The organism is Campylobacter concisus, from assembly GCF_003049085.1.
Taxonomy (GTDB): Bacteria; Campylobacterota; Campylobacteria; order Campylobacterales; family Campylobacteraceae; genus Campylobacter_A; species Campylobacter_A concisus_H.
Genome location: NZ_PIQX01000007.1, coordinates 55,102 through 103,988 on the forward strand (window position 1 = coordinate 55,102; position 48,887 = coordinate 103,988).

Sequence of the window (48,887 nt, forward strand, 5' to 3'; positions counted from 1 at the left end):
GTCAAATTTAGCGTTGTGCTAAATGCGGACTATCTAAAATTTAGCCAAAATACCTCTTTGCGAGACTTTTTGCTCCAAACTGGGAGTAAAATTTTAGTCGAGGCAAGGCCTGTTGATAAAATTTGGGGCATAGGTTTGGCTGCAAGTGATGAAAATGTGCAAAATCCTATGAAGTGGCGAGGGCAAAATTTACTTGGCTTTGCACTGATGAGGGTAGGGGACGAGATAGCAAAGGTCTATAAAAATGTCCATTTACGTGACGCCAGAGAGCTAAATTTAGATCATTTATAAAGTATGTTTAAGATAAAATACGGTGTAAATTTGGAGCAAAAATGACAAAACAAGAGTATGAAAAAGCGGTAGATACGCTAAATGCTTGGGCAAAGGCCTACTACGACGAGGATGAGCCACTTGCAAGTGACGAGGAGTATGACGCGCTATATCACGCGGTGCTTGATTATGAGCAGGCAAATCCAAGCGAAATTTCTATCTTTTCACCTACAAAACGCGTGGGCGGCACCGTAAAAGAGGGCTTTAGCAAGGCTAATCACATCAAACGCATGTGGAGTATGGAAGATATTTTTGATCTAGCCGAGCTTGATGCGTGGCTAAAGCGTGGGGATAAAGAAAATTTAACCTTTGTCGCTGAGCCAAAATTTGACGGAGCGAGCCTAAATTTGCTTTATGAAAACGGCGTTTTGGTTAGGGCGATAACTAGGGGTGATGGCGTTACAGGCGAAGACGTGACGCAAAATGCAAAGACGATAAATTCTGTTTTAAAGAGCATTGATTACAAAGGGCTAATTGAAATCAGGGGCGAGGTCGTTATAAGAAAAGAAGATTTTGAGCTTCTAAACGCAGAGCGCGCAAAAAATGGCGAGGCGCCGCTTTCAAATCCTAGAAATGCAGCTGCCGGAAGCCTAAGACAGCTTGATAGCGCAGTCACTGCTAAAAGAAAGCTACTTTTCATACCTTGGGGTGTGGGCGAGCAGAGCCTTGGGCTAAAAGATCACAGCGAGGTGATGAAATTTGTGCGTGATCTTGGCTTTGAGAGGGATGATTTTTTCAAAATTTTAACAAAAGACGAGCTTGAAGCTGCATACAACGAGCTTTTGGCGAATCGTGACTCAAAGAGCGTGATGATGGATGGCATGGTGATACGCGTAAACGATCTTGCACGCTGCGAAGAGCTGGGCTATACGGTCAAATTTCCAAAATTTATGGTGGCGTTTAAATTTCCAGCCATTGAAAAGGTGACTAGGCTAAAAGACGTTGCACTTCAAGTTGGCAGAAGCGGCGTAGTAACACCTGTTGGCGTACTTGATGAGGTAAATATTGATGGCGCAAATGTAAAATCCGCCACGCTTCATAACTTTGATGAAATAGAGCGCCTTGGTGTCATGAAAAACGACTATATCGGCATTATCCGCTCAGGTGATGTCATACCAAAGATCACAAAGGTTTATAAGGATAGGCGCGATGGCAGCGAAGAGGCGATAGATAGGCCTAAATTTTGTCCAGTTTGCGGCTCGCACTTGCTTGATGAGGGGGTCTTTGTAAAGTGCCAAAATTTAAGCTGCAGGGCAAGAGTGGTTGGCTCAATAATTCACTACGCATCGAAAAAATGCCTAAATATAGATGGCCTTGGCGATGCGATCGTAAATTTGTTATTTGATAAGGGACTGATCTCTTGCATAAAAGACATTTACGGCCTTAAATTTGATGATCTCATGGCGCTTGAGGGCTTTAAAGAGAAAAAGGTAAATAACCTTTTAAATGCCATTGAAGCCAGTAAAGGTGCGGAGCTTTCACGCTTCATCACGGGGCTTGGCTGCGAGCACATCGGCGAAGTGGCGGCTAAAAAGCTTGCAAGTAGCTTTGGACTAGGCTGGCTTGATGCTAGCTTTGATGAGCTTGTCTCGCTTGAGGGCTTTGGCGCGGAGATGGCAAATAGCCTAATTGCCTTTGCCGAGGTAAATAGAGCAGAAATTTTAGCCCTTAGCCAGATCGTGCAGCCAAGCGTGACGCAGGCGCAGAGCATCTCAAATGCGCTAAGTGGCAAAACGGTCGTAATAACTGGCACGCTAAGTCGCCCAAGAGATGAGATAAAGGCGGAGCTTGAGAGTTTTGGCGCAAAGGTTTCAAGCTCAGTTTCTAAAAAAACGGACTTCGTCTTAGCTGGCGAGGAGGCTGGTAGTAAGCTTGATAAAGCAAATGAGCTAGGCGTGCAAGTAATCGATGAGAGAGAATATGAGAGGCTAAAACTTGAGGTTTGATAACTACGTCGCAAGCGTTTTAAATATCAGTAGAAACAAGGCTAGCGAGCTAATAAAATCTGGCAAGGTGCTCTCAAACGGCGAAATTTGCACCAAGGTTTCAAGCGAGGTTAGTGAGGCTAAAATTTCGCTGCTTGATGAAATTTACGTTGGGCGAGGAGCTTTGAAGCTAAAGAGCTTTTTGGAGGCGATGAAATTTGATCTAACTGGCAAAAATGCGCTTGATATAGGTAGCTCGACTGGTGGCTTTATGCAAATTTTGCTTGAGCGTGGCGTAAAAAGCGTGACTGGTGTGGATGTTGGTACCGATCAACTTGACGCTAGCCTAAGAAGTGATGAGCGGGTAAAAATTTATGAAAAGACTGACATAAGAGAGTTTGCCAAATCGCACAAAAATGAATTTAACCTCATAACCTGCGACGTGAGCTTTATCTCTTTGGCTGAAATTTTGCCTGCTATTTGCGAGCTAGCAAGCGAGAATTCGCTCATTATCATGCTTTTTAAGCCACAATTTGAAGTGGGTGTTGGCGTAAAACGAAATAAAAAAGGCGTCGTCACTGATATGAAAGCTATAAAATTAGCGATGAATAGGTTTGAAGTGATGGCTAATGGCCTAGGATTTAAAATGATAGCTTGCAAAGAGTGCGAAGTAAAAGGGAAAGAGGGAAATGCCGAATTTTTCTACGCTTTTAACAAAAGATAATATCACTGCCGTTGCGATAGGGCATTTTGACGGCGTGCATAGAGGACACAAACAGCTTTTAAAGCAGCTTGGCGAGTTTGGCGGACTTGTCGTCATCGACAAAAACAAGGCAAACATAACGCCAAAGCTAAAGCGAGCCGAGTACTCAAACTATCCTTGCTTCTTGTATGATTTTGAGAGTATAAAAGGGCTTAGCGGCGAGGAATTTATCGCACTTTTAAAGAGGGATTTTAAAAATTTAAAAAAGATCGTTGTTGGATTTGATTTTAGATTTGGCAGAAACAGAGCGTGGGATAAGCACGATTTGAAAAGGATTTTTGATGGCGAGGTGGTCGTCGTTGATGAGGTTTGTTATGATGGCATGGGCGTGCATAGCTCCTCCATCAGAGAGCTGATACGCCAAGGCAACATCGATGAGGCAAATAGGCTAATAGGCAGGGAGTACTCGATCGAGGGCAACGTGATAAAAGGGCAGGGCATCGGCGCAAAAGAGCTGGTTGCCACGCTAAATTTAGATATAAAAAGCTATCTTTTGCCGCGCGAGGGCGTCTATGCGACAAGAACGAGGATGGGCTCATACACCTATGGCTCGGTCACTTTTATAGGCAACAGGCTTAGCACGGATGGAAATTTTAGCGTTGAGACGCACATCTTAGACGAGGTCGCGCCAAAGGTGACAAAGCACGTCGCCGTTTGCTTCATAAAACGCTTAAGAGATAATAAGAAATTTAATAATCTAAGCGAGCTAAAAGAGCAGATAAAACGCGATATAAACGAGGCTAGGCAGTGCGTGGGCGTGTGCGATCTCTTTTTTGGAGAGACGATGAGATACTTTGACGGATATGGAGCTGGTATATGAGAGATGAAATTTTTAAAGAGCCTATAAGCAAGCAGTTTGAGTTTGATGACTTTGTGGCGAGTGTTTTTGATGATATGATCTCGCGCTCGGTGCCGTTTTACGACGTGAGCTCAAATTTAAACGCAAAGTTGCTTGCTAAAATTTTGCCAAAATCAGCAAAAGTGTGCGACCTTGGCTGCTCTACGGCAAATAGCCTGCTTTTGCTAAACAACCTTAGAAACGACCTCGTGCTAAGCGGCGTGGATAACTCTGAGGCGATGCTAGCAAATGCTAAAAATAAGGCAAAAGCTTATGGGGCTGATATTGAATTTATTTTAGACGACATCTTAGAGTGCGAGCTAGAGGGCTTTGATGCTGTTTTGGCAAACTATACTTTGCAGTTTATCAGACCGCCAAAAAGGGCTGATCTGGTGCAAAAAATTTATAACGGACTAAATGAAAATGGCGTCTTTTTGTTTAGTGAAAAGATCATCTTTGAAGATAAAAAGCTTACTAAAAGCGTCATAGAAATTTACGAGGACTACAAGCAAGCGCAAGGCTACTCACGCTACGAGATCGCCCAAAAAAGAGAGGCGCTTGAAAATGTGCTGGTGCCATACACTGAAGAAGAAAATAGAAACTTAGCCCTAAATGCTGGCTTTAAGCGTGTCGAGAGCACATTTAAATGGGGAAATTTCATGAGCTTTTTGGCGTTTAAGTAAAATTAAAAATATCAGCTTTTGTATTTAAATATAAAATTTAATCACAAACAGTGAATTTAAAATTTAGATTTTGCTTTGCAATGTCAGCATTTTTGGATAATGAAATTTAATAGTAAAGAAATTTAGCGGGAGTTACCCGCTAAATTTACTCATTTATCGCTGCGTTTCCATGGTGGTGGAAGTCATCGTAGATGATCTTTGAAGTTTGGAATTTCTCGCGTTTTAGCTCGCGAACTCGTAAAAATTCCTCTTCATCGATCTTTTTGATCTGGATAGCTGCTTTAAATGTCGGAGTCTTACTGATGTAGTCCCAACCGCTGCTTGTTAGCTCGTTGCATGAGCTCTCCCAGTAGTGGAAAGTCATCTGGATGATGCCATCAGGCACGATGTCAGTTACTTCAGCTTTTACGACGATGTAGCCGTATCTACTCCAAGCTTTGATAAAGTCGCCTTGTTTTAGTCCGTATCTTTCTGCAAGCGCTGGGCTCATCTCAGCGATAGGTCCGATGCTATCTCCGCCCTCTTCGATGGCGCGTGAGCGTCTTGTCATGGTGCCAACTGTGTATTGATAAACCTTTCTTGTAGTTAAAAGCTGTATCGGATACTCAGCGTCAGTCTTCTCATCGACTGAACCAGCCATGATAGGATACTCTGGCGACATATTCATCTTCTTGGCAAACTCAAGTTTTGCACTCTCGATCTCATCAGCTTTATCCACAAATAAGCATGGCACAAAGCGACCTTTGCCATCAGGTGTAAAGAATTTCTTATCAAGATAGAGGCTTTGACCACCCATATCATCTTCAGTTGGGCATGGCCAGTGAAGTCCGTGATATTTTTTAAGTCTATAGTAGCTCATACCGCCGTAGCGTCTAGGGTCGCATTTCCTAACTTCTTCCCAAATCTCTTCTGGTGAGTTGAAGTTAAAGCCCTCTGTTGCGCCTAAACGACGTGCGATCTCGCAAACGATCCACCAGTCTTGTCTAGCATCACCTGGAGGTGTGATGACTGCTTCGTTATGTTGGACACGGCGCTCTGCGTTAGTGTAAAGACCCTCTTTTTCGCTACTTGCAACGCCAGGGAGAACGACGTCAGCTTTTAGTGAAGTCTCGGTTAAAAATAGATCTTGAACCACGTAGAAATCGACATTTGCGATGCCTTTTAAGAAGTGGTTTGTATTTGGCTCAGAGATGACTGGGTTTTCGCCGATAGTCCAGAAGAAATGCACTCTGCCATCAAGGATCGCATCAGGTACTTCAGTCTTGTGGATACCTATCTTTGAGTTTAAAAATCCAGGCTCAAGGTGCCACATTTTCTCAAACCAAGCTCTTTGCTCTGGGTCGGTTACTGAGCCAAGATTTGGGAATATGTTTGGTAAAACGCCCATGTCGCAGCAACCTTGAACGTTCTCTTGACCTCTAAGTGGCAAGTCGCCTGTGCCAAGCTCGCAGATATTGCCAGTTATCAAGAATAAATTTGATACATCGCAAACTCCGCCAACGCCGTGGTTGAAGTGAGTTACGCCCATGCCGTGAGTGATGACGGCTGGTTTTGTGGTGGCATACATTCTAGCAGCTGCTCTTATATCCTCTGGATTTAGCCTTGTGTATTTTGCTACAACCTCTGGCGCATAGTCTTTTACAGCTTCTTTAACGTACTCGATGCCTATTGTGTGATCTCTTACAAATTCCTCATTTACAAGGCCTTCTTCGATGATAGTGTAAAGAAGTGCGTTAATAACAGGGATGTTGTGCTCAGGCTCTAGCTGCAAGTGGATGTCTGCTCTACTTGCAAACTCGGTCTTGATAGGGTCGATAACGATCAGTTTTGCACCGCGGTTTAGCGCTCTTTGGATGTGCATAGCTGCGATTGGGTGACCATTTTCTGGGTTTGAGCCTATCATTAATATACAGTTACTATAAGTGCCAATCTCTGTAAAGCTATTTGTGGCAGCTCCGTTTCCGATTGTTTTAGCAAGTCCTGCTACTGTCGGAGCGTGTCAAATTCTAGCGCAGTGATCGACGTTGTTTGTGCCTATGACTGCACGCATTAGCTTTTGAGCGACGTAGTTGTCTTCAAGTGTACAGCGTGCTGAAAAGTTTCCTGCTAGTGAGTCAGGGCCGTATTTCTCTTTGGCTTCTTTCATCTTTTCTACGACAAGATCAAGCGCCTCGTCCCAGCTGGCCTCTTCAAATTCACCATCCTTTGAAAAGACTCCATTTTTCTTTCTAATAAGCGGCTTTGTAAGTCTGTCTGGACTTGCAACGTAATCCCAGCCATAAAAGCCCTTTAAACATAAATTTCCTTGATTGACTGGATTGTCTTCGACGCCAGTAGCGGCACGAACGACGTTGTTTTCCACGTGCAAGGTTACTTGACAGCCTGTCCCGCAATAAGGACAGATGACTTTGCCTTCTTTCATCACTTTCTCCTTTGCTATGCAATATTTGCATATTTCTATATGGGTAATATTACTAGCCAAATTCTTAATCTTTAATAAAAATTCTTTATCTATAAAAATAAATTTTTAACTTAAGTTAAAATTAATTTAGTTCTATTAAAGTCAATTATTTAGGGGTTTTAAAATTTATTTAAAATTGATAAATTTATTATAAAAGAAATAAAGATATAGAGATTTAGCTTTTTATATAAAATGAAGAAATTAATTTTATTTTACTTTGTTTAAAAAGGTTAGTCGTATTGTAAGTAGATAAATTAATACTAAAGATGGAAAAATAAAATTAAACTGTAAATTTTGAATAAAAAAATATATATAAAGAAATTTAGCAAGGAGAGCAGATCGCTCTCCGATGGATTATTTATCTCTTAAGCCAAGCTCAGAGATTAGTTTTGAATATGTAGTGTAGTCTTTATTTTTAAGATACTTTAAAAGTCTTTTTCTTTGACCAACTAGTTTTAAAAGACCTAAACGTGATGAAAAGTCTTTTTTGAAAATTTTAAGGTGTTCTGTAAGTTCAGTTATTCTAGCTGTTAAAAGAGCTATTTGAACTTCTGGAGAGCCTGTATCTCCCTCTTTTCTAGCGAATTTCGCAACTATTTGAGCTTTTTTAGCCGAATCCAAAGCCATAATGACCTCCTGATTGGTGAATTTTGGAAGAGCGATTATAGCATTTAAAACATAAAGTTAGATAAAACTACGCTTTTTAAAAATTAATGAAAAATGCAGTAAAAATTTAATAAAATTAGGGCTATTTAAAGACTTAAGGAAGATAAATGCTTTTTACAAAGGCAAGCGAATACGCTCTACTTTCACTTATTTTAATATCTCAAAAATCATCTCCAGTTGATGTTGATACGATCTCAAATGAACTTAAAATTTCAAAAAGCTTTTTAGCCAAAATTTTACAAAATCTTGCAAAAGATGGAATTTTAAAGTCGTTTAAAGGGGCAAATGGCGGTTTCGCGCTAAATAACGAACCTGAAAATTTAAGCATAAAAAAGATAATAGAGTGCGCTGAAAAACGTGAACTTAACGTCTTTGAGTGCTCATCTTCTGCAGATGGCTGCCCGTCAAATAAAGCCTCAAGCTGTCAAATTTGGTCGATGTTTAGCGGCCTTCAAAGCAAGATCGACGAGATGCTTGATGCGATAAAACTAAGTGATATCGTTAAGAAGTAAAGTTGGCAAAGCAAAAAAATAATATCTTAACTCTTGTTGCGCCGTTTCTTGCGCCAATTGTTAAGTTTAAAAGTCTTAGCATCGTTGGTATCATTGTTGCCATCCTTGCTATCATTATCGTACCGCTTCCGAGCGCGGTGCTTGACTTTTTCCTGGCACTTTCTATTTCTATTTCTGTGCTTATAATCTTAATTTCGATTTATGTGCCAAAACCAACCGATCTTAGTACATTTCCGACACTGATCCTTATTGTTACGCTTTTTCGCCTCTCGCTAAACATCGCAACCACACGTATGATCCTAAGTGAAGGGCATAACGGTCCAGAAGCGGTTAGTGAGATCATCTCAAGCTTTGGAAATTTTGTCGTTGGTGGCAACTTTGTCATCGGAACCATTGTCTTTTGTATCCTGGTGCTCATAAATTTTATGGTCGTAACCAAAGGTTCAACCCGTGTAAGTGAAGTGCAAGCACGTTTTACACTTGATGCGATGCCTGGTAAGCAAATGGCGATAGATGCGGATCTAAACGCAGGTTTAATAGATGAAAAAACGGCGCGCGAAAGACGCCAAGCCATCATTGGTGAGGCAAATTTTTACGGCGCGATGGATGGCTCGTCTAAATTTATAAAAGGTGACGCCGTCGCTGGCATCATCATCACTATCATTAATATCATCGGTGGCTTTGCTATCGGCTCGTTTCAACATGACCTTGATATGGCGACATCGGCTCAGTACTATACGATCCTAACTATCGGTGATGGCCTTGTGAGCCAGATCCCAGGACTTATCACTTCAACAGCGACTGCTATCATCATCACAAGGGCTAGCAAGGACGATGAGGACTTTGCAGAAGGCACGCTAAATCAGCTCTTAGGGGATTATAAAACCTTGTTGATAGTGGGCTTCATACTATTTATGTTTGCTCTTGTCCCAGGGCTTCCGACTCTTTCTCTTGGCTTTATCGCAGTGCTATTTTTGGGGCTTGGCTACATCATCAAGCAGACCAAAGATGGCGGGCTAAATTTAAGCCTTGCTTCAAAAGACAAAACAGCTTCTAAAAAAGCTGGAGCCGCTACGCAAAGTGGGGCAGGGGCAGCTGCTAGTGGTGCCACTACTAAGGTGCCAAAGAAGAGCGACGAAGAGATCGCAAGAGAAGAAGAGACTAAGATAAATGACATCTTAAAGCTTGAAATTTTAGAGCTTGACCTAGGATATGGCTTGTTAAAGCTAGCTGATGTGGATCTCATTGAGAGGATTCGTGCTATGAGGCGAAATATCGCTTCAAGTCTTGGCTTTTTGATGCCAAAGATAAGGATCCGCGACAACCTTCAACTACCGCCAAATGAGTACCGCTTTAAGCTAAAAGGTATCGTGATCGGTCAGGGTGAAATTTACGCGGATAAATTTCTAGCGATGGATAGTGGCCTAGTTAGCGAAGATATAGAGGGGATTCCGACAAAAGAGCCAGCTTTTGGGCTAGACGCACTCTGGATCGATGCTAGCGTCAAAGAGGACGCCATACTTAGCGGCTACACGATAGTTGATCCTGCAAGCGTCATCTCAACGCACATGAGTGAGCTTATCAAGCAAAACGCAGCCGAGCTTCTAACTCGCCAAGAGACGCAAAATTTATTAGACAAACTAAAGATCGACTACCCAGTTGTGGTCGAGGATACGCTAAGGATCGCACCTATAAATTTGATCCAAAAGGTTTTAAAAGCACTGCTTAAAGACAATATCCCGATCAAAGATCTGCTTAGCATACTTGAATCAATTAGCGACATCGCCGAGGTTAGCAAAAACCTAGATATGATCATCGAGCATGTTCGTGCAGCGCTCTCACGTGTCATCACCTCGCTTTATGTTGATGAAAAAGGTCAGCTAAATTTTTACATTTTAGATAGTGCTGCGCAGCAAAAGCTTATGGATGCGGTGCAGTATAAAGACGGCGCGTATCATCTTATGATAAATGTGGCTCAAACTTCAGCGATCGTTCAGGCACTAAGACATGAAAAAGAGAAACGTCCGATGAGTCAGCACGGCGAAATGGTGCTTTGTGTGGAGCCAAGTCTAAGAAAATTTATAGCAAATATCTGCGCAAATTTTGCCATCGACATCGTGGTGCTAAGCTTTGCTGAGATTTCGGCAAATACGCCATTTGAAACGGTTGGCGTCATAGAAATAGAAAATTTATAAAGGAAAACGATGAAAATTTATCACCTCTCACACACCGATCTTGACGGATACGGCGCGCAATACATAACAAATTTTTACTTCAAAGATGTGAAATTTCTAAACTCAAACTACGGCAGAGAGATAGATGATAAATTTACTCAAATTCTATCTGAGATAGATGCCTCAAACGATGATAAAAACGTCATCTTGATCACTGATTTAAATTTAAGCCTAGCTCAGTGTGAGAGCTTTGAGGAGATGATAGATGGTAAAAATATAAAGCTATTTTTGCTAGATCATCACCAAAGCGGCGCTGAGTGCGCGAGCACTTACTCATGGTATTTTTTGGATAGTTCAAGGTGCGCTACAAAGATTACTTACGACTTTTTTGCGGGCATTTTTGGCAAAAACAAAGAGCTTGAAATTTTTAGTGACGTCGTAAATGCCGTGGATATCTGGCTAAAAGATGATAAAAATTTCGAGATGGGCAAGGTCTGCTTGGGGCTTGTGGCAAACGCTAAAGAGATAAATAAGGTGATGTTTGAAGCTGAAAACAACCTCTATATGGATCATATCTTAAAAGAAGCGAGCAAATTTTTTAACGAGAAAAACGACTATATCGGCCTTGATATGCAGGTGCATGCCATTAAGAAGTCATTTTTCAAAGAGGATAAAGACGATACGCTAAGCAATCTAATCTCAAACTACGTCGTAAAAAAACTTAGTGAAAACAAAGAGAAATTTAGCATAAGCTATAAAGATCATAAAGGAATTTTAACCTACAATATCGGCAACGTTTCGGTTATCGGCAACGACTTTTTAGTGGCAAATCCTGAATTTGACTTCTTTATCGACGTGACAAATAAAAAAACGCTAAGCTTTCGTGCAAATGGCAAGCTAGACGTTAGTGCCATGGCAAAACACCTAGTTGGCGGCGGCGGACACGTCAATGCTAGCGGCGGGCTGTTTGCAAATTTCAAAGATGGCTTTAGCTATGAGCCGATCAAGGCGCAGATAGTTGATCTAATAACTAAAAAAACACAGGAGGATATATGAAAGAAGAAGAGGTAAGCGTAGAGGAGCTTAGCTATGAGCTTAGCATGGTACTTGAAGCGATGTTCTACTATGCTGGAGTAAAAAAAGACAAGCTTGAAGAGGCGGCAAATCTTTATGTCGAGTGCATCGATGATGCGTTAGAAAATTCTGACGCTAGCGGTAGCGACGAGGTCATAGAGATAGTTGAGTATATGAAAAAACATCATTCAAAATTATTTAAATAAGGAAAGAAAATGAAGAAAATTTTAGTTTTAGTGGCAGCGGTTTTTGCGTTAAATGCTATGGCAAATGAAAATTTAGACAAGGCAAATGAGCTTTATGCAAAGAAAAATTTTAATGAAGCTTATCTTTATTTTAATAAGGCTTGTGGAGAGGGCGAGAAGAAAGCTTGCACGATGAATGCGATCATGCTATTTAACGGAGACGGCGTAGCAAAAGATAGAGTTCAGGCTGAGAAAATTTTTACAAAAATGTGTGACGAAAATGAGGGCATGGCGTGCGAAAAACTAGGCGAAATGATCGCTTATGGCCTTGTAAAAGATAAAGACGCAAACGAAGCAAAGAACGAAGAAAAAGCAAAGGCTTTATTTAAAAAAGCTTGTGATAACGGCTACCAACCAGCTTGCGACTTTGTGACAAAATAAATTTAAGAGGCTTAAAATGGGCTACAAACATAAAGATTTGATAGGAACTAGAGAGCTTAGCAAAGAAGAAATTTTGTATTTTTTAGAGGCGGCGAAAGAGTTTAAGGAGCTAAATTTAAGCCAAGTGAAAAAAAATGACTATCTTCGCGGAAAGACCACGATCAACGCATTTTATGAAAACTCGACAAGAACTAGGACATCCTTTGAAATCGCAGCAAAGAGGCTTGGAGCTGATACGATAAATTTCAGCTCATCAAGCTCTAGCGTGACAAAGGGCGAGAGCCTAAATGACACGATGAATAACATGGCTGCTATGAGAACTGACATCATCGTGCTTCGTCATCCAAGCTCTGGGGCGGCGAAATTTGCAGCTGATAGGACAGAGGCTAGCGTCGTAAACGCAGGGGACGGTACAAATGAGCACCCAAGCCAAGCCTTGCTTGATCTTTTCACGCTAAGAGAGCATGGTAAAATTTTAGATAAAAACCTAAATGTGGCGATCATCGGCGACATCGCAAGAAGCCGCGTGGCAAGGTCTGATATCTGGGCGATGAAGAAATTTGGCATAAATTTAAAGCTCTTTGCCCCAAAGATGATGATGCCAAAAGACGCTGAGGTATTTGAGTCTAAAATTTGCAAAAATATGGAAGAAGCCTGCGAGGGTAGCGACGTCATCATTATGCTTCGCATCCAACTAGAGCGTGGCGGTGCGGACGTGGCATTTCCAAGCTCGAGAGAGTACTCGAAATTCTTTGGACTAAATAAAAATAGGATAAAGCTAGCAAAGCCTGACGCTATCGTGTTGCACCCAGGGCCAATAAATAGGGGCGTAGAGCTAAACTCAGACGTGGCTGATGGCACACACTCAGTCATACTAAATCAAGTTGAAAATGGCGTTGCTATAAGAATGGCGATACTAAATACGCTTGCAAAAAATAGGGGCTAACGATGAAAATAGCAATAATTAACGGCACTATCGTAAATAGCGACGAGAAATTTAAGGCAAATATCCTAATAGAAAACGGTAAAATAGCCAAAATCGGAAGTGAGAAATTTGAGGCCGATAAGGTCATCGACGCTACAAATAAGCTTGTAATGCCAGGACTTATCGACATGCACGTACACTTTCGCGATCCTGGTCAAGAGTACAAAGACGACATCATCTCAGGCTCGCAGGCGGCCGTAGCTGGGGGAGTGACTACCTGCCTTTGCATGGCTAACACAAACCCAGTAAATGACAACGCCTCGATCACAAGAGCGATGATAGAAAAGGCAAGAAACTGCGGGCTGATCGATCTTTTGCCAATTGCAGCCATTAGCAAAGGGCTTGGTGGCAACGAGATCGTCGAAATGGGCGATCTTATAGAGGCTGGAGCAGTTGCATTTAGTGATGATGGCCTACCGGTGGCTAGCTCAAGCGTGATGAGAGCAGCACTTGAGTATTCAAGCATGTTTGGTAGCTTTTGTATAAGCCACTCAGAGGACTGCTCGCTTTGCAGACAGGGCGTCATGCACGAGGGCAAGGTCTCAGCCATACTTGGACTTCGCGGTATGGCGAGAGAGAAAGAGGAGATCGCAGTTAGCCGTGACATGCTTCTTGCAAAGCTCACCAAAGCACACATCCACATCGCTCACGTAAGCTCGGAATACTCGCTAAAGATCATCGAAATGGGTAAAAAAGAGGGCATAAATATCACTTGTGAGGCCACACCACATCACTTTAGCTTTAGCGACGATGAAATTTTGAAAAATGCCTACGATACAAATTTCAAAATGTCGCCGCCACTTCGTGAGATAAGCGACGTAAAAGCGGTAAGAGAGGCGCTAAAAAGCGGCCTTATAGATGTTATCGCTACCGATCATGCCCCACACCACACAGACGAAAAGATAGTGGAATTTGACAAGGCGCCATTTGGTATCATCGGACTTCAAACTCTTGTGCCACTCACTCTTAAGCTCGTAAATGAGGGCGTTATAAGCTTAGAGCGCATGGTGGAGCTAACTTCTACAAATGCAGCTAAGATGCTAAATTTAAAAGATAAGGGCAGGCTTGCTGAGGGCATGCTAGCTGATATTGCGGTGATTGATCCTGAGATCGAGTACATTTATGATGAGAAGATAAACCGCTCAAAATCGGTAAATTCTCCGCTTTTTGGTAAAAAACTAAAAGGCGCAGCGACTACCACGATAAAAAGTGGCAAGATCGTTTATGAGTTTGGAAAATAATATAAATTTGCTCGTGCTTGCGAGCAAATCCTAAATCTTCAAAATCCAAAATTTGCTAGAAATTTCTAGCAAATTTTAGTTTTTTTATGAGTTATATTTTTTAACGATACCGCGAACGACTTTTTCGATAAAAAGTGCAGAAGCTACTTCGCAGTGCTCTCTTGTAGAGTGAGGTGAGTAGATGTTTGGTCCTATTGAACATGCACTAAGACCTGCTTTTTTCTCCAAAAGCACTCCACATTCAAGTCCAGCATGCACGGCTGTTATTCTTGCTTCTGGCTTATAAATTTTAAGCTCTTCTAAGATGTCGTTTGCAAATTTATCATTAACTGGCTTCCAAGCTGGATTTCTATCTTTTGAAATGACGCTAAAACCAACCGCTTTTGCAAGCTCTGAAATTTCAAATTCCATTCTATTTAGGCCGTCTTTACTCATTGACCTTGCGAAAAACTCAACTTCAAGCGTGCCATCATCCTTGATCTTTGCAAGTGAGAGATTGACGCTATCTTGAGGTATGCCTAGCTCGCAGTTGTAGGCTCTTACACCTTGTGAAAATGAGTTGATAAGAGCTAAAATTTTCTCTCCGTTTTCTAAAATTTCATCCCCAGTGCCAAGCTTTTTCACGCTTAAATTCTCACACTCGCTCTTTAGCTCTTTATCGCTTAAAACTAGTGCAGTTGCGCCGCTTGGGATAGAGTTACTTCGCTCGCCACCTTCAAATTTAACAAGCCTGCAGCCATTTTTAGTCACAAATGCCGCCAAAACCTTGATCGCATTTGGGATATTTTTATGTATCTCGTTGCCAGAGTGTCCGCCAGGAAGCCCACTTACTTTTACTTCATAAAGCGTGCTCTCTTTTGTTTTTTTGCTATTAAGCGCAATAGTAGCAAATAAATTTACACCGCCAGCACAGCCGATAGTGACCCTATCGTCTTCTTCGCTGTCTAAATTTAAAAGCTTATCGGCTTTGAGATCGCCACTAAAGCCAGTGGCTCCGATCATGCCGACTTCTTCGTTGTTTGTAAAGAGGCACTCTATATCATCAAATTCGCTTATCATCTGCATCATGATAGCCACGCCTATGCCGTTATCGGCACCTAAAGATGAGTTTTTAGCTCTCATATAGCCATCGTCGCCATAAACTATCTCGATCTTTGGCGCGTCGCCCATGCAGACCATATCGTAGTGGCTTTGCAAACAAATTTTTGGCTTGCCTTTGAATGCATGAACGTTGCCAAAACTATCGACCACGACCTCACAGCCCTTATCTTTTGCATAGCTAGCTAGAAAATCACGCATCTTATCAGTCTCATAACTGCAGTGTGGTATCGCAGCAAGTGTCTCAAATTTCTTTAAAATTTCACTATTTGACATATTGCCTCCGTAAATTTATTTTATTTCGCCCTTATAGCCAGTCGCATCGACTGCTTTTAAAAGCTCTTTTTCATCGAGCTTATCATCTGCTATAACGACAGCTTTTCGCTCTTTTAGCGATACATCTGCCTTTTTTACGCCTTCAACGCTAAGAGCAGCCTTTCTAACAATCGCCGTGCAAAGCGGACAGTGCATGCTAGGCACTGAAATTTCTATCTTTTTATCAGCATAGCAACTAAGTGCAAGAAGGGCTAAAACTAAAATTTTACGCATAAATTTCTCCTAAAAGCTCTGGATATGTAAGAAGTAAAAGTAAAATCACTCCAAAAAGTATATATATAAGTATCCATTTTTTCTTTTTATAGCTTAAGTTGCAGCTTTTTGGCTTGTAAAATAAAGCAATGCCAGAGATCACAAAGCAAATGACCGCCACGACGCTTAAAGGGACGCGGTACTCGTATAAATTTTGTGTCCAAGATAGAAATGAAAAAGATGTGCCAAAAAGCAAGAAAAGAAGTGCTGGCAAACAGCACAAGGTAGCGCCGATGGCACTACCTATGGATGTTAGTATCAGCCAAAAGGCTCTCATTTTAGCTCTGTTGAAACGTAGTCGTAGCTAAATTCTTTTGGCGAATAGTAGTTTTGTGTGTTGCCATCAACTTCAGCGTATGGATAACCAAAGTTGTTTAGCGGAGTTTGCTCTGGGGTTGGCTTTAAGATAAAGTCACGGCCGTAGTTAAAGCCTATCCAGCACATTTCCCAGTTGCCAAAGCAGTAATCTCTCACAGCTACGATCTTAGCGTCATCATTTGTTAGCTTCTCGCCAAGTCTCACCTTTGTGACATCTGCTGGGTCAACTGGTATCCAACCATAGCCTTTTAAGTAAAATTCGGCCCTGCAGTGCTGTCCGCCTGAAATTTTAGCTACGCCATCTTTTGCGCTACCCATTTGATCTGAAAATCTAGACTGACCAACTCTGATACCAAAAATTTCTCTTGCTGGGATGCCAACTGATCTGCAAAGCCCCACAAAAACTGAGTTTATGTCGGTGCATTTGCCAACTAGTTTGCCACTTTCTAGTATCGCTTTAACGTCGCCTGTACCACATCCAAGGATGCTATTATCACGCTGCATAGTGTTTGCAACCCACGTATATATCGCTTTTGCGCGCTCCAAATCGCCTTTGGTATTGCCGATAATCTCTAGCGCTTTTGCTCTTACGACGCCGCCAGTTGGGATGTGTGAAGTTGGTTTTAAAAACTCCAAAATCGCAGGATCGACCTTCTCGTTTGGATCGAAATTTACCTTGCTAAAGTCGGTATTGCGCTCTGTTGTTTGGATTTTAAACTGGATATTTAAAATAGGTCTTTGCTCGTTTTCTTCAAATTCGCCATACATTGTTGGTATTAGCGTGTCTGAGATATAAACATTTTTAGCTGTTGTGTTTATGACGTAGTCTTGGGTTAGTTGCTGATAAGTGGTGCTTAGTGGGAGCGGTAGCCAAATTCTTGAGCTTTTACCCTTTTCAAGCAGCTGGTGTTTGAAATTTACGTCGAAATTTCTAACCACTGGGTTTGCTGGCTCGTCGCTAGCTAGAGTGACACTTGGAAGCAGACTTGCTGCACCTAAAAAACTACTGAATTTAAAAAAATCTCTTCTTTGCATAAAATGCCTTTTTGCTTAATCTTAGCCAAACTTGGCTCTAAAACTGCCTGCTATTCTAGCATAAAAATTTTATTTATGATAAAATCTGCCACATGAAAAAGATTATATTTTTGGGCTTTATAGCGTTATTTTGCAACGGTTGTCTTTACATGAATGAGCGTGGAGTTTCGACTCAATATTATAATGACTGTAAAGAGTATTATGACGCGACTGGCACCTACCAAAAAGAGTGCCCACACAACATCGTCGACTGGAAATAGCGTGAATCTTAGTAAATTTAATGAGCAGCAAAAGCAAATTTTTAATAAGATAGAAAATTTAGCAAATTTTGATTGCGAATTTAGCTTGAGTGATAGCGTAAATGTCAAATTTAAAAATTTAGACCAAACCAAAAAAGATGAAATTTACAACCTCGCTCTTAGCCTAAAGCCTTGGCGAAAAGGGCCATTTTTACTTGATGATATATATATAGATAGCGAGTGGCAAAGTTTTATTAAATTTAATATCCTAGCGCCACATCTAAATTTAGCTGGCAAGTGCGTGGCTGATGTTGGTTGCAACAATGGATATTATATGTTTAAGATGCTTGAGTACGGTCCAAAAAGCATAACTGGCTTTGATCCTAGCGTGCATACATATTTGCAGTTTGCTTTTTTAAATAAATTTATCCGCTCAAATATCGCTTACGAGCTTCTTGGAGTAGAGAGCTTGCCAGAATACGCAGCGAAATTTGACACCATTTTTTGCCTTGGCGTGATATACCACAGAAGCGATCCTATCAAGATGCTAAAAGAGCTAAAAACTGCGCTAAATCCAGGCGGCGAGCTATTTTTAGATACCATGTATATTGATATGGATGGCGATTTTGCGCTAAATCCAAAGGATAGATACTCAAAAATTCCAAATATCTACTTTGTACCGACACTCTCGGCACTTCAAAACTGGTGCGAGAGGGCTAAATTTAGGGATTTTACCCTACTTGAAACAAAGGCCACTGATCTAAATGAGCAGCGAAAAACGCAGTGGATAGATGGTGAGAGTCTTGGAAATTTCTTAGACCCAAATGACAATACAAAGACCATCGAGGGCTACCCAGCGCCAAAAAGAGCATATGTTAGAGTTAAAATTTAAGGATAAAAATGGCAGAAGAAAATATCTATGATACAAAAGATGAATCGCAAATAATCTTACCAGAAGATGAAAATCCATTAAGAAATGAGATCAAAACCGCTCCACTTACAAAGCTAAATTTTAGTGGAACGGCATTTTTACTTGAAAAAAATCACGCAAAGACTAGATTTTTTACTACGGATGATATGGTATGCGATACTGAGGGGCTTATTCATAGTGGGTTTATTTTTATGGGCGCAAATCATGCCGCGCTTTTAGCCATTAATGAAGAATTTTGCGTTAGTATCGGGGCTAGGATAAATTTCTTTGGGCCACTAAAGCTTGGTGACGTGGTGGAATTTGACGCGCAAGCAAGATTTGAAGAGAGTAGAAAAAGAGAAGTGAAAGTGCTTGGATATGTTAAAGATATAAAAATTTTTGAAGGAGTATTTCAACTTGTCACACTTGAAGAGCATATCTTCTTGGCTCAACAAAAAAATATCCAAAAAGAAGCTGCTATAAGGCAGAAAAAAGAGCGAGAAGAAGCTAAGGCTAATAGCTAAAAGTAAGTAAAAATTTTTGATTTTTAATCCCAAATAAAACGAAATTTTAAAAAGACAATCTTTATCTCATTATCCTATTTTGGTAAATAATTGGTAACATTTTTTAAAATTTTAAGGAAAATTAAGCAATAAAATTAATTTTCTATGATAATATCCTTTCAAAACTTTTTATCAAAAGGAGATTTAGATGAAAATTACAAAAGTTAGCTTAGCTGCTTTGGTTGCTTTAGGTGCATTTTCAAGCGTTGCAAGTGCAACTCCACTTGAAGAAGCTATAAAAAACGTAGATCTTTCAGGATATGCTAGATATCGTTATACAAATGATCATTACAAAGTAAATCCGGACACAAAAGATAGGACAAATGATGTTGCTGGTTACGCATTTAGAATGCAAACATCATTTAAGGCTGCTATCGACGATAACTTCTTTGGTGTTTTAACTTTAAGATATGATCAAACAGATGATTCTGGCAACAAAAACCTAAAAGGTACAGATAAAACAAATACAACCGACACTTTTGGCGTTTATGAGATGTACTTAGGCTATAAAGTAGCTAATACTACTATTACAGCTGGCAAGCAACTTATCAAAACTTTCTATGATGATGGTGATATAGCAGGTACTGGTCTAAAAGTAGTAAGTACTGATGTACCTGGTCTTACTTTAACAGCTGCAGCTTATGATGCACTACAAAGCGACGGTACTGAAATAGATGGTCCATTACTTAATAGAATAGTAAATGGTACTGAAAATGATAAATTTAATGGTTCTGCTGGCAATCTTTACTATTTAGGTGCAGCTGGCAGTTATGATCCAGTATCTTTTAAAGCAGCTATTGCAAATCTTCAAGAGATAGCAACACTTTATGGTGCTGAAGCTGGTGTTAGCTTTAATGTAACCGATGATGTAAATCTAAACCTAAAAGGTCAATTTGTCCATAACGACTCAGATCACAAAGATGTAGCTGATGCAAATTTCTGGGCAGTTCAAGCTGGTACAAAACTATTTGGTGCTAAGCTTAACGCTGGTTATTTAGACTTTGATGCTAAAAATAAAGATAATAATAAGTGGTCATTTACTTCAATTGACGCAAGCGGACAGTTAATCAACCCAACTAAGCTACTAAATAGTGTAATGGGTGGCGGCGGAAAACAATATTACAACAATATCAAAGGCAATAACGACTACTGGTTTGTTAATGCTGGATATGACATAGATAAATTTGGCTTTGGTGCTGGATATACTCAAGGTAAAGGCTATAGCTATACACTTAATAAAGAGAGAGCAAAAAGAAGTGAGTGGTATACAGAAGCTAGTTACAAATACAGCAAAAAGCTTACATTCTTAACATGGTATGCAGCTGCTAAAGACAAAAAAGATGGTGCAAGCTTTAAACAAGATCGTATCAGATTTGAAGCAAAATATAGCTTCTAAAAACATTTATCCGAGCGAGCTTTCGCTCGGACCTTTTCAAAATTTAAAATAGACCCCATACAAAATTTCTCTATCTTTTTTGATTAGTTCTTAGTTTTATAAAAAATATAAATTTTTAAATAGTGATTAAGTGTATTCTAGAAGCTTGAAATTTGAAATTAATACCACCGAAATTTTTAGCTATTTTTTACTATATCTATCCAATAATCAATATTATTTTGCTCGGCCTCTAGTGTACTGCCTTCTCCGTGCCCTGGATAAAGTGTGAAGTTACCTTTTAAATTTTTACATTTTCCTAGACTTTCTAACATTTTATTTTTATCTGAAAAAGGAAAATCCCAGCGTCCTATGCTTCCTTTAAATAAAAAATCTCCACTAAACATCGTGTCATCTATCTCTATCATCGAGCAGCCTGGTGTATGTCCTGGAAAATGATGAAATCTGATGCAAAAATCATCAATGTTAAAATTTTCATCATTATCAACTAAAACATCTGGAGTAAAAGTACTTTTCATATAACCGAAAATATCACTCTCACACATGAAAGCATCAAATTTATTAATATAAACTGGAATTTCTAGCTCATCTTTTAATTTACCAGCATCAAAAATATGATCAAAATGCCCATGAGTGCAAAGGATGGCTTTTAAATTTTTAGCATTTTGTAAAGCCCATTCTTTTGCCCCATCTCCTGGATCTATCACTAAAGATGAGTTATCTTTTGTAACGATGTAACAATTAGTGCCAAAATCTCCAAAACTTTTGTGTATTACTCTCATTTTTTACCTTAAATTTATTATTTCTTAAAATTTTACATCATTTTACTTAAACTTAAAGAAAAATTTTAAATTTACTTAGTATAATTTTTGCAAAAGGAAGCAAATCTAGGCAAAGGAAGAATGAAGGAGTATCAAAAGATCGAAGAATCTTTAGTTTTTAGCTTAAAAGATAAAACTAAAGATAAAAATTTGTTGTTGGGTGTTAGTGGAGGTATTGATTCTGCTGTAGTAGCGACTTTGTGTGCAAGAGCAAAACCAAATGAAACTCATGCACTCATCATGCCAACAGCATCATCAAACAGACAAAATATGGACGATGCCTTAAATTTATGCGAAAAACTAAACATAAAATATAAGGTTTTATCCATAGAGGGTATTTTAAATGCCTTTTACGAAACGATAGATGTAAATTTAAGCAATTTAAGAAAAGGGAATTTAGCAGCTAGAGTTAGAATGAGCTTGCTTTATGATTATTCATCTAGTATAAACGCTCTAGTTATCGGAACAAGCAACAAAAGTGAGCTTATGCTTGGATACGGTACGATATTTGGGGATTTAGCATGTGCGATAAATCCTATCGGAGAGCTTTACAAAAGTGAAATTTTTGAATTTGCAAAACATCTTGGGGTTGATAAAAATTTTATTGACAAAGCACCTTCGGCTGATTTGTGGGATGGACAAAGTGACGAAGGCGACATAGGTTACAGTTATGCTGTCATTGATGAGATTTTAGAAAATTTAGAAAATAACAAGGAGCAAGTCATCAAAAAGTTCGGATTAAAAGCAGTATCGGATATAGAAAATAGAGTTGTTTCAAACAGGTTTAAACGACAAATGCCGTTGATAGTGAAAATTTAAAGGATTAAAGATGAGAGAGATTCCGTTTTATAGACCAACTATCACTGAGCGTGAAAGTGAGCTTATTGAGGAGGCTTTGCACTCTGAAAATACTACTAATATCGTTGCTAGATTTGAAGAGAAGTTAAAAGAGTATTTTGGTGCAAAATTTGTAGTTACCACAAATAATATTGCAGCTGCACATCACTTGGCACTAAGCGCGCTTGACACTAAACGCGGAGATAAGGTCATTTGCTCCATAAATGCCTTTCCTAGCATTGCACAAGCTGTTAGACATTTTGATGCTGAACCTATTTTTGTGGATGTTGATGAAGAAGATTTTAACATCTGCCCAGACGCCCTTGAGAAAGTGCTAAAAGAGCAAAATCATAAAAAATTAAAATGTGCTTTTATCTCTCATATCGCAGGTCAAAGTGCCAGGATGGACGAGATAACGGCGGTTTGTGAGAAATACGGTGTAAAAATTTTAGATGATGCAAATCGCGGTATGGGACTAACATACAATGGCAAAAAAGTTGGCTCAGACTCCTTTTTATCGTGCTTTCAAACACATTCGCGTGTACAAAATCCTATATCAACGGTTGGATTTTTTACGACAAATGATGAGGAAATTTATAAAAGAGCAAAACTACTTCGCAACTATGCCCTTGTAAATGGCATTGATAAATTCGGTAGCTTGAGTTATATTTATGATGTCGTAGATATTGGCTTAAAGTATGATATAAACTCGATAAATGCAGCATTTTCTATTGCGCAGCTAGAAAGAACAGACAAGCTCATACAAAGAAGGCAAGAGATCGCAAAAATTTATGATAAAGAGCTTGGTGAGTGCCACAATATAACAATCCCTGTCAAAAAACGCGAGCACATTTATACTCAGTATATTATTAAGATAAATAAAAATCGTGATGGCTTTGCTAGAGAGCTTTTGGAGCATGGCATTCACACATCATTGCACTACATACCGATACATTTACTAAGTTATTATAAAAACAAATACTCGCTTAAAGTAAATGATTTTCCAAATGCTTTAAAAAATTATCAGCAAGTGTTGTCATTGCCTATTTATCATAGTCTGAGTGATGAAGAGGTGCAATACATCTGCAGCAAAGTAAAAGAAATTTCTAAAACTCGTGTTTAAGAAATTAAATATTTTCTTGCATGCTTGGGTGAACGATTACTTCTTTCGCCCAAATTTCTTTCAAATTTTACTAGCATTTTTACTTTTGCCACTAAGTTTTATCTATTTTCTTATTGTTGTGCTTAAGAAATTTACTGCTAGAAAAATAGACTTTGGCATAAAGATAATAAGCGTGGGAAATTTGACACTTGGAGGAAGCGGGAAGACTCCACTTTGCGTGGCAATTGCTAAAAATTACGAGGGCGCTTTTATCGTTCTTAGAGGCTATAAAAGAAAAAGCAAAGGCATGCAAGTTGTCGCTCGAAATGGCGAAATTTTGCTTGACGTAGCAGCAAGCGGCGACGAGGCGATGATATACGCTACAAGCCTTAAAAACGCAAATGTAATAGTAAGCGAAGATAGAAAAGTAGCCATAAAGTACGCCAAAAAGCATGGCGCGAAGTATGTTTTGATGGATGATGGGTTTTCTAAATTTGACATAGCTAAATTTGACATATTAGTGCGTCCAAATCCAGAGCCAAAGCTAAAATTTTGCCTACCAAGCGGAGCTTATAGGTATCCGTTTAACTTTTATAAATTTGCTGATTTTATAGCAATTGAAGGGCAAACTCATTTTAGAAAGAGTGAAATTTTAAGTAAAAGCGAAAAAATGGTTCTAGTTACTGCCATAGCAAACCCAGAGCGCCTCAAGCCATTTTTTGATGAGTGCATAGCTCGCGTCTTTTTTCCTGATCATTATGATTTTTCAAAAGATGAGTTAGAAGAGATTTTAAAAAGATATGATGCAGCCTCGCTTTTGATGACGCAAAAGGACTATGTAAAGGCAAAGGACTTTGGGCTGAGAGTATCGCTTATAACGCTTGAAGTTACGCTAAGTGAAGAGTTTAAAAAGGTTTTAGAGCGACAAATTTAAGCCCACTTTGTTATAATGAGCCACTTTCTTAAAGGAAAATTTAGATCAAAATGAGAATTTTAATCACCTCAGTCGCAAAGAAAAAAGAAGCAAAGAAACTAAGCAAGAAGCTCGTAAAAAAGAGCCTTGCAGCTTGTGTAAGTGGCTTCAGCGCAAAAAGCATTTATCTTTGGCAAAAGGAGCTTTGCGATGAAAAAGAGCAAATTTTACTCATAAAAACGGACGTTAAATTTAAAAAAGTAGCTAAATTTATAAGAAAGCACCACAGCTACGAAATCCCAGAAATTCTATCCTTAAAGCCAAAAGAGGTCTTTAAAAAATATAAAAAATGGATAAAAAAATCAACCAAAAAAGGTAAAAAATGAGACTAACACCAACTAGAAGCGTGAAAGATGAAAAGATAAAAAATGTAAATTTAAGCACAGCTATGCTTAGCCCAAGCTCTGCTCACGGCGGACTTTACGCGCCAAAAAAGCTTCCAAAAATAACAAAATCAAAGTGGCAAGAGCTCTCACAATTAAGCTACGAGAAACTCGCACTTTATATCATATCACTATTTAAATTTGATGTGCCAGAGGCGTTTTTCAAAAAGGCGGTTAAGAGATACGCGAGTTTTGACGATCCAAAGCACCCAGTCATTTTTAAAAAAATAGATAAAAATTTATACGTAAACGAGCTATATCACGGCCCAACTAGGGCATTTAAGGATATGGCGCTTCAGCCTTTTGGCTCGCTGCTTAGCCAGCTAGCAAATGAAAGAGGCGAAAGATACCTTATCATGTGCGCAACTAGCGGTGACACTGGACCTGCGACACTTCAGACTTTTGCAAATGACGAAAATATCAAGGTCGTTTGCCTCTATCCAGATGGCGGCACGAGCGAGGTTCAAAAGCTTCAGATGCAGACCATGCAGGGTGAAAATTTAAAGGTTTTTGGCATAAAAGGCGACTTTGACGACGCCCAAAGAGCACTTAAAACGCTGCTTGCAAATGATAAATTTAAGGCTGAGCTTAAGAAAAAGCGCCTTAAACTAAGTGCGGCAAACTCGGTAAATTTTGGCAGAATTCTCTTTCAGATCATATACCACGCCTACGCTTATGCAAATTTACTAAAGCAAAAGGCGCTTAAGGTAAATGAGAGCTTTGACATCATCGTGCCAAGTGGAAATTTTGGCAACGCACTTGGGGCATATTACGCTAAAAAAATGGGCGCAAAGATCGGTAAGATCAAGATCTCCTCAAATGCAAACAACATCTTGACGCAGTTTTTCACCACTGGCGTTTACGACCTAAGAGATAAAAAGCTGGTTAAGACGATAAGCCCAGCCATGGACATTTTGATCAGCTCAAACGTCGAGCGCTTGCTATTTGATAAATTTGGTAGCGTTAGAACCAATGAACTCATGCAAAGCCTAGCTAAAAATAAATTTTATAAGCTTAGTAAGCAAGAGCTTGAAGCGCTAAAAGAGGACTTTGAGGCTAGCTGGTGCGACGATAAAGAGTGTGAGGCATACATCGCAAAGCTCGCAAGGGGCGGCTATGCGATCGATCCGCATACAGCTACTTGCTTTAAGATGGTGGATGCTAGCCGCATAAACGTCATCACATCGACCGCGCACTGGGTGAAATTTACGCCAAGCATGATCAAAGCGTGCCAGATCAAAGATACAAAAGATGAGAAAGATGCGCTGGCAAAGACCGCTAAAATCTTAAATGACAGCGTGCCAAGCTCAATTAATTCGCTATTTAGCGCGAAAATTTTACACAAAAACATCATAAAAGAGGACGAGATAGAAAAGTGCGTCCTAGAATGGATCGAGCGATGATAATCATCCCAGCTCGCCTTGCTTCAACAAGGTTTAGTAATAAAATTTTAAAAGAGATAAATGGCGTGCCAATGTTTGTGGCAACGGCTCTTAGAGTAAGTGGCGTGGATGATGTGGTGGTTGCTGTGGATGAGCAAAGTGTGCTGGATATTGCCAAAGCTCACGGTATAAAAGCGGTGCTAACTAGCAAAGATCATCAAAGCGGGACTGATAGGATAAACGAAGCAGCGCAAATTTTGGGGCTAAATGAGAGCGAGATCATCATAAATGTTCAGGCTGATGAGCCATTTATCGAGCCTGAAAATATCGCTAAATTTAGGGCATTTTGCGAGCAAAATAGGGAAAAAGCTTTTATGTTTTCTTGCTATAAAAAGATGGATGATGAGTTTGCGGATGATAAAAATTTAGTTAAGGTAGTGACTGATTTTGAGGGATATGCACTTTACTTTTCAAGATCAAGGATACCATTTAACAGAAGCGAGTGTAAAAGCTACAAAGCGCACCTTGGCATTTACGGATACAGTGTAAAAAGCTTAAAAGAGTTTTGCGCTCTTGCTACTTCAAGCCTTGAAAATACCGAAAAGCTCGAGCAGCTCCGTACCCTAGAAAATGGCAAAAAGATAGCGATGCTAGAGGTTGAAAGTCAAAGTATCGGCATCGATAGCGAAGAGGACTACCAAAGAGCTCTAGCTAAATTTGGTAAAAAATAAGTCGGTAAATTCTCTTTAAATAACGTCAATATTTAAGGAGAATTTATCTAAATTATTAACCTTTAAAAGTACCAAAAAGTGTTTTTGCTCAAACAATATAAAACTAATTTTTCTTGATTTTTATTTTTTTAATTCTGTCTTTAACAACGTAAAATTTTAAAATTGCACTCGAGTAAAAGTCTTTATAAAAACCTAAAAATTTAGGCTCTTTCTTAGTGCAGATAGCTGCAAACACTCTTTCAAGGTCTATTCTCTCTTTTTGTGTCAAATTTTCCATCTATTTTCCTAACAACTTTCTCATCTTATTGATAACAAATAATATTTCATCATCGTCAAGCTCACATAGTAGCTTACAAACTGCAGCAGCAGCTTGTGGCTTTGAGTTGCCAAGCCTCCAATCTTGATATGTCCTCATAGGCACGCCAAGTTCCTCTGCCATTTTTGCTTGTGAAATTTTCTTACCGATATTTTTTGCCTCAACTGCATTGTGAAGCAAATTAAATATATCACTTGTTTCAATCATTAAAGTATTATACGGATTATTTTATTAAATATACATAAAATAATATATAAATAATAGTAATACGTATAAATAAATTAAAAAATATTATATATTATACTATAAAACATTATATCAATACGTAATAACGTATAGAAATATTAAAAAGTAGAAGCAATATAAAAGACTTTTAAGTTTATTTACTTGTTTATTATAATTTTATTTTCGGAAAGGCTTATGCAATTAATATTAAAAAAGCTTAGTTATATAGACTAAAGATATATAAATAAATTATTTTAACTTAAATACTTGACATTGATAAACTAAAGTTGTATAATCCGCTTAGCAATTAAAAAGAAAGAGTGCTAAAAGTGAGTAAAACAAATAAACGCGATTTGATACTAAATTCTATCATTGAAGCCTATTTGCAGGACAATGCGCCTATTGGTTCAAACGAGCTTGGCTCTCGTATGAGCATGGCGATACCAGCATCGACGATACGTGTTTATTTTAAAAAGCTTTCAGATGAGGGCGAGATCACAAAGCTTCACATAAGTGGCGGCAGGATCCCAACTATCGCTGCGATGAGAAGATATTGGAGTGAAATTTTTACTGAGAGCGACATAAATTTAGAGATAAATGACCCAAGAAGCCTAAAGATGCTCTGTGATGAGTTTGAGCTTTATTGTATGATTTTTGGTACGATCGATAAGGAGTTGCTAGAAATTTTAAATTTAAATGATAGATATCTGGTTTTAAATTTTAGTGGCGATGAGATCGCCATTAAATTTGATGCTAGGATGTATAAATTTTTAAACAACCTTATCGGAGTTAGCTTAGACAAGCTTGAGCTTATCTGTTCTCAAGTTGGCTTAAGCGAACTAAAAAACAAGATAAGAGAGCTTAAAAGGACTAAAATTTACTTCCAAGAAAATGAAATTTTAGCCTTTGATATGTTTAAGGATAGACACTTTAAGATGGTTTTTGACCCAAGTTTTAGCTTGCAGATGGACGAAAAGCTTACATTTTCTCCTATGTTTGATGAAAATTACATGGGGCTTAAATTTAAAGCAAACTACCTTGGTAGCGAGGCGCAGATGATCTGTGCTGGCAGTGTTTATACTGATTATGTGAAATTTATAAATCTAATAAAGGAGGCCGCGTGAGCGAAGAGGTAAAAGAGCAAAATCTACCTGAGGTTGAGCCTGTGCAAGAGGCAGCTAGCGATAGTGTAAATTTAGATGCACTTGGCGATATCTCAAAAGTGGAGAAGCTCGAAAAAGAGCTTGGCGAGATCACTGATAAATATTACAGAGCAAATGCTGAGTTTGAAAATATCAAAAAGCGTTATGAAAAAGAGAAAGCAGACGTTGCAAGCTATGCAAATGAGAAATTTGCAAGGGACTTGCTACCAGTCATCGATGCGCTCGAGATCGCTGCAAATTTTGATCCAGAGGATGATGAATTTGCTAAAAAGATCAAAGAGGGCATTTTGATAACGATAAATCAGTTCAAGAAATGTTTTGAAAAGCATGGCGTGAGCGAGATCGCAACTGATGCCGAGTTTGATCCAAATGTGCATAATGCCGTTTTAAGGGTCGATAGTGAGGAGAAGCAAAGCGGTCAGATCGTGCAAGCTTTACAAAAAGGCTATATGATAAATGGTAGGGTTTTGCGCCCAGCTATGGTCAGTGTGGCAAACTAAATTTAAAAAATAAATCTAATAAAGGAAAAATATGTCAAAAGTTATAGGTATAGACTTAGGTACAACAAACTCTTGTGTGAGCGTTTTTGAGCGCGGCGAGAGCAAGGTTATCCCAAATAAAGAGGGCAAAAACACAACTCCATCTGTTGTTGCTTTTACAGACAAAGGTGAAATTCTAGTAGGTGACGTCGCAAAACGTCAAGCAGTTACAAACCCTGAAAAAACGATATATTCTATCAAACGCATCATGGGTTTGATGAGCAATGAAAAAAATGCTGAAGAGGCAAAGGCTCGCTTGCCATATCACGTCGTAGATAGAAACGGCGCTTGCGCGGTTGAGATCGCTGGTAAAGTCTATACTCCGCAAGAAATTTCAGCAAAAATTCTTATCAAGCTAAAAGAAGACGCTGAAGCATATCTTGGCGAAAAGGTAACAGACGCGGTCATCACTGTGCCTGCGTACTTTAACGATAGCCAAAGAAAGGCTACAAAAGAGGCTGGAACTATCGCAGGACTAAATGTGCTTCGTATCATCAACGAGCCAACAGCTGCGGCGCTTGCTTATGGTCTTGATAAAAAAGAGGCTGAGAAAATTTTAGTTTATGACCTAGGTGGCGGTACATTCGACGTTACAGTGCTTGAAACTGGCGATAACATCGTTGAAGTTTTGGCAACTGGCGGTAATGCATTCTTAGGTGGCGATGACTTTGATAACAAGATCATCGACTGGTTGGTAAGTGAGTTTAAAAACGAAACTGGTATCGATCTAAAAGGCGATATCATGGCACTTCAACGCTTGAAAGAAGCAGCTGAAAATGCTAAAAAAGAGCTAAGCTCAGCTCAAGAGACTGAGATAAATTTACCATTTATCACAGCTGATGCGACTGGTCCAAAACACCTTGTCAAAAAGCTAACTCGCGCTAAATTTGAAGGCATGATCGACTCACTTGTGGGCGAGACTATCACTAAGATAAATGAAGTCATCAAAGATGCAGGTCTAAGCAAGAGCGACATCAAAGAGGTCGTAATGGTCGGTGGTTCAACTCGTGTGCCACTTGTTCAAGAAGAGGTTAAAAAGGCATTTGGCAAAGAGCTAAATAAGAGCGTAAATCCAGATGAAGTCGTGGCTATCGGTGCTGCGATCCAAGGTGCGGTCATAAAAGGCGACGTTAAAGATGTACTACTTCTTGACGTTACTCCACTTAGTCTTGGTATCGAAACACTTGGCGGCGTAATGACCAAGATCATCGAAAAAGGCACAACCATACCAACTAAGAAAAGTCAAGTCTTCTCAACCGCTGAAGATAACCAAAGTGCCGTTACTATCATGGTTTTACAAGGCGAGCGTGAGTTTGCAAGGGATAATAAATCACTTGGAAATTTCAACCTCGAAGGCATCCCAGCAGCTCCAAGAGGTGTACCTCAAATCGAAGTTGAATTTGACATTGACGCAAACGGAATTTTAACCGTTTCAGCAAAAGATAAAGCGACTGGCAAAGCCCAAAACATCACTATCTCTGGATCAAGCGGCTTAAGCGAAGATGAGATAAGTAGCATGGTAAAAGACGCCGAGCTTCATAAAGAAGAGGACAAAAAGCGCAAAGACGCAGTTGAAGCTAGAAACCAAGCTGACGCACTAGTTCATCAAACTGAAAAGAGCATGAGCGAGCTTGGCGAGAAAGTTCCAGCTGAAGATAGAAGTAACATCGAAGCTGCGTTAAATGATCTAAAAGAGGTCTTAAAAGATGAAAACTCTTCAAAAGAGCAAATCGATGCTAAAGTAGAAGCTCTAAGCAAAGCTAGCCACAAACTTGCAGAAGCTATGTATAAAAAAGATGAAAACGCTGGAGCAAACGGCGGAAATAATAAAAAAGACGACGACGTTATAGACGCTGAAGTCGAGTAGAACTCCTAGAGCAGGGCGCTTGCCTTGCTCTTTTATAAAATTATCTTCATAAATTCTTAAAATTGATTCAAAATAAGCAGTTTAAATAGTTAAAATTTATATAATGCCAAACAAAAAGGCTAAAAATGTACTTATTTTTTTTGATTACTCATTTAATTTGTGCCATTGTATTTATAGGATACGTATTTTTCGATGTTTGCATATATCCATTTGCTAAAAAAACGGTTGATGCTAAAACCCTTGAAATAGTTAAAAAGGCCTACACAAAAGGCAGCGCAAAGGTTTTTGGCACGGCATTTTTATTGCTTTTAATAAGTGGCACTTATATGGCAAAAGACTATTTTGGAGGCGAGCTTGGCTGGTGGCAAAGCAACTTTCAAAAGCTACTGCTTATAAAAATTTTTGTCTTACTCATAATGTGCCTTGTAACTTTTATCTCTGTTTTTAATGTCGTTATTTTAAAAAAGCCTGATCCATTTGGTAAATTTTCACATTTAATAGCTCTAGTACTTTGCCTAATAATGGTCATTTTAGCAAAAGTAATGTGGTGGGCTTAAAAATTTAGCTAACAAATCTAAGCAAATCGCCAGCTAGAAGTTAAAAGTGTTCTAATCGATACTCTTTAACTTATCTTTATTTAGCCCTTCTTCTATGCGCTTTATCTCTTCACTTCCATCTCTTACGACGTTTTTGTCAAATTCCAAGTAGTCATTTATCTTTTTTGGATATTCAACGTGACTTAGGATAAATTTAAAGACATTTAGCCTAGCTTCTTTTTTGTTATCGCTTGAGACAATGACCCATGGTGAAATGCTATTGTGAGAGGCAAGAAGCATCGAATATTTAGCGATAGAGTATTGATCCCAAAGTTCTTGTGCTTTTTGATCAACGGGTGAAATTTTAAACTGCTTTAACGGATCATTTTGCCTCTCTTTGAAGCGTTTTTTCTGCTCATCTTTTGTGATTGAAAGATAAATTTTAAAAAAAATTATGCCAGAGTTTATGATCATCTCTTCAAATTTTGGCACTTCACGTAAAAATTCCTTATGCTCTTCTTGCGTGCAAAAGCCCATCACTGGCTCAACACCAGCTCTATTGTACCAGCTTCTATCAAAGATCACTATCTCTCCGGCACTTGGTAGATGAGTCACATATCTTTGAAAATACCACTGTGTTTTTTCGACATCACTTGGCTTAGCAAGCGCTACTATACGGCAACCTCTTGGATTTAGATGCTCAGTTAGGCGTTTTATTGTTCCGCCTTTACCAGCTGCGTCGCGCCCTTCCATTAGCATGAGTACTCTAAGGCCTTTTTCTTTTACGTAATTTTGAAATTTTAAAAGTTCAATTTGAAGTAGTCTAAGCTCTTCCTCATAGCCAAGTTTCTCGCTTTTTTGGTGTTTTTTGTCTTTTGACATCTTTGCTCCTTTAAAATTTCACATATTTTCACGATTTTACAATAAAATAGAATAAATTTAAGAATTTAGACTAAAATCATCTTTTTTAATTTAGCAAGGATTAGTATGTTTTTAAAATTTCTTTTTTCGATTATTTTATTTGTAGGCTCACTTTTTGCCGAGGTTTTAGATGTTAGCAAAGCCTTTGTTTTAACTCCAAGCATTGATAGTCAAAATGTTGAAGTGAAGTTTAACTTTGGTGAAAATATCTATCTTTATAAGGAGAGTTTTGAGATTAAGCTAGCTGGCAAAAAGATAAATGAGCTATTAAATTTGCCAAGTAGTGAAAATACGGGAGAATACGAAATTTATCCAAAAGATTTTTCGATTTTTATCCCATTAAATTTAGTAAAAGAAAATCTTTCAAATGGCAAAGCGATACTTGACATTAACTATCAAGGCTGTGCTAAAAACGGCATTTGCTACCGCCCGCAAAGCAGAATTTATGAGATAACTGACCAAGCTGGAAAATTTAGCATCGCCACTTTTAAAAAAGAGCAAAAAAGCGATACCGACAGCTTTGCTGAAGAATTTTCTAGCGAGCAAGATATCGCAAATGGGCTTGGAGATAAAAATTTCTTTATCTCACTTCTTACTTTTTTTGGTTATGGTCTCTTGCTTTCACTTACACCTTGCGTCTTTCCGATGATACCGATACTTTCAAGCATAATCGTCTCAAAAGGTGCTAATTTAAATGCAAAAAAAGGCTTTTTACTATCATTTATCTATGTTGTCGCGATGAGCCTAGCTTATGCACTAGCTGGAGTGGCAGCTAGCCTACTTGGCTTTGGTATCGCAGGAGCTTTGCAAAACATCTATGTACTTGGTACTTTTGCGGCCATTTTTGTCATTTTAAGCTTTAGCATGTTTGGATTTTATGATATAAAATTGCCAGCAAAATTTGAAAATTTGATAAGTAAAAAATCGCAAAATAGTTCAGGCTATGTTGGAATTTTTATTATGGGTTTTGCTTCAGCTCTCATCGTATCACCTTGCGTTGCAGCACCATTAGCTGGTGCGCTTCTTTATATTGCCCAAAGTGGAAATATCTTTTATGGTGGCATTATGCTTTTTGTCATGGGGCTTGGCATGGGCGTGCCACTGCTTATTATTGGGCTAAGCTCTGGAAAGCTCTTGCCAAAACCTGGTAGCTGGATGGATGAAGTGAAAAAATTCTTTGGTTTTTTAATGCTCATCATGGCGGTTTGGATCCTTGCGCGTGTGCTAGGAGAATTTTTTGAGCTATTAGGATATGGCATTATAGGCGTTTTTATGGCAGTTTATTTTGGGGCATTTGAAGTAGCAGAGCAAAGCTGGACTAAGTTTAAAAAAGCGTTTTTTATCCTAGTTTTTATATATTCAGTTATGCTAATAGTTGGTTCATTTTTGGGCTCAAAGGAGGCTTTTTCTCCGCTTTCTGGACTAAATTTGGCAAAAAGTGATAGTGCGTTAAAATTTAATTCCGTTAAAAATTTAGATGAACTAAATGAGGTAATAAAAAACTCAACCAAACCCGTTTTAGTAGATTTTTATGCTGATTGGTGTGTAAGCTGCAAAGAGATAGAAAAGATCACTTTTAAAGATAGTGATGTTATAGATGCTTTGACAAATTTTGCACTTATTCGTATTGATGTAACAAATGGTGGATCACAAAATGATGAGATGCTAAGAAATTTTGGGCTTATTGATCCGCCTGCACTCTTGCTATTTAATGGTGGCGATGAACTAAAATTTCTTAGAACTATCGGTTTTATAGATGCTAAAAATTTTCTAGCAAAGCTTGAGAAGATTAAATAATCTTGTCCTTGCTGTTACAAAGATCATTTAAGATACACTCATGGCAAAGCGGTTTTTTGGCTTTACAGGTGTAACGTCCAAAGAGCACCATGGCTTGATGAAGCTTACCAAGATCTGTTTTAAAGGCGTGGCTAAGATCAGCTTCAGTAGCTTCTGGTGTTTTTGCATGGCTAAGATCAAGTCTGTGCGCCACTCTAAAAACATGCGTATCAACAGCCATAACATTTGCATTTGTAGCTTCTAAAAGTACGACATGAGCGGTCTTTTGTCCAACTCCAGCAAGCGCTTTTAGCTTCTCTTCATCAAGCGGAATTTCTCCATTATAGAGCTCAACCACGCTGTTTGCCATTTTGATTAAATTTACCGCTTTGTTATTAAAAAAGCTGCACGAGTTTATCATGAGTTTTAGACTGGCTAAATTTGCGCTAGCTAGCTCAAAAACATCTTTATATGCCTCAAATAGGGCAGGTGTGATCAAATTTACCCTTTTGTCTGTGCACTGAGCTGAGAGCATGACGCAGACAAGAAGTTCATATAAATTTCTAAATTTAAGCTCGCTTTTGGCATCTTTAAATTCGTCCAAAAGTCTTCTTTTTATCTCTAAAATATCTTTTTTTGTTCTCATTTGGCTATTTTACCTAAAATTGCAAGTTAAACGAAAAGTTACCGCATTATTTGATATAATCTTGCCCATAAAATCAATTTTTTAAAGGATTTATATGAAAAAATTTTTGTTTCCAGCAGTTTTAAGTTTAGCTGCAGCTGTCACTCTAAACGCAGCAGTAGTTGCAACAGTTGATGGAGATGCTATAAACGATAGCGATATCTCAGCACTTTTATCAGCGGCTATGCCAGGTTTTGACGCTAGCAAGCTTCAACCAAATGAGAAAAAACGTATAATCGACGATCTAATCAATAGAAAACTTCTTTTAAAAGACGCAAAAGCGACAGGCATTGAAAAAGATGTTGATTACATCAAGGCTGTAAAAGCTGCACAAGAAGGCATCGCAGTTGAGCTTTATATGAGAAAACTATTTGACGGTATAAAGGTAAGCGATAGCGATTTAAGAGATTTTTACAACAAAAACAAAGCTAGCATGAACCAACCAGCTCAAGCAAGAGCAAGACATATCTTAGTTGAAGATGAAAAGACAGCAAATGACATCATCGCTCAACTTAAAAATTTAAAAGGCGAGGCTCTAACTAAGAAATTTGCAGAGCTAGCAAGCCAAAAATCAATCGACAAAGGCTCAGCAGCACACGGCGGCGAGCTTGGCTGGTTTGGTCAAAGCCAAATGGTAAAACCTTTTGCAGACGCAGCATTTTCAATGGCTAATGGCACAGTTTCAACTAAGCCAGTTAAAACTCAGTTTGGTTACCACGTTATCTTAAAAGAAGATGGCAAAGCTGCTGGCACTGTAAGCTTTGAACAAGCAAAACCAGAGATCGAGCAAGCTGTAAAAATGGAGAAATTTCAAGCTGCTGTTAGACAAAAAAGTGAAGCTCTACGCCAAAAAGCAAAGATAGAATACAAATAAAATTTGGAGGATAAAATGGGCGTTTTAGATATCGTAAAACCTAGTGTTTTAAGCGGAGATGATGTAACAAAACTTTATGCTTATGCCAAAGAGCAAGGTTTTGCAATACCTGCTGTAAATGTCGTAGGCAGCGACTCAGTAAATGCTGTTTTAGAAGCGGCAAAGGTTGCTAACTCGCCTGTTATCGTTCAGTTTAGTAATGGCGGTGCAGGTTTTTACGCTGGTAAAGCCTGCGAAAATGCAGCCGTTCTTGGTGCGATCGCTGGCGCAAAGCATGTTCATCTGCTTGCTAAGGCTTACGGCGTGCCAGTCATTTTACACACTGACCACGCTGCTAGAAAGCTTTTGCCTTGGATAGATGAGCTAGTAAAAGCAAGCCATGAGTATAAAAAAACTCACGGAGTGCCACTTTTTAGCTCTCACATGCTTGATCTTAGCGAAGAGAATATCAACGAAAATTTAAGCACATGCGAGAAGTATCTAAAAGAGCTTAGCGAGCTTGGCATCAGCCTAGAGATCGAGCTTGGCGTCACTGGTGGCGAAGAAGATGGCGTAGATAACACAAGCGTTGATAACGCACTTCTTTACACCCAGCCAGAGGACGTCGCGCTTGCTTATGAAAGACTAAGCAAGATAAGCGATAAATTTAGCATCGCGGCTAGTTTTGGCAACGTTCATGGTGTCTATAAACCAGGCAATGTCGTGCTAAGACCAGAAATTCTTAAAAACTCACAAGCCTATGTTGCTAAGAAATTTAACACAAAAAGCGACAAGCCAGTAAATTTTGTATTTCATGGTGGTAGTGGCAGCGAGCTAAAAGATATTAAAAATGCTGTTAGCTACGGCGTTATCAAGATGAACATTGACACCGATACTCAGTGGGCTTTCTGGGATGGCGTGCGCGAGTATGAGGCCAAAAATAGAGCATACTTGCAAGGTCAGATCGGCAACCCAGAGGGCGAAGATAAGCCAAATAAAAAATACTACGACCCAAGGAAATGGCTAAGAAGTGGCGAGGAGAGCATGGTTAAGCGTCTTCAGACTGCTTTTAGCGACTTAAACTGCCTAAATAGGAACTAATCCTATGCAAAATCAAAATGATTTTAGTGAGCTAAGCGTGCCAAAAGAGCGCCAAGCTCACTCTTTCTTTGTCTTTTTTAAAGTTATCTTTATCCCTTTAGCTATCTACATCTTGGCGATACTAGCGTATCTTGGTGTTATAAATTTTCAGATGAAGCTTCACACCATCGTGATGATGGGCGTTATACTCTTTGTAGCTTTTATATTTTCACGCCACAGCGCCTTGGTAGCTTACTCAAATTTCTTAGCAAATGCTAAAGAGTACAAGATAAGGCTAAAAGAATTTATCATCGCTCATCTCTTTGAAATTTCAGGCGTCAAAAAGGCAAACGCTAAATTTGAAGATTTTTTCGAGAGCTATACAAGAAATTTTAGAAATGACAACCTAGCAAACATCGGCCAAGCAGTCTTTCCTATGCTTGGAATTTTGGGCACATTTATCAGTATCGCTATCTCCATGCCAAGCTTTAGCTCAAGCACTGCAAACGGACTTGAAAAAGAGATCGCTATACTACTAAACGGCGTGGCTACGGCGTTTTATGTATCGATTTACGGCATATTTTTAGCGCTTTGGTGGATGTTTTTTGAAAAGATCGGCATTAGTAAATTTGAGAGATTTTACAGCGAGCAAAAAGAGCTAAGCCGTGAGTTTTTCTGGCAGGAAAATGAGCTAAATGCAAATTTCATGAAAGCAAGTGTGGGCTACTTTAAAGATAGTCACGACGCCTTTAAAATGGTGCTTGATGATAAATTTGTAAAAGAGCTAAGCGAGCAGACAAATGAGAAATTTAATAGCCTAAAAGAGCTTTGTGAGGTTGAAAAAAATATCATCAATCAAAGCAAGGCAGAACTTAGTGCAAGTTTAAAAATGCTAAATGAATCTGGACTAAAACAAGATGAATTTGTAAAAATCCACTCTGATATATTAAAGGCAGTTGGCGCGTTTTCTAATGCCTTTAAAGATATGGAGGTTAAAATTTTAACCGAGCATGCAAAGCTTGGCGAAATTTTTAGTAGAAATTTAAATGCCACAAAAGAGAGCCAGCTTAAATTTGAGCAGACTATCAAGAGTTTTGATGCCATTTTAAAAGAATTTTCTCTCTCTTTGATGAAAGAGCAAAACGAGGCATTAAAGGCATTTAGAACCTCACTCGTGGAGAGTGCGACAATATTTAAGGCAGCGTATGAGCAAGAGGGCAGGAGCTTGGAGCGTGAAAAAGAGCGCGAGAGCCTTATCGCTGAGCTTAAGAAGAACATAGACGAGATCGATAAAGAAGCAAATTCTGTAATAGAAAAAATCGAAAATCTAGTGCAATGAAAATAGACAAAAATAACCAAGATCAATCGAGCTTTTGGGTTTCGTACGCGGACTTGATGGCTGGTCTGCTCTTTGTTTTTATGCTGCTAATCGGCGCTGTCGTCGTAAAATACGTCCTAACTCAAAACACTCTTGAAAATAAAGAGCAAGCCATCATCACAGCACTAGCAAATTTAAAAGACGCTCAGGGCAAGAATTTCACCCTCGAAGAGCTAAATGACGCCCTAAAAAGCGAGCTTTCAAAGATAAGCGACGAAAACATAAATTTAAAAAAATCAAATGAAATTTTTGTCATCCAAATAGATGCCCTAAAAGAAAAACTGGCCCAGCTTATAGAGCAAAACAAGGACGCAAATGCGAGCATAAAAGAGCTAAATGCCAGCATTTTTGATCTAAATCAAAAGATGATCGTGCTAAATGATGAAATTTCATCAAAAGATAGAGCGCTTAGCGACGCAAACGAAAGCAGTGAGAAAAATTTAGCCAAGATCGCATTTTTGCTCGAGCAAGTAAGCCAAAGAGAGGCTAGATATGACGAGCTTTTAAGGGATCTAAACGTCACTCGTGACAGGGTAAAAAATTTAACCGGTATCAGAGTAAAAGTGATCTCAGCCCTAAAGGATAGGCTGGGATCTAGCATCGAGATCGATCCAAACTCAGGCGCGCTAAAGCTTAGCTCCTCAGTACTTTTTGATAAAGGTAGTGCAGTCTTAAAAGAAGAGGTCAAAGAGGAGTTAAAGGCCACGCTTAGTAAATATTTCGACGTACTTTTAAATGATAAGGATATCGCGTCAAATATTGATCAAATCATAATCGAAGGCTTTACAGATAGCGATGGAAACTATATTTATAACTTAGAGCTTTCGCAAAAAAGAGCATACGCGGTGATGGAGTTTATAAACTCATTTGATGGCGATACTCGCCTTAGAAAGCTGCTTGTTGCAAGCGGACGAAGCTATAATGAGCTAGTTTTTAAAGACGGAGCCGAGGACAAGGATGCTTCAAGACGCATAGAGATCAAATTTTCACTCTCAAATAAAGAGGCTATCAACGAGATAGAGAAATTTTTGGAGTTTAAGGGTGATTGATAAAATTTGCTTAAGAGGACGAGAATTTTGGCTTTTAAGGGACGATCTGTTAGGCGAGTTTAACGGCAACAAAGCAAGAAAGCTAGAATATTTTTTTAAGGCCGATCTTAGCGGCATCAAAGCCATCGTATCTCACGGCTCAAGCCAGTCAAATGCGATGTATAGCCTAAGTCTTTTTGCCAAGCTAAAGGGGCTTAAATTTTACTACGTCGTCTCTCATCTAAGCTCAAATTTAAAGCAAGATCCGGTTGGAAATTTCAAATTTGCACTTGAAAATGGTATGGAAATTTTTATAAAAGATGAGCGTGAGAAATTTGCTAAAGATCTAGCTAGAAGCCAAAATGCACTTTTTATAAACGAGGGCGTGGCACAAAGTGAGGCTGAGCTTGGCTTTATCACGCAGACAAATGAGATAAATGAGTGGAGCAAAAAAAGCGGCATAAGGCCTGATATATTTTTGCCATCTGGCACAGGCACTAGTGCATGCTATCTGGCAAAGCATACCGATCTTAGGGTTTTTACAACTCCTTGCGTGGGAGACAGCGACTATCTAAAAAAGCAAATTTATGAGCTAGACAAAAATAGCAAGGTGCAAATTTTAAATCCCCCAAAGAAGTATCATTTTGGGAATTTATACCCAGAGCTTTATGAAATTTGGCTAGAGGTTTGCAAAAGCGGCGTGGAATTTGACCTAGTGTATGACCCTGTTGGCTTTATCACTCTTTTTACAAATTTAGATAGGCTTGGAGCTGAAATTTTATATATCCACCAGGGCGGAATTTTAGGTAACATTACACAAAGACAAAGATACGAGAGAAAATTAAAATTAAAGGAGCATAAATGAAATTTTTTCATAGTAGTGACGCTGATTTTGAGAGTAAATTTTTACAGCTTGTTAAACGAAGTGATAATGACATGAGTGCTGTAATGCCGGTGGTTGCTGGAATAATAGATGAGATAAGAAAAGATGGCGATAGTGCACTTTTTGCACAGATAGCTAAATTTGATAAATTTAACGTTACAAGTAAAAGCGACATAATAATCGACGTTAAAGAGATGGAGGCCGCCTATAATTCGCTAGATAATGCTTTGAGAGTAGCTTTAAATTTAGCTCACGATAGGATAAAAAGCTATCATGAGCGAACAAAGCCAAATGACTGGACATATAAAGATGAGCATGATATCTTGCTAGGTGCAAAATACACAGCGGTTGACCGTGCTGGCCTTTATATCCCAGGTGGTAAGGCGGCATATCCTAGCTCGCTTCTTATGAATGCGATCCCAGCGATCGTAGCTGGCGTAAAAGAGATTGTAGTGTGCACTCCAGCGCCAAATGGCAAGGTAAATACCTTGCTTCTTGCGGCAATGCACCTTTGTGGTATAAAGACAGCCTTTAAAATAGGCGGCGCAAGTGCGATCGCAGCGATGGCATACGGAACTGAAACGGTGCCAAAAGTAGATGTCATCACAGGGCCTGGCAACATCTACGTAGCGACTGCTAAAAAGCTAGTTTATGGTGACGTAAATATCGATATGATCGCAGGTCCAAGCGAGATAGGCGTCATCGCTGATGATAGTGCCGATCCTCGACATATAGCTATCGATATGCTCTCTCAAGCCGAGCATGACGAGATAGCAAGTACCTTTTTGATAACGCCAGTAGAAGCTTTCGCAAGGGCAGTACAAAGACACATCGAAGATGAGCTAAAGACACTAAAACGTGAACCAATCGCAAGTGCAAGCATAAGAAATAAAGCTGCAATAATAGTGGCAAAAGATTTAAAAGAGTGTTTTACTCTCATGAATGAGCTTGCTGTTGAGCACCTAGAGATCGCTACAAACGATGCTTTGAGCTATATCGATGATGTGACTCATGCGGGCGCTATATTTTTTGGACACTTTACGCCTGAAGCGATGGGAGATTATATCGCTGGACCAAATCACACATTGCCAACTGGCGGAAGTGCGAGATTTTACTCGCCGCTTGGAGTTGAAAATTTCATGAAGCGAAGCTCGATCATTTCGGTGAGTAGAAAAGGTATCATGCATCTTGGCAAATCATGCATGCAGCTAGCTGAAGCTGAAGGACTAACTGCTCATAAAAAATCAGTCGCAGTGAGGCTAGAAGAGTAAAAAATGGATTTTATAGAGATTTTGCAACTTTTTATAGAATTTATAGTAGAATTCATAGCGAATTATTAAAAAGGAGTTGTTATGAAGTTAGGAACTTATACTGTAAACCAGGCTTCAGGAAACTATTATTTAGATCAAGCAAAAAATAGCGAAAAGAAAGCACTAAATGCTATCTCTGCAAACAGCGAGATCAAAGCTTCAGGTGCAAATTTGCAAATCGCAGAGAGTTTGCTTTCGCAAACAAATGTCTTGAACGAAGGTTTGGCAAATGCAAACGATATGATCGGCATGCTTCAAATCGCTGATTCAACGCTTTTAAATTTAAGTAAAAGCACAGATAGAATAGGCGAGCTTTCAAGTAAGCTTACAAATCCTACTCTCTCAGCAAATGAACAAAAAGGCATAAAGGGCGAAATCAACGCACTAAGAAATGCTATGAATGATAGCGTAAAAGAAGCTAAATTTAACGGCAAAAATGTATTTGATGCTGAGCTTGGATTTTTTACAGGTGAGAGTACAAAAAATATAAATTTGGGCACAAATGCTCTTTTAAATGTAAAAGATGACGGCTCAAATACAGGTGAAATTTTAAAAAATATAAATTCACTTCGCTCAGAGATCGGATCAACACAAAATGCTGTATTTAGAGGTATAAATGCTCTAGCCGCAAGAAGCGTGGCAAATGCTAATAGTGTAGAGAACCTTGATAGCAGCGATATCGCAAAGAGCTTGGAAGAAAATTTACAAGCAAATTTAAAGCTACATGCCACGAGCTTAGCTAAAGCTCACGATACTACGAGTTTAGCTGCAAAACTAGATAAACTTCTAGCTGAATAAATTTTTACCGGTCTTGCACCGGTAAAATACTTTTTATCTAATTTTATTCTTTAAAAAAATATTAGGTTCTTTGTATTTTTATTTTTAGGCCGATCTAATGGCTAAATGAGGGCTGAATCCAGCCTTTCAATAATAAAATCAATGTAGATTGTTAGTGAAATTTGTTACTAAAAAAATTTTAAATTTTATAAAGCTAAAAAGAAAGTCTTAAGGAAAATATCCAAAAGAAAAGGGCTTTTAGCCCTCAATGTAGTTTTTAAGTTTTCTACCAACTTTTGGGTGTTTTAGTTTTTTGATAGCTGAGCTTTCTATCTGGCGGACGCGTTCACGAGTGACGTTTAGCGCCTTGCCTATCTCTTCAAGTGTGCGGTCGCTCTCATCCTCAAGCAAGCCAAATCTCATTGAGATGACAGCTTTCTCGCGCTCATTTAGCTGCGAAAGCACGTCATCGATTTGCTCTCTGAGATCACTTTTTAAAATTTGCTCAATTGGAGAAAGTGAACTTTTATCCTCGACAAAATCTCCAAATTTTCCGTCCTCTTCGTTTGCGATAGGAGCTTCAAGACTGATCGGCTCTTTTGTGATCTTGATAACTTGCTTTACCTTATCAACGCTTAGCCCAACCTCTTTTGCAATAATGCTTACATCAGGCTCTTTTCCCTCTTCTTGGAGGTATTTGCGGTTTATTTTGTTGATACGATTTATCGTCTCTATCATGTGGATAGGTATCCTAATCGTCCTTGCTTGATCGGCGATCGCACGCGAAATAGCCTGGCGGATCCACCATGTGGCGTAGGTTGAAAATTTATAACCTTTTCTGTATTCAAATTTATCAACCGCTTTCATAAGGCCGATGTTGCCCTCTTGGATGAGATCTAAAAACGGCAAGCCCCTGTTTGTATAGCGTTTTGCGATACTTACAACTAGACGGAGATTTGACTTAGCCATTCTGGCTTTTGCCTCGTCAGAAATTTTCTTTCCACGTTTGATCTGCTCTAAAATTTCTTTTAGCCTTGTTGGCTCAAGATCAAAGCCTTGCTTGCTCGCCTCTTTTGTAGTAAATAGTTTTTTGATCTCGACATAAGTTGAGACCATCGTAGCTTCTGGTACACGAGCTGCGATCTCTTCTTTACTAAGCTTGATGATATCTTTTAGTATGCTTTTGTGATTTTTCTTAAGCTCGTCGCTAAACATCGGTAAGCGATACTCCAAGCGTTTTAGCTCTCTGTCAAATTCATCGTCGCTTTTTAGTGCTGTCTCCATTGATTTTACGATCTCACTGATTAGCTTACTTGTTGGGCCAAGATCCATTAGCTTCTCTTTTAAAATTTTCTTTTTAAATGCAAGCGTCATCTTTGAGGCCGTGTCATCGCTTTCTACTTTATCTTGTTTATTTGCAGTCTTTAGCCACTCTTTTTTTGCCTTTTCAAGAGCCTTGAAACTCTCTATAACTTTTTCAGCACGTTTATCGTTTTTGGCTGATTTTTTAGGAGTTTCATTCTCTTCGTTGTCCTCATCTTCCTCGTCTATATCGTCTTCGCTATCTTCATTCTCTTCGTTTTCACTCTCGTCTTCAAAGCTCTTAAAAAGCTCTTTTACACGGCGTTCTCTATTGATGAGCGGCTCTTTATAGTCAAGTATAAAATCGATCAAAAATGGCACCGAACAAAATGCATCGATAATGATATCTTCGCCAAGCTCGATCCTTTTGCTGATCTCCACCTCTTCATCTTTTGTAAGAAGCGCGATCTGACCCATCTCTCTTAGATACATCCTGACAGGACTATCAGATCTTGACCACTCTAAAAGGTCACTTTCGCCTGAAAGATCGAGATCTTCGTCAATATCTTGATCGCTCTTTTGAGCATTTTCTTGGCGTTTTTTAGCATCAGCTAAATTTCTAAGCTTTGCGGCCTCAGCAGATGTGATGAGCTGGACTTTATTTGTTTTTGCTAGTTGTTCTATCTTTTTTACTATCGTAGCAGTCGGAGCTTTGTCTAATAATTTTACTAATTTTTCGTATGTCAAAAAGCCTTTTGCATTTTCAGCGAAAAGCTCTTCTATCTGAGAAAAAGAGTCTTTTGCGGCGCTCATAAATTTCCTTTCGAATCGTCTAATTGTGATTTAAGTATTGTTTAAAAGAAAGTGGATTATACCCAAATTTTGTAAATGTGTATAAAAAACAAAGTTGGAACGATGATTGCTTAGTAGCTATAAAAATCAAATTTTGATTAGGAAATTTTATGCAAAATGGTTATTATCAAGCTACTGCTGGCATGGTAACGCAGTTTAACAGACTAAATGTGATCTCAAATAACCTTGCAAATGTAAATACGATCGGCTACAAGCGAAATGACGTAGTTATCGGTGACTTTGCGAGAATTTTTAAAGAGACACAAGATGAGCTTCCACTTAAAAATCACACAAAAGATGGAGCAAAATTTTTAAATAGAACGCTTGATCGCGTACCACAAGTAAGTGAAGAGTACACCGACTTTAGTGCCGGTGGCTTTAAATACAGCTCAAACACACTTGACTTTGCGATAAAAAGAGATGACGCTTTTTTCTTAGTCGATACTCCAAATGGCGTAAAACTTAGCAAAAATGGCTCTTTTAGCCTTGACGGCGACGGCTATATCGTCACAAAAGAGGGCTATAAGGTGCTGCCAAGTGGCTACGAGGCACAAAACCATGGTCAAAGAGGTATCCAAGTGCCACAAGGCGAGGTGCTAACTGTTGATAAAAATGGAAATTTATACTCAAATAACAATCAATTTTCTAAATTTTTTATCGCTCAGCCAAGAGAGATAAGAGATCTTAAAAAGGTCGGAGATAATCTCTTTGAGAGTAGAAATTTTGACGACATCACGGAACTTGACGAGGCTGACAGCGTGATGCAAGGATATGCCCAGATGTCAAACGTAAACCCAGTTTTAGAAATGGTCGGTCTAATAGAAACCCAACGCCTAGTTGATATGTATCAAAAGGTTATGACAAGCCACATGAACGATCTTAACCAAGATGCTGTTCAAAAACTAGCCCTAAAAGCTTAATAAAAGGATAAAACTATGATGAGATCACTTTACACAGCGGCCACTGGTATGATAGCTCAGCAGACGCAGATAGACGTAACCTCACACAACATCGCAAATGTAAATACTTATGGATACAAGAAAAATAGGGCTGAATTTGCTGATCTTATGTATCAAGTCATGGAGTATGCAGGTACGGCTACAAGTCAGACCACTACAAGTCCAACGGGTATCGAAGTGGGTCTTGGCGTGCGCCCAACAGCGATAAATAAAATTTTCTCTCAGGGATATTTTAAAGAGACTAGCAACAACCTAGATATGGTCATAGCTGGCAACGGCTTTTTTCAAATTCAACTTCCTGACGGCACTACGGCTTATACTAGAAATGGTGCTTTTAAACTTGACGCAAATGGTACTATTGTAAATAGCGATGGCTATCAGCTAATCCCTCAGATTACCGTACCTGCGAATGCGACGCAAATTTCTATCGGCACAGATGGCACCGTATCAGTACTCCAAGCAGGTGAGAGAGAGATGGCTCAGATAGGTCAGATTGAGCTAGCAAATTTCATAAACCCAGCTGGCCTTCACTCAATGGGTGATAACAACTACCTGGAAACAAGCGCTAGCGGTAATGTGGTGGTAGGCGTGGCAGGACTTGACGGACTTGGTACGATCAGACAAGGATTTGTCGAGATGAGTAACGTTCAGTTGGTTGAAGAGATGACCGATCTTATCACTGGTCAGCGCGCATACGAGGCAAACTCAAAGGCGATAACTACGAGTGATTCGATGCTTGAAATAGTAAATGGGCTTAAAAGGTAGGTAGTATGAACGCGACTCTAGCTATCGTTGGGCTTATACTACTTTCTTTTACGCTTGAGGTATTTTGCTTTTTAAATAAAACATCAAAAGGCAAGGACTCGATAAAATAGACTCATTAATTTGGGCTAAATTAAAATTTGGCACATCTCGTCTAAAATTTCTGCTTTTAGGAGCAAGAATGAAAGTTACTGAGAAATTTTTAAGCTACTGCAAGCTTCATCCAAATCAAGCTCGCAGGCTTTTTTATAGTAGTTTTTTGCTCTATTTTTATCTTTTGGCATACCAGCATCTCCGGTTTCGTAGATAAGCGCAAGAGCGTAGCAAGCAAATGCATTTTTTAGTTCGCAAGCCTTATTATAAAGCCTAAGCCCTTCTTCTTTTTCTTGTGCTAGGGTGTCTTTTTGTAGATATGTATTTCCTAAAAATAGACAGCTATGTGGATTGCCTAGCTCACAGGCCTTGTTTGCCATAGCTGCCATTTTATCGCGCTCATTTTTATTAAAGTAGATATAGATAAGATCGGTGCAGCTTTCTACGTTATTTAAAGAACATTCACTTTCAAGCTTAGTGGTATCAAAATTTTTACTCCAAGAAAAAAGAACACAAAATAAAATTAGAATTACCTTTTTCATTTTTTTAACTCCAAAAATTTTCTATCATTTTATAAAATTTAACTCTATTTTTACTCTTATTTTTAAATTTTTGCTAATATTTCGGCTTCTTATGAAGGTAAAAATTTGACATTTAACTACGTTTTTAAACTATCCATTCCTATCTTTATGGGCTTTTTTCCGCTTGGTGTCGCCTTTGGCATGCTGGCAAAGAGCATGGGAGTGAGTGCATTTATCGCCATGGCGCTTAGCATGCTTGGATACGGCGGAGCAGCGCAGTTTATGATGCTCTCGCTCTTTAGTGTTGGCACGAGCTACGTTGAGGTCTTTATCGTGAGCTATCTTGTAAATTTGCGTCACACTTTTTATGGGATTTCACTTTTAAAAGAGTATAGCGGGATCAAATTTAAGCTCTTAAACATCGCTTTGCTAACAGATGAGACCTTTGCGATATTTAAAAATTTGGGGCTAAAAGATGCAAGTGATCGAAGTTTTGTCTTTACCTGGCTAAATCTTTTATCTTGGTCATACTGGGCGGCTGGAACGCTACTTGGTGCGATACTTGGCGATTTTATAAAGACCGATACAAGGGGACTTGAGTTTAGTTTGACCTCGCTTTTTATAGTAGTCGTCATTGAGATGTTTAAAAATGATAAAAATTACCGCGTGCTCTTTGCGGCGGTCTTTTTTGGCGTGCTTGGAGTGAGTCTCTTTCCAGCTAAATTTGTGCTTGTTGGCTCAATGGCGCTTTGTTTTGTATTTTTGCTTTTGTTTAAGGATAAAATTTGATAAGTGTAAGCTCAAGTGAGATGGTGCTTTTTGTGGCGGTGCTTTTAAGCTCCTTGGCTACTTTTATAACGAGGGCGACGCCGTTTTATGCGTTAAGAAACTATAAGTCAAATCCTTATTTGGACGCTATCGAGAAGCATATGGGTATGATGATAATGGTCGTTTTGGTCTGCTACGGGCTAAAAGATACGAAATTTAGCGAGTTTCCATACGGCTTAAGCGAGATAGTGGCGGTTTTTACGGCTGTTTTGGTGCATTTGAAATTTAAAAATGCCCTTCTTAGCATAGTCGTTTCAACTGGAATTTATATGCTTTTGATAAGAATTTTTTAAATAAATATAAATTTTGAAAATTAATAATTTTTTTAAATAAAGGACGTTATAATGCTCTAGCAAATTTTAATGCAAAGGAGCTAAAATGCGTTTAATCTTTAAGGCGGTGTTACTCATGATTTTAGGTGCTACTTTAGCGGTTGCTAAGCCAACCATCTACATCCTAGCTACTGGTGGAACGATAGCAGGAAGCGGCTCAGGCTCGCTTGATTCTAGCTATACTTCTGGAACTGTTACGGTTGATAAACTTATCGCAGCCGTGCCAGATATCAACAAGATCGCTACCATAAAAGGCGAGCAAATTTCAAATATCGGCTCACAAGATATGAACAACGAAGTTTGGCTTAAGCTTGCAAATAGAATAAATGAGCTTCTAAACAGCGGCAAAGCCGATGGTATCGTCGTTACTCACGGCACAGACACTATGGAGGAGACAGCTTACTTTCTAAATTTAGTCGTTAAAAGCGACAAGCCAGTTGTGCTTGTAGGTGCGATGAGAAATAGCGGCTCACTAAGTGCTGATGGCCCACTAAATTTATTTAACGCTGTAAATGTAGCTATCAGCAAAGATAGCGTAGGCAAGGGCGTTGTAGTTGTTATGAATGATGAAATTCACGCGGCTCGTGAGGTGACAAAAACTAACACAACAGGCGTTGATACATTTAAATCACCAAACAGCGGCAAAATCGGTACAGTCTTTTATGGCAACGTAAAATACTATATGAATCCGATCAGAAAACACACAGCAAGCTCAGCTTTTGACCTAACTGGCGTAAAAGAGCTTCCAAGAGTCGATATCATCTACTCTCACGCAAATGACAACCCTGACTTTGTAAATGTGGCTGTTAAAAACGGCGCAAAAGGCATAGTTAGCGCTGGTCTTGGCAACGGCAACCCTTACTTTAGCGTGCTAGAGGCTCTTGGTGAGGCTTCAAAAGCTGGCGTAGTGGTAGTTCGTGACTCACGCGTGGGAAGCGGCGAGACAACTATGAACGGCGAAGTCGATGACGCAAAATACGGCTTTTTAACATGCGACAATCTAAACGCTCAAAAAGCTAGAGTGCTTTTGATGCTTGCTCTTACAAAAACAAGCGACAAAACTAAAATTCAAGAGTATTTCTTAACTCACTAAAAAAGAGGCGGCTTAGTCCGCCTTTTAAATTTTGTATGATACTTCCATAAAATCAGAGAGAATTTACTTGTCTTGTTTCGTTTTTCTCTCTTGATTTTATAAAATTTCCATAAGTCCCTGCTTTTAAATTAAGTGATCTTTTACACTGTAGCTTAGA

General features: G+C 39.0%; 52 protein-coding genes (1 of these 52 running past the window's edge). 39 read left to right on the forward strand and 13 right to left on the reverse strand.

Annotated elements, in window-relative coordinates; genetic code table 11:
* The 5 genes in view from CVT13_RS08670 to cmoA are tightly spaced (at most 41 nt apart) and all read left to right on the forward strand, a layout consistent with a single transcriptional unit that may run on beyond the window.
* Positions 1 to 291, forward strand: the 3' portion of a protein-coding gene (locus CVT13_RS08670; RefSeq protein WP_234412007.1) for an NADAR family protein. The gene continues 141 nt to the left of window position 1, outside the view; 291 of the gene's 432 nt are visible here — the last part of the coding sequence; the start codon falls outside the window, past its left edge; its stop codon occupies positions 289 to 291.
* 41 nt (positions 292 to 332) lie between these two features.
* The gene (ligA, locus tag CVT13_RS08675; RefSeq protein ID WP_107812288.1) at positions 333 to 2,276 is read left to right on the forward strand and encodes an NAD-dependent DNA ligase LigA; all 1,944 of its coding nucleotides are present in this window, start codon (positions 333 to 335) and stop codon (positions 2,274 to 2,276) included.
* The gene (locus CVT13_RS08680; RefSeq protein WP_107812289.1) at positions 2,266 to 2,979 is read left to right on the forward strand and encodes a TlyA family RNA methyltransferase; all 714 of its coding nucleotides are present in this window, start codon (positions 2,266 to 2,268) and stop codon (positions 2,977 to 2,979) included. The genes ligA and CVT13_RS08680 overlap by 11 nt, the downstream gene beginning before the upstream one ends.
* Positions 2,945 to 3,838: a bifunctional riboflavin kinase/FAD synthetase gene (locus CVT13_RS08685; RefSeq protein WP_002939474.1), complete on the forward strand. Its 894-nt coding sequence runs from the start codon at positions 2,945 to 2,947 to the stop codon at positions 3,836 to 3,838. The genes CVT13_RS08680 and CVT13_RS08685 overlap by 35 nt, the downstream gene beginning before the upstream one ends.
* Entirely contained in the window at positions 3,835 to 4,539 is a 705-nt protein-coding gene (cmoA, locus tag CVT13_RS08690) for a carboxy-S-adenosyl-L-methionine synthase CmoA (protein ID WP_021085945.1), read from the forward strand. The genes CVT13_RS08685 and cmoA overlap by 4 nt, the downstream gene beginning before the upstream one ends.
* A 145-nt stretch (positions 4,540 to 4,684) precedes the next feature.
* Here the strand turns inward: cmoA and fdhF are convergent, their stop codons facing one another.
* Together fdhF and rpsO are read right to left on the reverse strand one after the other, a co-directional pair.
* Positions 4,685 to 6,961, reverse strand: coding sequence for a formate dehydrogenase subunit alpha (gene fdhF / locus CVT13_RS08695; RefSeq protein ID WP_080655749.1), 2,277 nt, complete (start codon positions 6,959 to 6,961; stop codon positions 4,685 to 4,687).
* A 393-nt stretch (positions 6,962 to 7,354) separates the two neighbouring features.
* Positions 7,355 to 7,627, reverse strand: coding sequence for a 30S ribosomal protein S15 (gene rpsO / locus CVT13_RS08700; RefSeq protein ID WP_004317763.1), 273 nt, complete (start codon positions 7,625 to 7,627; stop codon positions 7,355 to 7,357).
* A gap of 146 nt (positions 7,628 to 7,773) precedes the next feature.
* Here rpsO and CVT13_RS08705 point away from each other — a divergent pair, with 146 nt between their 5' ends.
* The 7 genes from CVT13_RS08705 to CVT13_RS08735 are packed head-to-tail and all read left to right on the forward strand — an operon-like array spanning position 7,774 to position 14,278.
* A complete protein-coding gene (locus CVT13_RS08705; protein WP_054196916.1) occupies positions 7,774 to 8,178 on the forward strand; it encodes an RrF2 family transcriptional regulator in 405 nt (134 codons plus the stop codon).
* A gap of 2 nt (positions 8,179 to 8,180) precedes the next feature.
* Complete coding sequence (gene flhA / locus CVT13_RS08710; RefSeq protein ID WP_107812290.1) at positions 8,181 to 10,373, forward strand: flagellar biosynthesis protein FlhA; 2,193 nt, start codon at positions 8,181 to 8,183, stop codon at positions 10,371 to 10,373.
* 9 nt (positions 10,374 to 10,382) lie between these two features.
* Complete coding sequence (locus CVT13_RS08715; protein ID WP_107812291.1) at positions 10,383 to 11,408, forward strand: DHH family phosphoesterase; 1,026 nt, start codon at positions 10,383 to 10,385, stop codon at positions 11,406 to 11,408.
* Positions 11,405 to 11,632, forward strand: coding sequence for a hypothetical protein (locus tag CVT13_RS08720; protein WP_021089755.1), 228 nt, complete (start codon positions 11,405 to 11,407; stop codon positions 11,630 to 11,632). The genes CVT13_RS08715 and CVT13_RS08720 overlap by 4 nt, the downstream gene beginning before the upstream one ends.
* Positions 11,633 to 11,641: 9 nt before the next feature.
* Entirely contained in the window at positions 11,642 to 12,052 is a 411-nt protein-coding gene (locus CVT13_RS08725; RefSeq protein ID WP_085658258.1) for a tetratricopeptide repeat protein, read from the forward strand.
* Positions 12,053 to 12,068: 16 nt separating this feature from the next.
* Entirely contained in the window at positions 12,069 to 12,998 is a 930-nt protein-coding gene (locus tag CVT13_RS08730) for an aspartate carbamoyltransferase catalytic subunit (RefSeq protein WP_107784652.1), read from the forward strand.
* 2 nt (positions 12,999 to 13,000) lie between these two features.
* Complete coding sequence (locus CVT13_RS08735) at positions 13,001 to 14,278, forward strand: dihydroorotase (protein WP_107812292.1); 1,278 nt, start codon at positions 13,001 to 13,003, stop codon at positions 14,276 to 14,278.
* Between the two features lie 84 nt (positions 14,279 to 14,362).
* Here CVT13_RS08735 and CVT13_RS08740 read toward each other — a convergent pair whose 3' ends face one another.
* The 4 genes from CVT13_RS08740 to CVT13_RS08755 are packed head-to-tail and all read right to left on the reverse strand — an operon-like array spanning position 14,363 to position 17,317.
* Positions 14,363 to 15,652 (reverse strand): M28 family peptidase, encoded by a 1,290-nt coding sequence (locus CVT13_RS08740; protein WP_107812293.1) that lies wholly within the window; start codon positions 15,650 to 15,652, stop codon positions 14,363 to 14,365.
* A 15-nt stretch (positions 15,653 to 15,667) separates the two neighbouring features.
* A complete protein-coding gene (locus CVT13_RS08745) occupies positions 15,668 to 15,925 on the reverse strand; it encodes a heavy-metal-associated domain-containing protein (protein WP_087586413.1) in 258 nt (85 codons plus the stop codon).
* Positions 15,918 to 16,241, reverse strand: a complete 324-nt coding sequence (locus CVT13_RS08750; protein ID WP_021090140.1) for a hypothetical protein — start codon at positions 16,239 to 16,241, stop codon at positions 15,918 to 15,920. The genes CVT13_RS08745 and CVT13_RS08750 overlap by 8 nt, the downstream gene beginning before the upstream one ends.
* Positions 16,238 to 17,317 (reverse strand): transglutaminase-like domain-containing protein, encoded by a 1,080-nt coding sequence (locus CVT13_RS08755; protein WP_107812294.1) that lies wholly within the window; start codon positions 17,315 to 17,317, stop codon positions 16,238 to 16,240. Before CVT13_RS08755 ends, CVT13_RS08750 begins: the two co-directional genes overlap by 4 nt.
* A 92-nt stretch (positions 17,318 to 17,409) precedes the next feature.
* Between CVT13_RS08755 and CVT13_RS10315 the strand changes: the two genes are divergently transcribed.
* The 4 genes from CVT13_RS10315 (at position 17,410) to CVT13_RS08770 (ending at position 20,425) form a co-directional block, all read left to right on the forward strand.
* Positions 17,410 to 17,577, forward strand: coding sequence for a hypothetical protein (locus tag CVT13_RS10315; protein ID WP_002942642.1), 168 nt, complete (start codon positions 17,410 to 17,412; stop codon positions 17,575 to 17,577).
* A gap of 1 nt (position 17,578) precedes the next feature.
* On the forward strand, positions 17,579 to 18,448 hold the full coding sequence (cmoB, locus tag CVT13_RS08760) for a tRNA 5-methoxyuridine(34)/uridine 5-oxyacetic acid(34) synthase CmoB (RefSeq protein ID WP_234412008.1): 870 nt from the start codon (positions 17,579 to 17,581) through the stop codon (positions 18,446 to 18,448).
* Positions 18,449 to 18,456: 8 nt separating this feature from the next.
* On the forward strand, positions 18,457 to 18,990 hold the full coding sequence (locus CVT13_RS08765) for a thioesterase (RefSeq protein ID WP_107686939.1): 534 nt from the start codon (positions 18,457 to 18,459) through the stop codon (positions 18,988 to 18,990).
* A 187-nt stretch (positions 18,991 to 19,177) separates the two neighbouring features.
* Positions 19,178 to 20,425, forward strand: a complete 1,248-nt coding sequence (locus CVT13_RS08770) for a major outer membrane protein (RefSeq protein ID WP_107812296.1) — start codon at positions 19,178 to 19,180, stop codon at positions 20,423 to 20,425.
* 176 nt (positions 20,426 to 20,601) lie between these two features.
* Here the strand turns inward: CVT13_RS08770 and CVT13_RS08775 are convergent, their stop codons facing one another.
* Complete coding sequence (locus CVT13_RS08775) at positions 20,602 to 21,204, reverse strand: MBL fold metallo-hydrolase (RefSeq protein WP_107812297.1); 603 nt, start codon at positions 21,202 to 21,204, stop codon at positions 20,602 to 20,604.
* A 120-nt stretch (positions 21,205 to 21,324) separates the two neighbouring features.
* On the opposite strand from CVT13_RS08775, the gene CVT13_RS08780 reads away from it, so the two are divergent.
* Genes CVT13_RS08780 through kdsB form a run of 6 tightly spaced genes read left to right on the forward strand, consistent with a single transcriptional unit; the run spans position 21,325 to position 26,651 of the window.
* A complete protein-coding gene (locus CVT13_RS08780) occupies positions 21,325 to 22,062 on the forward strand; it encodes an NAD+ synthase (protein WP_107812298.1) in 738 nt (245 codons plus the stop codon).
* Positions 22,063 to 22,072: 10 nt separating this feature from the next.
* A complete protein-coding gene (locus CVT13_RS08785) occupies positions 22,073 to 23,203 on the forward strand; it encodes a DegT/DnrJ/EryC1/StrS family aminotransferase (protein WP_107812299.1) in 1,131 nt (376 codons plus the stop codon).
* On the forward strand, positions 23,196 to 24,116 hold the full coding sequence (locus CVT13_RS08790; RefSeq protein ID WP_107812300.1) for a tetraacyldisaccharide 4'-kinase: 921 nt from the start codon (positions 23,196 to 23,198) through the stop codon (positions 24,114 to 24,116). The genes CVT13_RS08785 and CVT13_RS08790 overlap by 8 nt, the downstream gene beginning before the upstream one ends.
* 50 nt (positions 24,117 to 24,166) lie before the next feature.
* Entirely contained in the window at positions 24,167 to 24,481 is a 315-nt protein-coding gene (gene cutA, locus CVT13_RS10690) for a divalent cation tolerance protein CutA (protein ID WP_107812301.1), read from the forward strand.
* Positions 24,478 to 25,941 carry a threonine synthase gene (gene thrC, locus CVT13_RS08800; RefSeq protein ID WP_107812302.1) on the forward strand — a complete coding sequence of 488 codons (1,464 nt, stop codon included), beginning with the start codon at positions 24,478 to 24,480 and terminating at the stop codon, positions 25,939 to 25,941. The genes cutA and thrC overlap by 4 nt, the downstream gene beginning before the upstream one ends.
* Positions 25,938 to 26,651 (forward strand): 3-deoxy-manno-octulosonate cytidylyltransferase, encoded by a 714-nt coding sequence (kdsB, locus tag CVT13_RS08805; protein ID WP_107812303.1) that lies wholly within the window; start codon positions 25,938 to 25,940, stop codon positions 26,649 to 26,651. The genes thrC and kdsB overlap by 4 nt, the downstream gene beginning before the upstream one ends.
* Positions 26,652 to 26,754: 103 nt before the next feature.
* Here kdsB and CVT13_RS10320 read toward each other — a convergent pair whose 3' ends face one another.
* Together CVT13_RS10320 and CVT13_RS08810 are read right to left on the reverse strand one after the other, a co-directional pair.
* Positions 26,755 to 26,928 (reverse strand): hypothetical protein, encoded by a 174-nt coding sequence (locus CVT13_RS10320; protein WP_199907291.1) that lies wholly within the window; start codon positions 26,926 to 26,928, stop codon positions 26,755 to 26,757.
* Positions 26,929 to 27,174 carry a DNA-binding protein gene (locus CVT13_RS08810; RefSeq protein WP_072594609.1) on the reverse strand — a complete coding sequence of 82 codons (246 nt, stop codon included), beginning with the start codon at positions 27,172 to 27,174 and terminating at the stop codon, positions 26,929 to 26,931. It abuts the gene before it with no gap.
* A gap of 347 nt (positions 27,175 to 27,521) precedes the next feature.
* Here CVT13_RS08810 and CVT13_RS08815 point away from each other — a divergent pair, with 347 nt between their 5' ends.
* The 4 genes from CVT13_RS08815 (at position 27,522) to CVT13_RS08830 (ending at position 31,318) form a co-directional block, all read left to right on the forward strand.
* Positions 27,522 to 28,316, forward strand: coding sequence for an HrcA family transcriptional regulator (locus tag CVT13_RS08815; RefSeq protein ID WP_107812319.1), 795 nt, complete (start codon positions 27,522 to 27,524; stop codon positions 28,314 to 28,316).
* A complete protein-coding gene (gene grpE / locus CVT13_RS08820) occupies positions 28,313 to 28,855 on the forward strand; it encodes a nucleotide exchange factor GrpE (protein WP_009294121.1) in 543 nt (180 codons plus the stop codon). Before CVT13_RS08815 ends, grpE begins: the two co-directional genes overlap by 4 nt.
* Before the next feature lie 31 nt (positions 28,856 to 28,886).
* On the forward strand, positions 28,887 to 30,761 hold the full coding sequence (dnaK, locus tag CVT13_RS08825) for a molecular chaperone DnaK (protein WP_107812304.1): 1,875 nt from the start codon (positions 28,887 to 28,889) through the stop codon (positions 30,759 to 30,761).
* Between the two features lie 125 nt (positions 30,762 to 30,886).
* Positions 30,887 to 31,318 (forward strand): trehalose-6-phosphate synthase, encoded by a 432-nt coding sequence (locus CVT13_RS08830; protein WP_107812305.1) that lies wholly within the window; start codon positions 30,887 to 30,889, stop codon positions 31,316 to 31,318.
* A 51-nt stretch (positions 31,319 to 31,369) separates the two neighbouring features.
* On the opposite strand, the gene ppk2 is transcribed toward CVT13_RS08830, so the two are convergent.
* A complete protein-coding gene (ppk2, locus tag CVT13_RS08835; protein ID WP_021091543.1) occupies positions 31,370 to 32,179 on the reverse strand; it encodes a polyphosphate kinase 2 in 810 nt (269 codons plus the stop codon).
* Positions 32,180 to 32,284: 105 nt separating this feature from the next.
* Here ppk2 and dsbD point away from each other — a divergent pair, with 105 nt between their 5' ends.
* The gene (gene dsbD / locus CVT13_RS08840; RefSeq protein ID WP_107812306.1) at positions 32,285 to 34,015 is read left to right on the forward strand and encodes a protein-disulfide reductase DsbD; all 1,731 of its coding nucleotides are present in this window, start codon (positions 32,285 to 32,287) and stop codon (positions 34,013 to 34,015) included.
* Here dsbD and nth read toward each other — a convergent pair.
* Positions 34,008 to 34,640 carry an endonuclease III gene (gene nth, locus CVT13_RS08845; RefSeq protein ID WP_107812307.1) on the reverse strand — a complete coding sequence of 211 codons (633 nt, stop codon included), beginning with the start codon at positions 34,638 to 34,640 and terminating at the stop codon, positions 34,008 to 34,010. The genes dsbD and nth overlap by 8 nt on opposite strands.
* Positions 34,641 to 34,734: 94 nt before the next feature.
* Here nth and CVT13_RS08850 point away from each other — a divergent pair, with 94 nt between their 5' ends.
* The 7 genes from CVT13_RS08850 (at position 34,735) to CVT13_RS08880 (ending at position 42,009) form a co-directional block, all read left to right on the forward strand.
* Positions 34,735 to 35,553, forward strand: coding sequence for a peptidylprolyl isomerase (locus CVT13_RS08850; RefSeq protein ID WP_009294116.1), 819 nt, complete (start codon positions 34,735 to 34,737; stop codon positions 35,551 to 35,553).
* A gap of 15 nt (positions 35,554 to 35,568) precedes the next feature.
* Positions 35,569 to 36,633 (forward strand): class II fructose-bisphosphate aldolase, encoded by a 1,065-nt coding sequence (gene fbaA / locus CVT13_RS08855; RefSeq protein ID WP_107812308.1) that lies wholly within the window; start codon positions 35,569 to 35,571, stop codon positions 36,631 to 36,633.
* A gap of 4 nt (positions 36,634 to 36,637) precedes the next feature.
* The gene (locus CVT13_RS08860) at positions 36,638 to 37,951 is read left to right on the forward strand and encodes a MotA/TolQ/ExbB proton channel family protein (RefSeq protein ID WP_107812309.1); all 1,314 of its coding nucleotides are present in this window, start codon (positions 36,638 to 36,640) and stop codon (positions 37,949 to 37,951) included.
* Positions 37,948 to 39,039 carry an OmpA family protein gene (locus CVT13_RS08865; protein WP_107812310.1) on the forward strand — a complete coding sequence of 364 codons (1,092 nt, stop codon included), beginning with the start codon at positions 37,948 to 37,950 and terminating at the stop codon, positions 39,037 to 39,039. The genes CVT13_RS08860 and CVT13_RS08865 overlap by 4 nt, the downstream gene beginning before the upstream one ends.
* Complete coding sequence (locus tag CVT13_RS08870; RefSeq protein WP_107812311.1) at positions 39,032 to 39,883, forward strand: pyridoxal-phosphate dependent enzyme; 852 nt, start codon at positions 39,032 to 39,034, stop codon at positions 39,881 to 39,883. The genes CVT13_RS08865 and CVT13_RS08870 overlap by 8 nt, the downstream gene beginning before the upstream one ends.
* Positions 39,880 to 41,172, forward strand: a complete 1,293-nt coding sequence (gene hisD, locus CVT13_RS08875; protein WP_107812312.1) for a histidinol dehydrogenase — start codon at positions 39,880 to 39,882, stop codon at positions 41,170 to 41,172. The genes CVT13_RS08870 and hisD overlap by 4 nt, the downstream gene beginning before the upstream one ends.
* An 81-nt stretch (positions 41,173 to 41,253) precedes the next feature.
* On the forward strand, positions 41,254 to 42,009 hold the full coding sequence (locus CVT13_RS08880; protein WP_199907292.1) for a flagellin: 756 nt from the start codon (positions 41,254 to 41,256) through the stop codon (positions 42,007 to 42,009).
* Positions 42,010 to 42,246: 237 nt separating this feature from the next.
* Here CVT13_RS08880 and rpoD read toward each other — a convergent pair whose 3' ends face one another.
* Positions 42,247 to 44,103 carry an RNA polymerase sigma factor RpoD gene (gene rpoD / locus CVT13_RS08885; RefSeq protein WP_107812313.1) on the reverse strand — a complete coding sequence of 619 codons (1,857 nt, stop codon included), beginning with the start codon at positions 44,101 to 44,103 and terminating at the stop codon, positions 42,247 to 42,249.
* Positions 44,104 to 44,252: 149 nt separating this feature from the next.
* Here rpoD and CVT13_RS08890 point away from each other — a divergent pair, with 149 nt between their 5' ends.
* A complete protein-coding gene (locus CVT13_RS08890) occupies positions 44,253 to 45,062 on the forward strand; it encodes a flagellar hook-basal body protein (protein WP_107812314.1) in 810 nt (269 codons plus the stop codon).
* Positions 45,063 to 45,077: 15 nt separating this feature from the next.
* Positions 45,078 to 45,866 (forward strand): flagellar basal-body rod protein FlgG, encoded by a 789-nt coding sequence (gene flgG / locus CVT13_RS08895; protein ID WP_021091447.1) that lies wholly within the window; start codon positions 45,078 to 45,080, stop codon positions 45,864 to 45,866.
* A gap of 185 nt (positions 45,867 to 46,051) precedes the next feature.
* On the opposite strand, the gene CVT13_RS08905 is transcribed toward flgG, so the two are convergent.
* Positions 46,052 to 46,498 carry a tetratricopeptide repeat protein gene (locus CVT13_RS08905; RefSeq protein ID WP_107812315.1) on the reverse strand — a complete coding sequence of 149 codons (447 nt, stop codon included), beginning with the start codon at positions 46,496 to 46,498 and terminating at the stop codon, positions 46,052 to 46,054.
* Between the two features lie 105 nt (positions 46,499 to 46,603).
* On the opposite strand from CVT13_RS08905, the gene CVT13_RS08910 reads away from it, so the two are divergent.
* The 3 genes from CVT13_RS08910 to CVT13_RS08920 all read left to right on the forward strand — a co-directional run bounded on the left by CVT13_RS08910 (position 46,604) and on the right by CVT13_RS08920 (position 48,730).
* Positions 46,604 to 47,266 carry an AzlC family ABC transporter permease gene (locus CVT13_RS08910; protein ID WP_107812316.1) on the forward strand — a complete coding sequence of 221 codons (663 nt, stop codon included), beginning with the start codon at positions 46,604 to 46,606 and terminating at the stop codon, positions 47,264 to 47,266.
* Positions 47,263 to 47,598: a branched-chain amino acid transporter permease gene (locus CVT13_RS08915; protein WP_107812317.1), complete on the forward strand. Its 336-nt coding sequence runs from the start codon at positions 47,263 to 47,265 to the stop codon at positions 47,596 to 47,598. The genes CVT13_RS08910 and CVT13_RS08915 overlap by 4 nt, the downstream gene beginning before the upstream one ends.
* Positions 47,599 to 47,683: 85 nt before the next feature.
* Complete coding sequence (locus tag CVT13_RS08920; RefSeq protein ID WP_107812318.1) at positions 47,684 to 48,730, forward strand: type II asparaginase; 1,047 nt, start codon at positions 47,684 to 47,686, stop codon at positions 48,728 to 48,730.
* Positions 48,731 to 48,887: the final 157 nt, after the last annotated feature.

Bases quoted from the DNA above. Each gene is read 5' to 3' on its own strand.
- CVT13_RS08685 (WP_002939474.1), top strand. From the start codon at position 2,945: ATGCCGAATTTTTCTACGCTTTTAACAAAAGATAATATCACTGCCGTT.
- CVT13_RS08745 (WP_087586413.1), bottom strand. From the start codon at position 15,925: ATGCGTAAAATTTTAGTTTTAGCCCTTCTTGCACTTAGTTGCTATGCT.
- CVT13_RS08775 (WP_107812297.1), bottom strand. From the start codon at position 21,204: ATGAGAGTAATACACAAAAGTTTTGGAGATTTTGGCACTAATTGTTAC.
- fbaA (WP_107812308.1), top strand. From the start codon at position 35,569: ATGGGCGTTTTAGATATCGTAAAACCTAGTGTTTTAAGCGGAGATGAT.
- CVT13_RS08720 (WP_021089755.1), top strand. From the start codon at position 11,405: ATGAAAGAAGAAGAGGTAAGCGTAGAGGAGCTTAGCTATGAGCTTAGC.
- CVT13_RS08770 (WP_107812296.1), top strand. From the start codon at position 19,178: ATGAAAATTACAAAAGTTAGCTTAGCTGCTTTGGTTGCTTTAGGTGCA.
- cmoA (WP_021085945.1), top strand. From the start codon at position 3,835: ATGAGAGATGAAATTTTTAAAGAGCCTATAAGCAAGCAGTTTGAGTTT.
- dnaK (WP_107812304.1), top strand. From the start codon at position 28,887: ATGTCAAAAGTTATAGGTATAGACTTAGGTACAACAAACTCTTGTGTG.
- CVT13_RS08920 (WP_107812318.1), top strand. From the start codon at position 47,684: ATGCGTTTAATCTTTAAGGCGGTGTTACTCATGATTTTAGGTGCTACT.
- dsbD (WP_107812306.1), top strand. From the start codon at position 32,285: ATGTTTTTAAAATTTCTTTTTTCGATTATTTTATTTGTAGGCTCACTT.
- CVT13_RS08780 (WP_107812298.1), top strand. From the start codon at position 21,325: ATGAAGGAGTATCAAAAGATCGAAGAATCTTTAGTTTTTAGCTTAAAA.
- thrC (WP_107812302.1), top strand. From the start codon at position 24,478: ATGAGACTAACACCAACTAGAAGCGTGAAAGATGAAAAGATAAAAAAT.
- CVT13_RS08730 (WP_107784652.1), top strand. From the start codon at position 12,069: ATGGGCTACAAACATAAAGATTTGATAGGAACTAGAGAGCTTAGCAAA.
- CVT13_RS08755 (WP_107812294.1), bottom strand. From the start codon at position 17,317: ATGCAAAGAAGAGATTTTTTTAAATTCAGTAGTTTTTTAGGTGCAGCA.
- CVT13_RS08785 (WP_107812299.1), top strand. From the start codon at position 22,073: ATGAGAGAGATTCCGTTTTATAGACCAACTATCACTGAGCGTGAAAGT.
- cutA (WP_107812301.1), top strand. From the start codon at position 24,167: ATGAGAATTTTAATCACCTCAGTCGCAAAGAAAAAAGAAGCAAAGAAA.
- CVT13_RS08715 (WP_107812291.1), top strand. From the start codon at position 10,383: ATGAAAATTTATCACCTCTCACACACCGATCTTGACGGATACGGCGCG.
- CVT13_RS08740 (WP_107812293.1), bottom strand. From the start codon at position 15,652: ATGTCAAATAGTGAAATTTTAAAGAAATTTGAGACACTTGCTGCGATA.
- ppk2 (WP_021091543.1), bottom strand. From the start codon at position 32,179: ATGTCAAAAGACAAAAAACACCAAAAAAGCGAGAAACTTGGCTATGAG.
- hisD (WP_107812312.1), top strand. From the start codon at position 39,880: ATGAAATTTTTTCATAGTAGTGACGCTGATTTTGAGAGTAAATTTTTA.
- CVT13_RS08735 (WP_107812292.1), top strand. From the start codon at position 13,001: ATGAAAATAGCAATAATTAACGGCACTATCGTAAATAGCGACGAGAAA.
- CVT13_RS08865 (WP_107812310.1), top strand. From the start codon at position 37,948: ATGAAAATAGACAAAAATAACCAAGATCAATCGAGCTTTTGGGTTTCG.
- rpsO (WP_004317763.1), bottom strand. From the start codon at position 7,627: ATGGCTTTGGATTCGGCTAAAAAAGCTCAAATAGTTGCGAAATTCGCT.
- CVT13_RS10320 (WP_199907291.1), bottom strand. From the start codon at position 26,928: ATGGAAAATTTGACACAAAAAGAGAGAATAGACCTTGAAAGAGTGTTT.
- flgG (WP_021091447.1), top strand. From the start codon at position 45,078: ATGATGAGATCACTTTACACAGCGGCCACTGGTATGATAGCTCAGCAG.
- CVT13_RS08830 (WP_107812305.1), top strand. From the start codon at position 30,887: ATGTACTTATTTTTTTTGATTACTCATTTAATTTGTGCCATTGTATTT.
- CVT13_RS08890 (WP_107812314.1), top strand. From the start codon at position 44,253: ATGCAAAATGGTTATTATCAAGCTACTGCTGGCATGGTAACGCAGTTT.
- rpoD (WP_107812313.1), bottom strand. From the start codon at position 44,103: ATGAGCGCCGCAAAAGACTCTTTTTCTCAGATAGAAGAGCTTTTCGCT.
- CVT13_RS08750 (WP_021090140.1), bottom strand. From the start codon at position 16,241: ATGAGAGCCTTTTGGCTGATACTAACATCCATAGGTAGTGCCATCGGC.
- CVT13_RS10315 (WP_002942642.1), top strand. From the start codon at position 17,410: ATGAAAAAGATTATATTTTTGGGCTTTATAGCGTTATTTTGCAACGGT.
- CVT13_RS08905 (WP_107812315.1), bottom strand. From the start codon at position 46,498: ATGAAAAAGGTAATTCTAATTTTATTTTGTGTTCTTTTTTCTTGGAGT.
- CVT13_RS08880 (WP_199907292.1), top strand. From the start codon at position 41,254: ATGAAGTTAGGAACTTATACTGTAAACCAGGCTTCAGGAAACTATTAT.
- kdsB (WP_107812303.1), top strand. From the start codon at position 25,938: ATGATAATCATCCCAGCTCGCCTTGCTTCAACAAGGTTTAGTAATAAA.
- CVT13_RS08860 (WP_107812309.1), top strand. From the start codon at position 36,638: ATGCAAAATCAAAATGATTTTAGTGAGCTAAGCGTGCCAAAAGAGCGC.
- CVT13_RS08725 (WP_085658258.1), top strand. From the start codon at position 11,642: ATGAAGAAAATTTTAGTTTTAGTGGCAGCGGTTTTTGCGTTAAATGCT.
- nth (WP_107812307.1), bottom strand. From the start codon at position 34,640: ATGAGAACAAAAAAAGATATTTTAGAGATAAAAAGAAGACTTTTGGAC.
- CVT13_RS08765 (WP_107686939.1), top strand. From the start codon at position 18,457: ATGGCAGAAGAAAATATCTATGATACAAAAGATGAATCGCAAATAATC.
- CVT13_RS08705 (WP_054196916.1), top strand. From the start codon at position 7,774: ATGCTTTTTACAAAGGCAAGCGAATACGCTCTACTTTCACTTATTTTA.
- CVT13_RS08850 (WP_009294116.1), top strand. From the start codon at position 34,735: ATGAAAAAATTTTTGTTTCCAGCAGTTTTAAGTTTAGCTGCAGCTGTC.
- ligA (WP_107812288.1), top strand. From the start codon at position 333: ATGACAAAACAAGAGTATGAAAAAGCGGTAGATACGCTAAATGCTTGG.
- CVT13_RS08810 (WP_072594609.1), bottom strand. From the start codon at position 27,174: ATGATTGAAACAAGTGATATATTTAATTTGCTTCACAATGCAGTTGAG.